Raw genomic sequence first — 48,723 nt, 5'->3', positions numbered from 1 at the left:
AGTCACTGTAGGGGAAGACGGAACCGCAACCGTGACAGACCCAACAACTGGCATCAGTCACCAGATTCCAGGAACAGACTTAGTCAACCAAGACTTCACTCCAGTGAAACCAGACGACAAAGTTCCAGCCAAAGACAAAGACCACTTAACTCCAGAAGAGAAAAAACAAGTGGAAGACAAGGTCAAAGCGAAGAACCCAGATAAGACAGTCACTGTAGGGGAAGACGGAACCGCAACCGTGACAGACCCAACAACTGGCATCAGTCACCAGATTCCAGGAACAGACTTAGTCAACCAAGACTTCACTCCAGTGAAACCAGACGACAAAGTTCCAGCCAAAGACAAAGACCACTTAACTAAAGAAGAGCAAAAACAAGTGGAAGACAAAGTCAAAGCGAAGAACCCAGATAAGACAGTCACTGTAGGAGAAGACGGAACAACAACCGTGACAGACCCAACAACAGGAATCAGTCACCAAATTCCAGGAACAGACTTAGTGAACCAAGACTTTGGTGTAAACGGTATTCCAGAAGTAACTCCAAGTCAACCAGCCTACACAGATCCAGTAGGAACAAGCAGTACGGATGGCGAGGGCAATGTCATTACGCCACCAACTGTAGATATTCCAGCCTACACAGATCCAGTAGGAACAAGCAGTACGGACGGAGAAGGAAACGTCATTACACCACCAACTGTAGATATTCCAGCCTACACAGATCCAGTGGGCACAAGCAGTACGGATGGCGAAGGCAATGTCATTACTCCACCAACTGTAGATATTCCAGCCTACACAGATCCAGTAGGCACAAGCAGTACGGATGGAGAAGGTAATATCATTACGCCACCGACTGTCGAAGTTCCAGCCTATACAGATCCAGTAGGCACAAGCAGTACGGATGGCGAGGGCAATGTCATTACGCCACCAACTGTAGATATTCCAGCCTATACAGGCAGTGTCAACGGCATTCCAGAAGTTACCCCAGCTAAACGAGACTATGAAGGTAGTGTAAATAGTATTCCAGAAGAAATGCCAGCTCAGCCAGATAAGGACGGCAGTGCTAATGAAATGTCAGAGGGAACGCCAATATCTGAAACTACAATAAATAAAGATCGACAACTTCCGAATACAGGGACAGAGAAATCAAACACGTCACTTATTGTAGCTCTTTTAGCAGCTATGACTGGCGGACTTCTCATTTCACGAAAACGGAAGGAAGAAGAGTAGTGACTTGTAGACTATGAGGTCAATAACAAGTGATTTGTATAAAATCAATAAAATGAGTTGATATACAAGTAACTGTGTTAAAATCAGAAAGCAACGTGTTTAGCGTTGCTTTTTGATTGGCTCTTTGTCAACTGTAGTGTGTTGAAGAAAAGTAATACTCAATGAAAATCAAAGAGAAAACTAGGAAGCTAGCCGCAGGTTGCTCAAAACACTGTTTTGAGGCTGTAGATAAGACTGACGAAGTCAGTAACATATATACGGCAAGGTGAAGCTGAAGTAGTTTGAATAGTATAAGATAGTTTGGATTATCCAATGCATGGAGTTGAATATGAAGGCAAAATAGTCGATTGATGTTTAGAGAGAATGCCGATTATTTCTTGCATTTTATATCGAGGTGTGATATATTTTATATAACGAAGTGCGATATATTGAACTGGATAGGAGGTGGCTATAAATGAAATTAACAGATAAGATTAGGCGGGTTTACCTTCCCATGACTGAAACGGGTTTTTATATTCTATTCTGTCTGCAAAAGGAGAGCCATGGCTATGGTATTACGCAAAAGGTCAAGGAGATGACAGATTCGCAAGTCTTGATTAGTCCAGGAACTATGTATGGAACCTTGTCAAAGATGGAAAAGGATGGTTTGATTTCCTTTGTCCGCGAAGAGGAAAAGCGGAAAATCTATCAGATTACAGACTTGGGACGAAAGGTCTTAGATATTGAATTGAAACGTATTGAACGGCTCTATAGAAACAGTCGGGAGGAAGGATAATAGAAAAGAAAATTGTTTATCGAATTTTTACAATTGCGGATTATGATAGAGAGGCTTTATATCTTAGAAAAATGCATGCTGAGGGCTGGAAACTTAGAAAAGTAAGCTATTCTATCTTACTGTTTGCAGTTAAGTATACCTTTGAAAAGTGTCACTCTGAGCAAGTGTCTTATCAGTTGGATTTTTACCCAATGGAAAAATCAGAGAGAACCTCCTATTTACAACTATTTAAAGATTGTGGCTGGGAGCATATTACAGACTTTAATAGTTTTTCCTATTTTAGAAAAGCACATTCTGAAATTGAATCGAATGCCGAGTTTGAAATTTATAATGACGCTGCTGGGAAGTTAGCTATGGTTAATCGCATTTTAAGACTGCGATTAGTACCTGTTTTACTTTTGCTAGCCATACATATACCATTCTTACTTAAATTGCTCAATAGAAGTAATGCGTATGGTCTATGGAGTTTACTTGCAGTCGGGCTAGATATTTTCTTATCTTTGATCCTTTTGTTAATAGTTTCTTATATTAGCTGGAAGTTATGGCATAAAAAGAAGGAATTATCAGATTTATGCTAGGGTAGGTATGTTCAAAATTGGAGGGAAAGTCATGATAAATAAAAAGCAATTTAAGATTTTTACGATTCTTGATTTGGACAAGGAAGAAGAGTATTTGCATGAGATGCATTTGAAAGGTTGGAGATATAGAACGAGTCGTTTTGGTTTGTTCTATTTTGATCAATGTCAACCAGACGATGTCATCTACTGTATCTATGATTCTAGATTTCTTAAAAAATATAAGCATGAACTGCAAGATTTTAGAAATAGAGATTGGGAATTGATAGAAACAGGTTTTTGTTCGATTCTTCGTAAATCGTCTTCTAATTTACTTCCAGAGGATCAAGTTTATATGAGTAAGGGGCTCAGATGGGAAGTTATGCGATCTAGACTTCGTTCCTGTACAGCTACTTTCTTAGGTGGTTTGGTTGTTTGTATAAGTTTATTTAAAGAAGAACTTTCTATGTCTTTCTTTATTATTTTTGTTTTATATGCTCTTATGATTTCTTATCTAATCTATGGTTTTTTTAGACTTAAAAGGGCATACCGAGTAGATAAACAGTAAGGTTCTAGGTCTTTAGACTGATTTTTAGCACTCTTGATAAAAGAGTGCTAATTTTTTGAGTTTTTATCTTGACATTCTCTTTTAAGGGTGTATAATAGAATCATAAGTTAGCACTTGAGGGTATCGAGTGCTAATCGATCAGACAGAGAGGAGTGATGAGATGGTTACAGAGCGTCAGCAGGATATTCTAAATCTCATTATTGACATCTTTACCAAAACGCACGAACCTGTCGGATCCAAAGCCTTGCAAGAGTCTATTAACTCTAGCAGTGCAACCATTCGTAATGACATGGCGGCTCTAGAAAAGCAAGGTTTGCTTGAAAAGGCTCATACTTCAAGTGGTAGGATGCCAAGTGTTGCTGGTTTTCAGTACTATGTAAAACACTCACTGGATTTTGACCGACTGGCTGAAAATGAGGTTTATGAGATTGTTAAAGCCTTTGATCAGGAATTCTTCAAATTAGAGGATATTCTGCAAGAGGCAGCTAATCTACTAACAGACCTGAGTGGCTGTACGGTAGTAGCACTGGATGTTGAGCCGAGCAGGCAACGTTTGACAGCCTTTGATATCGTTGTTTTGGGGCAACATACAGCCTTGGCAGTATTCACCCTAGACGAGTCTCGAACGGTTACCAGTCAGTTTCTTATTCCAAGGAACTTCTTGCAGGAGGATTTGCTGAAACTGAAGAGCATCATTCAGGAACGTTTCCTCGGCCACACCGTTCTAGATATTCACTACAAGATTCGGACGGAGATTCCGCAGATTATCCAGCGTTACTTTACAACAACGGATAATGTGATCGATCTCTTTGAACATATCTTTAAGGAAATGTTCAACGAAAACATTGTGGTGGCAGGCAAGGTTAATCTCTTGAATTTTGCTAATCTAGCAGCCTATCAGTTCTTTGACCAACCGCAAAAGGTGGCTCTGGAGATTCGTGAGGGGCTTCATGAGGATCAGATGCAAAATGTCCGAGTTGCGGACAGTCAAGAGTCCTGTCTAGCAGACCTAGCGGTGATTAGTAGCAAGTTCCTCATTCCTTATCGAGGAGTTGGAATTCTAGCCATTATCGGTCCAGTCAATCTGGATTACCAACAGCTAATCAACCAAGTCAATGTGGTCAACCGTGTTTTGACCATGAAGTTGACAGATTTTTACCGCTACCTTAGCAGTAATCATTACGAAGTACATTAAGATTGAAATCATTAAAGGAGGCGAAAATGGCCCAAGATATAAAAAATGAAGAAGTAGAAGAAGTTCAAGAAGAGGAAGTTGTGGAAACGGTAGAAGAAGCAACTCCTGAGAAGTCTGAGTTGGACTTGGCAAATGAACGTGCGGATGAGTTCGAAAACAAATACCTTCGTGCTCATGCAGAAATGCAAAATATCCAACGCCGTGCCAATGAAGAGCGTCAAAACTTGCAACGTTATCGTAGCCAAGACTTGGCAAAAGCGATTCTCCCTTCTTTGGACAACCTTGAGCGTGCACTCGCAGTTGAAGGTTTGACAGACGACGTTAAAAAAGGATTGGAGATGGTGCAAGAAAGCTTGATTCACGCTTTGAAAGAAGAAGGAATCGAAGAAATCGCAGCTGACGGAGAATTTGACCATAACTACCATATGGCCATCCAAACCCTCCCAGCAGACGATGAACACCCAGCAGATACCATCGCCCAAGTCTTCCAAAAAGGCTACAAACTCCATGACCGCATCCTACGCCCGGCAATGGTGGTGGTGTATAATTAGAAGTTTTATATGTCGAAACAATATAGTAGGAAGATGAGAATGAAAAAGATAGCGGCTACAAATTGGGCTATTGGAATTGTCGTTTTCTTTCTGGTAGTAGGGATATTTTTTGCTTATCCTATTTCGGAAGGAGCAAAAGTTTCTTATTTTGGAACGCAACCAGTAATTTGGTTGCAAAAAGTATTAGAACTTATATTGCAACCGATTTTAATTGGTCAATTGTTATTATTAATTACAGAGGATATGTCAGTAAATAAGAAAGACTGATTTGGTTTTGTCCGAAACGACAATAAACTATGAAAGAAAGATAAGAAGCAAGCCGAAGGCTTGCAAGGAAGATATTGCCCGCCGTGGTGAAAGTTTCAGTAGCTTTGGCTACTGAAACAGGGGATTTTTGAGACAATAGGCTCAAAAATAAGTGATGAAATCCCGTAGGGAGTTGCTCACGTCCCCACCACTTAAGGGAAATATCAAAAAAATCAAAATTCGAATTAAAATTTAAGGAGAAAACACATGTCTAAAATTATCGGTATTGACTTAGGTACAACAAACTCAGCAGTAGCAGTTCTTGAAGGAACTGAAAGTAAAATCATCGCAAACCCAGAAGGAAACCGCACAACTCCATCTGTAGTCTCATTCAAAAACGGAGAAATCATCGTTGGTGATGCTGCAAAACGTCAAGCAGTTACAAACCCAGATACAGTAATCTCTATCAAATCTAAGATGGGAACTTCTGAAAAAGTTTCTGCTAACGGAAAAGAATACACTCCACAAGAAATTTCAGCTATGATTCTTCAATACTTGAAAGGTTATGCTGAGGACTACCTTGGCGAAAAAGTAACGAAAGCAGTTATCACAGTTCCAGCTTACTTCAACGACGCTCAACGTCAAGCAACAAAAGACGCTGGTAAAATTGCTGGTCTTGAAGTAGAACGTATTGTCAACGAACCAACTGCAGCCGCTCTTGCTTACGGTTTGGACAAGACTGACAAAGAAGAAAAAATCTTGGTATTTGACCTTGGTGGTGGTACATTCGACGTCTCTATCCTTGAATTGGGTGACGGTGTCTTCGATGTATTGTCAACTGCAGGGGACAACAAACTTGGTGGTGATGACTTTGACCAAAAAATCATTGACCACTTGGTAGCAGAATTCAAGAAAGAAAACGGTATTGACTTGTCTACTGACAAGATGGCAATGCAACGTTTGAAAGATGCAGCTGAAAAAGCGAAGAAAGACCTTTCTGGTGTAACTTCAACACAAATCAGCTTGCCATTTATCACTGCTGGTGAGGCTGGACCTCTTCACTTGGAAATGACCTTGACTCGTGCGAAATTTGACGATTTGACTCGTGACCTTGTAGAACGTACAAAAGTTCCAGTTCGTCAAGCCCTTTCTGATGCAGGTTTGAGCTTGTCAGAAATCGACGAAGTTATCCTTGTTGGTGGTTCAACTCGTATCCCAGCTGTTGTAGAAGCTGTTAAGGCTGAAACTGGTAAAGAACCAAACAAATCAGTAAACCCTGACGAAGTTGTTGCTATGGGTGCTGCGATTCAAGGTGGTGTGATTACTGGTGATGTTAAAGACGTTGTTCTTCTTGACGTAACACCATTGTCACTTGGTATCGAAACAATGGGTGGAGTATTTACAAAACTCATTGACCGTAACACAACAATTCCAACATCTAAATCACAAGTCTTCTCAACAGCAGCAGACAACCAACCAGCCGTTGATATCCATGTTCTTCAAGGTGAACGTCCAATGGCAGCAGATAACAAGACTCTTGGACGCTTCCAATTGACAGATATCCCAGCTGCACCTCGTGGAATTCCTCAAATCGAAGTAACATTTGATATCGACAAGAACGGTATCGTGTCTGTTAAGGCCAAAGACCTTGGAACTCAAAAAGAACAAACTATTGTCATCCAATCTAACTCAGGTTTGACAGACGAAGAAATCGACCGCATGATGAAAGATGCAGAAGCAAACGCTGAAGCAGATAAAAAACGTAAAGAAGAAGTAGACCTTCGTAACGAAGTAGACCAAGCAATCTTTGCGACTGAAAAGACAATTAAAGAAACTGAAGGCAAAGGCTTCGATGCAGAACGTGACGCTGCCCAAGCTGCCCTTGATGACCTTAAGAAAGCTCAAGAAGATAACAACTTGGACGATATGAAAGCAAAACTTGAAGCATTGAACGAAAAAGCTCAAGGACTTGCTGTTAAACTCTACGAACAAGCCGCAGCAGCGCAACAAGCTCAAGCAGGAGCAGAAGGCGCACAAGCCACAGGAAACGCAGGCGATGACGTCGTAGACGGAGAGTTTACTGAGAAATAAGATGCAAAGCCCGTTAAAACCTCACAGTGAAAATAGGAAATCTGACGCAGAAACTTTAGTTTCTAGGAAGATTTGTCTTTTTCACCAAGAGGTTAGGGAGTGCTCGATTTAGCATTACTAGTTTGATTTTTAAAACTCGAACGTCGTAATGATAGGAAGAAATCCAGAGGTTGCAACCCAGCCTCTGTTTTTCGATAAAATAGAGGATGTTGCGTATGAAAAAAGTACTTTGTATCATTTATCCTAATTTTTCTCTTTATGAGATAACCACTTTAACGAGTACTTTAGCTCTGTCTTTTGATATCACGATTGATTATGTAGCTTCTGAGAATTCGATGGTGGTCTCTGAGGATGGTTTGCCCTGTCAACCGACGAAAACATTGGATCAGATCCGCATAGAAGATTATTCTTGTGTGATTTTGCCAGGAATGGTAAATATAGGTTCTACTCTACAAGATGAGAAATTGATCTCGTTTTTGAGAAGTCTTAATGAGCAGGATATCCTAATTGCAGCCATTTCTTCAGCGCCTCTTTTATTGGCGAAAGCAGGCTTGTTGAACGACACGAAATTTACAGGTGGAATTTGGCAAAACTTCTTTGATTATTTTGAATTTCTTCCACGTGAGAATTTCCAACCGAAAGTTCTTGTCCAAGATAAACAAATCATTACGGCTATTGGTTTTGCACATCAAGAGTTTGCAAGAAAAGTGATTTTCGGTTTAGGGTTGGCAGAGAATACGGACAACTATTTTAAAGAACAGAACGAGTATGCTGAAGAGGATTTGATATTTACTCTATCAGATGAAGAGTTTAATCAAGTAAAGCAGAGTATAGAAAACAGCCTCTAAAGATTTACATGAAAATTATAGAAAGGAATAAGGGTGTTCAGGGAATTGAACTCACACTCTGAGCTTTCTTACTCAATATAAAAGAAAGGAATTGAACCCGACCTAGATTGAGGTTTTATTCCGCAATATTAACAGAAAGGAATAAGGGTGTTCGAGTAACTGAACACGGGCTACGGACTGTGCCAAAAAGATAGTTTTTCTAGGACGCAAGCGTCCGTCGTCAAAACTCCTTTTTTGGCTGTGTCCGGCTGACGCCCTTTGTATCTTGAATTATGAACAATACTGAATTTTATGATCGTCTGGGGGTGTCAAAAAACGCTTCGGCAGACGAGATCAAAAAGGCTTATCGTAAGCTTTCCAAAAAATATCACCCAGATATCAATAAGGAGCCTGGTGCTGAGGAAAAGTACAAGGAAGTTCAAGAAGCCTATGAGACTTTGAGTGACGACCAAAAACGTGCTGCCTATGATCAATATGGTGCTGCAGGAGCTAACGGTGGCTTTGGTGGTGCTGGTGGTTTCGGCGGTTTCAACGGAGCAGGTGGCTTCGGTGGTTTTGAGGACATCTTCTCAAGTTTCTTCGGCGGAGGAGGTGCTTCGCGTAATCCAAACGCTCCTCGTCAGGGGGATGACCTCCAATACCGTGTGAATTTGACTTTTGAAGAAGCTATTTTTGGAGCTGAAAAAGAAGTTAAATACAACCGTGAAGCAAGCTGTCGTACATGTAATGGCTCTGGTGCTAAGCCAGGAACAAGTCCAGTCACTTGTGGACGCTGTCATGGTGCTGGTGTCATTAACGTTGATACACAAACTCCTCTTGGTATGATGCGTCGTCAAGTAACCTGTGATGTCTGTCATGGTCGTGGAAAAGAAATTAAAGATCCATGTACAACATGTCACGGAACAGGTCATGAAAAACAAGCCCATAGTGTACATGTAAAAATCCCTGCTGGTGTGGAAACTGGTCAACAAATTCGCTTAGCTGGTCAGGGTGAAGCAGGATTTAACGGTGGACCATACGGTGACTTGTACGTGGTGGTTTCTGTGGAAGCCAGCGACAAGTTTGAACGTGAAGGAACGACTATCTTCTACAATCTCAACCTCAATTTTGTTCAAGCAGCTCTTGGTGACACAGTTGATATCCCAACTGTTCATGGTGATGTTGAATTGGTTATCCCAGAGGGAACTCAGACTGGAAAGAAATTCCGCCTACGTGGCAAGGGAGCTCCTAGCCTTCGTGGTGGTGCAGTTGGTGACCAATACGTTACTGTTAATGTCGTAACACCGACAGGCTTGAACGACCGCCAAAAAGCAGCTTTGAAAGAATTCGCAGCTGCTGGTGATTTAAAAGTCAATCCAAAGAAAAAGGGCTTCTTTGACCATATTAAAGATGCATTTGAAGGAGAATAAAGCAAAAAGAGCCGTCGGGCTCTTTTTACTTATCTTCAATTTCCTGTGTTTCTTTGATCACAGCTAGTCTAGTCTGGATATCCTTTTCCAAGACCTTAAACTTGTAAGTCAGGTCTTCTTGGTATTCCTTGATGAGTTCTTTTTGCTGGTCGATGATTTGCAGGCTATTTTGGATAATATCCACATCGTCCTTGATAGCTTGAACGCGGTCAGTTGTATTCAAGACTTCATCTGTGATGGTTTGACGATTTTTTGTGACCAGATAACTTCCGGCTGCAGCTCCTGCAAATAGCAGTAGGTTGGATAATTTCATGGCAACTCCTTAGGCGTTTTTGATGGTTTCAGCGACTTGAGCAAGTTTGTCAAAGTCTGGTTCGTGGGCGATAAAATCAATCTTGAGGTCATCGTCCGCACCGTAACGAGGTACAAGGTGAACGTGGGTATGAAAGACGGTTTGACCAGCGATTTCTTCGCAGTTGGCAATGATATTCATGCCAGCAGCCTTGGTAGCTTTCATGACTTTTTGAGCCACTTTTGGCACTTGGGCAAAGAGTTGGCTGGCGCTAGTAGCGTCCATTTCCAAAAGATTACGATAGTGTTCTTTTGGCACGACCAAGGTATGTCCTGGTGTCACTTGAGAGATATCAAGAAAGGCAAGAACCTGCTCATCTTCATATACTTTTGAAGCAGGGATTTCCCCTGCGATGATTTTACAAAAAATGCAATCTGACATAAAATCTACCTCTACTGTATTGAATTTTGATATAATATAGCTACATTATACCAGATTTGGAGAAAATATGTTAGAAATTAAAAATCTGACAGGTGGCTATGTCCATGTCCCTGTCTTGAAAGATGTGTCTTTTACTGTTGAAAGTGGACAGTTGGTTGGTTTGATTGGTCTCAATGGTGCTGGGAAATCAACGACAATCAATGAGATTATCGGTCTGTTGACACCTTATAGTGGTTCCATCAATATCAATGGCTTGACCCTGCAAGAAGATGCGACTAGCTACCGCAAGCAGATTGGTTACATTCCCGAGACACCTAGCCTGTATGAGGAATTGACCCTCAGAGAGCATATCGAAACAGTTGCCATGGCTTATGGTATTGAGCAAAAAGTGGCTTTTGATCGAGTAGAAGCTTTGTTAAAAATGTTCCGTCTGGACCAGAAATTAGACTGGTTTCCAGTTCATTTTTCAAAAGGGATGAAGCAGAAAGTCATGATTATCTGTGCTTTTGTGGTGGATCCGAGTCTCTTTATCGTGGATGAGCCTTTCCTTGGTCTTGATCCGTTGGCTATTGCAGACTTGATTCAGCTTTTGGAAGTGGAAAAGCAAAAGGGTAAGTCTATTCTCATGAGTACTCACGTGCTGGATTCGGCGGAGAAGATGTGTGATGCCTTTGTCATTCTCCATAAGGGAGAGGTGCGTGCCAAGGGGAATCTCCTGCAACTGCGCGAAGCCTTTGATATGCCTGAGGCTAGTTTGAATGATATTTACTTGGCTCTGACCAAAGAGGAGGACCTATGAAAGACTTGTTTTTAAAGAGAAAGCAGGCTTTTCGTAAGGAGTGTCTTGGTTATCTGCGCTATGTTCTCAATGACCACTTTGTCTTATTCCTGCTTGTCCTGTTGGGCTTTCTAGCCTACCAGTACAGTCAACTCTTACAACATTTTCCTGAAAATCATTGGCCTATCCTTTTGTTTGTAGGAATTACGTCTGTTTTACTTTTGCTTTGGGGAGGAATTGCCACCTATATGGAGGCTCCAGACAAGCTCTTTCTCTTAGTTGGAGAAGAGGAAATCAAACTCCATCTTAAGCGTCAAACTGGCATTTCCCTAGTCTTTTGGCTCTTTGTACAGACCCTTTTCTTGCTGTTATTTGCGCCTTTATTTTTAGCAATGGGTTATGGCTTACCAGTTTTTCTGGTCTATGTGCTTTTATTGGGGGTAGGAAAATATTTCCTCTTTCGTCAAAAGGCCAGCAAATTTTTTACTGAAACTGGTCTCAACTGGGACTATGTTATTTCTCAAGAAAGCAAGCGCAAGCAAGTCTTGCTTCGTTTCTTTGCCCTCTTTACGCAGGTAAAGGGAATTTCAAACAGCGTCAAGCGTCGTGCCTATCTGGACTTTATCCTAAAGGCTGTTCAGAAGGTGCCTGGAAAGATTTGGCAAAATCTCTATCTGCGTTCTTATTTGCGAAATGGAGACCTCTTTGCTCTCAGTCTCCGTCTGCTCTTGCTTTCCTTGCTGGCGCAGGTCTTTATTGAGCAAGCTTGGATTGCGACAGCAGTGGTAGTGCTGTTTAACTACCTCTTGCTCTTCCAGTTACTGGCCCTCTATCATGCCTTTGACTACCAGTATTTGACCCAACTCTTTCCACTGGACAAGGGGCAAAAGGAAAAAGGCTTGCAGGCGGTAGTTCGAGGATTAACCAGTTTTGTCTTAGTGGTGGAATTAGTTGTAGGCCTTGTGACCTTCCAAGAAAAACTTGCCCTTCTAGCCTTGCTGGGTGCTGGTTTGGTTTTACTAGTCTTGTACTTACCTTATCAGGTCAAACGTCAGATGCAGGACTAATATTGCTTATATGATATTAAAAAAGAAGTTGAATTCAGTTTGTCTCAACTTCTTTTATTTTCTACAAGATAATGGTTGGTCCGTAGAGACTCAACTTGGTCTTGACTTGGTCAAAGTGGAAGCGGTCATAGGCCCGCCAAGCGGCGCGTGTAGGAGCATCTGGATTGAGGGCGCTGAGTCCCATGAGAAGACTGGAAGTCTGGTAGAATTTTTCCAGTTCAATCAAGACGCGATTATCCACAGTCTCAGCCTTGGCTAGAAAACCAAGAATAGAGTTTAATTGCTCCTGAAAGCGGACGTCGTCAGCTGTTGCCTGTTTGCATGCTTGGTAGGCTTTGTTTAAGTCCGTAATCAAAGTCTGAGCTGTTTTGATTGGGTCTGTCATTTACGTGACCTCCTATATAATTTATATTTTAAGGTAAGGGATTGTGTAAATCTCCTAGTGAGGCACCTATATTATTAGCAACATTGCCAACTATGTTGCCCCAATCAATGATACATTTACCATTATCAAGATTAGCTTTATTATATGAATATCCATTTCTACATAGTACATTATCGCTAATTATATGAAACGGAGAATACCATCCATATGGAATACTACCGCCATTTATATGAGAAAGTTCGATTGATGTTAATTGTTTTGTTTTATTTGACTTGGCCATAATTTTCTCCTTGTTATATTTACGTCAATTGCAATAGAGTATATTTATAGGGTGTTAATCATGGTGGATGTGAATAAATCATATGCAGCCCTCCTTTTTTGATGATTTTTAAAGTTATTGCAAACATAATCTTTCTATAATCATAGTTTATCACTTTTAACTCTTTTTTTTTTATTCAAATCTTTAATTGTCATTGAAATGTCTTGAATTGCGCTGAGTGAATTTTATGATAAAATAGTGGTAAGATTATCATGCTTATTTGAGGAACAAGCTACCTTTCAGGAGCGTTGAAGGCCTGTTTAGGATTGGGTGTGCTTGTGTTAGATTTTTTCTGTTATTCTTTTCTTAGGAGGAGAATCCAATGAAACATATGATTATTCAGACACAGAAAACAGTCTATAAAGTAAACGTCGACGATGTCTACTATATCCAAACACATCCAACTAAAGCCCATACTGTACAGATTGTTACAGAAGAAGCTAGTTTTAATATGGTTCAAAATTTAAGTAATCTTGAGAACCAATATGGGGAAACCTTGATGAGATGTCATCGAAATTGTTTGGTTAATCTTGATAAAGTAAAATCGATTGATTTTCAAGAAAGAATCCTTTTTCTTGGAGAAGAAGGTCAATACGCTGTCAAGTATGCCAGACGTCGCTATAGAGAAATTCGTCAAAAATGGTTGAAAGAAGGAGAGTAAGAAGATGAGAATATTTGTTTTAGAAGATGATTTTTCCCAACAAGATAGAATTGAAACAACGATTGAGAAACTCTTGAAGGAACATCATATCACTCCCAGTTCTTTTGAAGTTTTTGGCAAACCAGACCAGCTGCTGTCAGAGGTGCATGAGAAGGGAGCCCATCAGCTATTCTTTTTGGATATTGAGATTCGAAATGAGGAGATGAAGGGGCTGGAAGTGGCTAGAAAAATTCGGGATCGAGATCCTTATGCTCTCATCGTCTTTGTGACGACTCACTCGGAGTTTATGCCCCTGTCCTTTCGCTACCAAGTGTCTGCTTTGGACTACATTGATAAGGCTCTTTCGGCAGAGGAGTTTGAATCTCGTATCGAAACAGCCCTTCTCTATGCCAATAGTCAAGACAGTAAAAGTCTGGCGGAAGATTGCTTTTACTTTAAATCAAAATTTGCCCAATTCCAGTATCCTTTTAAAGAGGTTTACTATCTTGAAACGTCGCCCAGAGCCCATCGTGTTATTCTCTATACCAAGACGGACAGGCTGGAATTTACAGCGAGTTTAGAGGAGGTTTTCAAGCAGGAGCCCCGTCTCTTGCAGTGCCACCGCTCTTTTCTCATCAATCCTGCAAATGTGGTGCATTTGGATAAGAAAGAAAAACTCCTTTTCTTTCCCAATGGTGGAAGCTGTATGATAGCGCGTTATAAGGTCAGGGAAGTGTCTGAGGCCATCAATAACTTACACTGAGCTAGGAGAGTTTATGAACATTGCTTGGATATTGTTGTATTCACTTATTATTAATGGACTAAAAATTGTCATATTCTTTAAGGTAGATGGAATTAGTCTCACTTTCGATAGAATTTTTAAGGCCTTTCTTTTAAAATTTCTTCTGGCAGCAATTTTTACAACTTTTAAATTTTTAGTCCTGACTGACTATCTCTCATACTTAATAGAACCTTTGTTCGGCATAGGTTTGTCTTTCTTATTGTTAAGAGGGCTTCCTAAAAAACTCCTTTTCTTTTATGGTCTCTTTCCAATGATATTGGTGAATCTCTTTTATAGAGGAGTCTCCTATTTTGTACTTCCATTTTTGGGACAAGAAATTGTAGATAAAGATAGCAATCCTATCTTTTTATTGATTATGATATTCGTTTGCTTCATAGTTTTAGTCTTTTTGAAATGGTTGGACTATGATTTCACTAGATTGAGAAGGGAGATTCTAGATAAAGATTTTCAAAAGTCTCTTACTAAGATTAACTGGGCAATGGGGGCTTATTATCTAGTGATGCAAAGTCTATCTTACCTTGAATATGAACAAGGTATTCAATTAAGGACTGTTCGCCATTTCATCCTAGTCTTTTACCTACTCTTTTTTATGGGAATTATCAAGAAGTTAGATACCTATTTGAAGGACAAACTCCGTGAGAGACTGAACCAAGAGCAGGCCTTGCGCTATAGAGATATGGAACGCTATAGTCGGCATATAGAGGAACTTTACAAGGAAGTACGGGGTTTTCGCCATGACTACACCAACCTCTTGACTAGTTTACGTCTGGGTATTGAAGAGGAGGATATGGAGCAGATAAAAGAGGTCTACGATTCCGTCTTAAAGGATTCCAGTCAGAAATTGCAGGACAATAAATATGATCTTGGCAGATTGGTAAATGTTCGTGACCGTGCCCTCAAAAGTCTCCTAGCAGGGAAATTTATAAAAGCCAGAGATAAGAAGATTGTCTTTAATGTCGAAGTTCCTGAGGAGATTCAGGTCGAGGGGATGAGCCTGCTTGATTTTCTAACCATTGTGTCTATCCTTTGTGATAATGCCATTGAAGCTAGTGCAGAGGCTACTCAACCTCATGTTTCAATTGCCTTTTTAAAAAATGGAGCACAGGAGACCTTTATCATTGAAAACTCCATCAAAGAGGAGGTCATCGATCTTTCTGAAATCTTCTCCTTTGGAGCAAGTTCTAAAGGGGAGGAGAGAGGAGTTGGTCTTTATACTGTCATTAAGATTGTTGAAAGTCATCCTAATACCAGTCTAAATACCACCTGTCAAAATCAAGTCTTTCGTCAGGTGCTTACTGTGATACCTATAGAATGATGAAAAATAAGACCGAGAGTTTTTGTTTCTCGGTCTTATTTTTTATAGTTGTATTGGTTGATTAAATCCTTTTGTATTGTTTTGTTCAATTAGATTAAATCTATATAATAAATCTTCCCACCATCCTCCACCTGTAATCTGGTTGAGTTCGGTAGTTGTTAGTTCTTGAAATGAAGTTAGGTTTTGTTTCTTATCCATGTTATGATTCTCCTGTTTTATAAGATAATAAATAGTTATAGAGTGTTATCTGAAAATTAATCAGAATGGGTTAACATTTTATCTTTGAAATAATCAAAATATGTTTTCTTTGCAGTTACACTAGTGACGCGACCTTGTAAGCCATATTGGATGAGTTTACTATCCTCGTTAGATAGTTTTGCAAGAGCGGTTAATTTAAAGAGATTTCCTTGCTCTGTTCTGGTAGGAGTTTGATCAATTGTCTGAAGTTGGCCGATGATGGTAATGCCGTGATTTCCAATCTTCTCCAGTTTTAATCTTACAGTTTGTCCTTTATCTAGTAGAGGTAGATAGTCAGAAGATACGTAGTAAGTGATTAGTACTTCTCTTGTATCTGTGATGACAGGAAATATTTGAGCAATTTCTGTACCAGTTGGAATTCTATTTTTACCTTCAAATTCACTGTTTAAGTGAATGATACCTTTACTTGGAGCGGTTAAAGTATTGTTTTCCAAACGCTGTGTCGCTTGATCTAGTTGTACTTTTAATTCTGTTAATTGATTCTCCACGGTTAGTTGTTGCTGTGAGGCTGTCTGTAAAAACTGAGTGCGGAGTACTTCAATTTTGGTTACTAAACTATTATCATAAGTTGCTACACTTCCGATACCAGCTTGCTGAATTTTGAGGCTTGCGATAGATGTTTCAAGACCTGCAATACTTTGATTAATTTGAGATAAAAATGGCTCATCTGCAGTTCCCTGTGTTTGTCCTTGTGAGGCTACAAGATAACGATTCAAAATTGACTGGTGCGGATTGCCAGTTGGTAAGCGAGCTCTGTTATTTATGATAGCATCTCTCAGCTCTTGATATTCTCCAATTTGTTGTTGAACTTTTGTAATTTCTTGTTCGATGGCTGATGAACTGCTATTGGCAAGATTGGCTTGATTTGAAACCTCAGTGTTAGTCTTTGTGATACCCAGTTCAATATCATGGGATTGTTTAGTAAAATTCCTAAAGGTATTATGGTAGCCAAACTCATCCTCGCCAGAAAAAAGATCAGTCGCTTTTTCTAAGCTTTGTTTCAAAATTCCAAGTCCTTCTTTTTGCTTCTCAAGTCTGTGTAGTTGAGTTTCTAAGGCAGTTTTCTGACTTTCTTCCATTGTTTCAGAGTATTTGATGAGTAAGTCCCCTTTTTCAACTACTTGATTTGCCACTAAATGATTAGCAAGGATAGGATTATCACTTGTTGACTGAATAGATGCAATGACACTTGTAGGGGCGATTTCTCCTTGGGAAGTGACAGTAATTTCTTTTGTGGCAACAAGGGAGAAAATCAAGATGAAAGTAAGTAGTAATGAAAGAGGTATAATTAACACTGTCGCATAGTTATGGTAACGTCTCTGATAAAACTCGACGCTTCTAAAAAGATTAGGATTCATGACATTCTCCTTATTTATTGAACAGATGATGGTAGAAACCTTGCGCCTGCATTAACTCTTGGTGGCTACCAACTTCAATGATTTTCCCCTGGTCAAGAACAATGACACGGTTGGTTCGTTCGGCTATACTGAGACGATGGGCTACAAAGAGAATGGTTTTATCAGTGAGGGACATAAGATTATCTATAACTTTTTTCTCAGTCAAGACATCAAGACCGCTAGTAGCTTCATCTAGTATTAGAACAGGAGCTTTAGTTAAAAGAGCACGAGCGAGAGCGATTCGTTGCTTTTGTCCTCCTGATAGACCAGCTCCATCAGAGAGCTGAGTTTGATAGCCCATAGGCATTCTTTCAATGTCTTGACGGATTTCAGCTAATTCACAAGCTCTTAGAATATCTTCTTGGCTAATCATATGATTACCGCCCAAGGTTAAATTTTCCAAGATAGAGCCATTAAAGATATAGGCTTGTTGGGGTAGGTAATTAATATGACGGCGCAAGACTTTCTTATCAATGTTTTTAATATCCTGATGATTGATGGAAATATGTCCTTTGTAGGGTTCAAAGAAATTGACAATCATTTTGGCTAAAGTTGTTTTACCAGAACCACTGACTCCAACTAGGCTAACCTTATCTCCTTGTTTAATCGTGAGATTAATATCTGTTAAGGTATCTCGTCCAAAACCATACTTATAAGAAAGGTCATCAAATTCAATATCGCCCATCAAAAAATGTGAATGAACAGGGTTTTCTTGAACTTGAAATTCAGATTCGACTAGATAGACTTCGTTCAAACGGTTATTAGCGACTTTCGCAGATTGGAGTTTGGTTTGGAGATTGATAATATTTTCCATAGGAGTTGTAAAGTAAGAAAGAAGTGTGTTAAAGGTAATCAGCTGACCGATAGAAATTTTACTCGACATGACTAATTGAGCGCCAAACCATAGGATAAGGATATTCAGAACTAATTTTGTTCCCTGCTTTAAACTCGTTTGTAAAATAGAATATTTACTGAGCTTAAAGGATTTTTCCAAATAATCTACAAATTCGCTGTCTATATTTTGATAGCGATTTTCTTCACTCGTGAGCGACTTTATAGTTTCAATCCCGTTGATATCTTCGATAATGGCAGAACTAACCATAGAATTACTTTGCATGACATCATGGTTCATTTTTTCAAAAGGCTTCATAAAAGAAAAGATGATGACCATGTATATAGGAATGGAAATAAGAGAAAGAAGGAAGAGATTAGGGTTTTGTGCCAGTAAGACGCCCCCTACAAGAATCAGAATGGAAACATCCAGAAAAAGAGAAAGAATGGTAGAAGCCAAGGCATCTATAATAGAGTTGGCATCTGTGAACCGTGAAATAATTTCCCCTGTACGACGTGTCGCAAAGAAAGACATAGGAAGTTCAAAAATATGGCGAATATAGGATAAAATCACATCAATGCTTAATCTCTGACTCAGAACAGTTAGGAGATAATCACGGGAGAAGCTCATGACTTGCTGGAGGATATAGGTGATAACCAGACCAACTGAGATAATTCCTAAAGTTGATCTCATCTGATTTGGGATGTATTCATCCAAGATTCCTTGGAGATAATAAGAACCACCTATATTGATAATAGTGACCAATAAGCTTGAGAGAACAATATAAGCAATAAGAGATTTTTGTTTGAAAATCAGAGGAAGGAAGCTTAGTAGACCATTCTTTTTATCTTTATGGGGTTGATAGCTAGGTTTGGGAGCTAGAAAAATAGTTACTCCAGTCCATTCAGAGAAAAAGCGTTCTTTTGACATTTTGGTGATTTTTACAGAAGGATCAGGATCACCAATAATCAGATAGTCTTTCTTTGTTTGATAGACAACATAGTAATGTTGGAGTTTTCCTTCTTTGTTAACGTGAACGATAAATGGATAGGGGACATCACTCATGTCAAAGAGAGTTTTATCTGCTTGAACAGGTCTTGTTTCAAAGCCCATTTCATCAGCGGCTTTTACAATGCCAAGAGCAGTCGTCCCTTCTTTATTGGTCTTTGCAAGTTCTCTTAAGTGAGCTAGAGAAAAATCTGAACCATAGAATTTAGCAATCGAGGCTAAGGCAGCAACACCGCAGTCTCTAGCATCTATTTGAGGAACAAATGTACGTTTATAAGAAGTCATTGGCAATTCCTTTCATTTTCATATAGTAGATAGGTATATTATGCCATAAAAATAAGTTCATATTTTATGAAATCTTGAATAGTCATTGAAACTTCCTGAATGGTAAAAAAGTGATTAGAAATTATCTTTAAAAAAAATTTAGAGGTGGTTTTAAATAAAAAAGCTAATTTAAGACGTTTCGATGACAATTCAAGATTTGGATGAAAAAAATTAATAAACGGTGATATACTAAACTTGTCAAGGTTGCAACAAGACAAAAAATAAAAATAAAAATAAAATGGAGGTATTCATCATGATTTTACAATCTTCTGTATCCTTAAAAATTCTTGATGAGGATACACTTTCTGATATAGAAGGCGGAATTGCTTGGTGGGTTGGTCCAGCAGGATTTTTTGCTTATGGGATATTAGCTGGTTATACTGATGAGAAATGTATGATTGATAATGGAAATCACTGGTATTGTGTTAAGCTACCATAGAAGAAGGAGTAAAACAATGAAATATATAAAGGTATTAACAGATTCAAATTTAGAAAGAATACAAGGAGGAGACGATTTGATAAATTTTTATGAATTGGGAGAAAAAATAGGAAGATATTTAGCACACCCTCATCCAAATTCGGTTACTCTTCCAATGTGTTACGAATATGGTCCAGCTTATCCGGCGCCTGTTTTACCATGTAGAAAGTAGGGAAATAGAATGGGAAAAGTTACTATTATAGAATTATCGGAACTAGAATTGATTTATGGTGGTGACAGTCATGGTTCAATATTTCATCCTGACACTTGGGTGAGATATTTTGAATATGCTTTAACTCACCCGGGAAAAGGAGGGAATCTCCCTTTATGTGAAAACTATACACCTGCGTATCCAGGAAAAATTTTACCACAATGTTAAATTTTTATAAAACTATAGTTGAAAACACCTCAGGTTAAAGACAAAGTTTTATTATACTGTGTTTAGGTAAATTCGAATGATAGGTAAAGTTATCTGAGGAACTACTCTAGAAAAAAAGGAAATTCTAAACTTAGATTCGATTATATAGTCTCAAATATCCTAAGTATTGAAATTAGCCGTTTTCTGGTGCTTTATAGTAAGGTGGAGGAGTTTGTTAGTTTCAAACTTTGCTCGTAATGATTTGAAAAATTCCAATTTTCTTGTAGAAATTCACAAAAATTTAGATTGTCTATGTTTGGAATATCAGTAAAATGTATTTATAGAGAAAAAAATTTTGAAGTTTAAGTTTTTAGTTACTTCAATTAAAGAGAGGTTGTATTTATGACTATTTTTAACAAATGTCATGCTGTGTTTGTTGGATTTTTAGCCTTTATAACAGTTACTACAGTAGGTTATACCATCAATCAAGGAGATTTTTTTCAAAACGAGTACCTATTTATTATCACAAAGACTTTCTGGATTTCACTGAGTGTTGCCTATGCGAAATGGTTTGATATGGTTTCGCTAAGAAGGTTAACGAAGAAAGAAATTCTACTTTTTATTGGAAGCTTTCTTATTTGTGTGCTGGTAAATATAGGTTATTATAGTTTTTTTACAGTCTCTTCTGGTGCTAGATATCAACACCTTGAGGCTACTAGTACAGGAATTTCCTTATCCTTTATTGCAAGCGTGACAGTTTTTGGGCCTATTCTGGAGGAATTTGTTTTCAGAGGTATCCTTCAAGGTGCGGTTTTTGAAAATTCTTGGTTGGGGCTTATACTGACTGCCTCTCTCTTCTCTTTCCTGCATGCTCCTTATGATGTTCCTTCGTTTATCTATTATCTATTTGGAGGTTTCATGCTGGGCTTTGCTTATAAAAAGAGTCAAAATCTATCGGTGCCTATTTTAGTTCATATCTGTTACAATTGTTTATCATTCTTGTAGTATATGTAAGTAACCAATATGATATAATATTGGATAAAAAATCTTAAAAAATAGGGAAATGGATACTATTACTGTTTAGATTAATAATATTAAATGATGTCACAATTTGAGATTGTGGATACTGAGAATTTTGCGAAAGTTGAAGAAGGTTTCGGAGGTTGGGAAGAGGAAGCTTTTCAAAAAAATTATATGGTTTGATTGGATAATCATCTGCGCATTCTAATGGTGGTTCTTAATACTTTTTTCGTAACTAATATCAAGTTTAGTCTGATTGGAACAGTTGTAGGAGGATTCGCTGGTTATGGAATGTATGTTCTTGGCTATCTAGGAGATTATCTTGACCTTACAAATCATAGAGTTGTTTCTGCTAAAACATTTCACAAAAGTTATCAAATTTTAGAAAATGATTAGATGTCATTTAATTGTAATGGAGAAAGCAATGAAAAAAATATTTTTTAAAAAACGGACCATCTTCCTTGCGAGATTGTTCCTAGGTCAGTTTCCCGTGCTTGTCTCTACTTATCTGTTTCTATCTCGTCAGTTTTTAAATTTTTCCGTAGTTTTCCAATTTCTTTTAGTAGTTATTAACTTGGCTTCTATTTTGGCTACTGTTTATCTCACTAGGGAAATGAGGATAAGAGAATTTGAAGATGATGATTTTGTTAGTCCTAGAACCAATCAACTCATGTTCATCGGCTTGACAGGCTTTATGTCTATTATTTGTTTGTATAGAGGTATCATAGCAACAGAAGCCTACCAACAAATAATCGCATATATTGGCGCTGTTCTCTGCTTAATTATCATGCTTCTGCTTATGTGGGGCTTGAAGTATTATAAAAAGTAGAGCTTAATAAAGTATAAAGGGGTAAGTGTTTTCGAAATACTTACCCTTTTATAATGAAGTTTTTGCAATTCAAGATGTTTTGATGACCATTTAAGATTTATATGAATTTGTAATCTTAAATAAGGTAAGATAAAAATAACAAATGTAAAGGAGTATTCTTATGAAGAATCAAAAGATAAAATCGCTATTACTTGTACCACTTGTATTTGCATCTATTACTACGGGTGTTGTATATGCAGAAGAACAGCCTACTACTTCATCTATCCAGGCGAATGATAGTTCTGTTGTGACACCAGATTTGCCATCGGCTAAGGAAAAGGTGGAGCACAAACCTTCTGTTGTAACCCCAGAAGAGTATGAGAAGAATGTTACGGACTTTAAAAAGATAGATATTGAAGCTGTACGTCAATCTTTTACAGAGGATCAATTGGAACATACTATTTATTTTGGTAGAAAAACTTGCTCTCATTGTCGTCAATTTTCTCCTGAATTGAAAGAATTTAATAACTTGATTGAAAAGAAGTTAGAGTATTATGATTTGGACGGTAAGGATTTTGATGGGGAAGCGAGAGAGTTTCTATTTAAAAAAGTCGGTATTCCAGGAACACCAACAATTTTGTATTTAAAAAATGGACATCCGATATCTGGATGGGTTGGTGGCGGAGCAACTGCACAACAGGTGTATGATTATATGTACTCGAGAAATTCACCTAAGCAAACAGAGACAGTGAAACCTTCTGAGGAAACAGTAACTGAAAGTGTCCGTGATGAGAAAACCAGAAATGACAGCATGAGTATTAGTAATAAAGTTGTAAGTGACAGCAAAGGTATGAGTGATGAAAAAAGAACCGAAATGAAAATATCCAATGATAATCCCAATTCTAATAGTGAAAATAGTGGGAAAGTGGAGAGTACAAACTCAACTTCTAAAGCTAAAACTACTCAATCTGGCAATTTAGCAATGTTAGACAATAAGAATCAATTGGAAACTCCCAAACCTATTTTTGATGTTGCTCAAGAAAATAAAACTCCTTTAACCGATGTTAAGGATGCTGATTATGTAAGCGAATCTATTACTTCGAATGAAAAATTATTACCGAAAACAGGAGAGGAAGAAAGTTACCAACTGATTTGGCTGGCTGTCGCATTTTTTATGGCTTCTATAATGATTAAAGTGAAACAAAAAATTTATAAATAAAAATAGATGGTAAACAGGTGCAATGATATTATTTGTTTGTAATAACATATGGCTAACCTTTGCCTATAGACAAGAGTGAGAAGATAGGTGTATTTAGTTTATATATAAAAGATTATAACTGTATATGAAATGAATGGTAAATAGTTAGTATTAGCTGAAGTAGAAAATCGAAAATGAAAGGAAAATTATCATGAGTAAGAATAGTAGAACAGAAAAAGCTAGAGTAACAGAAAGTGCAGATTTTGGAGCATATTTTTTAATTTTAGCAGTTGTAGCCGTCGGGGCGCTTGCTTATTTTTCAGAAGATTTTGGGCCAAGGTGGGCAAAAGTTATAGAAATAGTCGGAGCGCCGTTTTCTTTAGGTTTAGGTTTTTTTGCTTTTGATAAAGGTTTTGAAATGCTGAACGATTATAAAAAGAATAAAAGAAAAGAAGACGACGAGGAAGAAAAAAACAACAATCAGAACTAAAAAATGTAAAATAAAGGGGTAAAAAATGGCGAGTAAAAAGAAGTTACTTGGAGAAGAGTTTGGGAAGATGGTGTTGTCAAGGACGATAGCAACCTATGAAAAAGTAATCAACGCTGAAAAATAACATTTTCAGATGAAAAGATGGAGGAGTTAGACAACATACTATCTAATGGAATGGGGTTGCTTGATGGAGTACAAGCATACGATATTCTAACAGGACGAAAATAAAAAAAGTATTCCTCGTGAATACAAAAACAATGTTTCAATTTGCAGAAGCTAACAGATAAATTTTCTCTTTATCCAGCCTGACTTTTAATAAGTTGGATGTTATATTATTTGAGGTATCCTATATGAATAAGAAATCCTTTTTTATCATCTGTTCTACGTTGATCATAGCATCAAATCTTCTCATGATTTCCGTGGTGAACAAGGGAGAAGAAACGGGGAGCAACCTGTTTGTGATTGCTATAGCCTGTGTTATGCTACCAGTCTTTTTATATGCAGTTGAAAACCAACTGACTTCATTAATAAGAGGAGAATCCATACTTCTGATTCAGTTGACAGTTATATCCCTACTCCGTCTTATCAACAGAATAGAGAGGACGCCTGAAATCTTCAACATTATTATTACCCTTCTCGCTTTGGCAAGTGGGACAGCTGCTATCCTTGTTGCGATTATGAGAATATATGAGAACATACGGAAGTGAGGGTGAGTAGTTTTCTATTTTGTATTTTCACATTGTCAAGTTCCCCCAGGGCAAGTATGTTTTCCATGCTTGCTTTTTAAATTTTTTAACAATTCAAGATGTTTTGATGACCATTTGTGATTTGGATGGAAAATTTTAAAAAATAGTAGTATACTAACCTTATTAAAGTTGTAATAGGACGAAAGTAAAAAGAGGTATTCCTCGTGAATGCAAAAACAATGTTACCATTGGCTATTATGCTTGCTTAAAGGCTTGAGCCTGTGTACTTGGAGGTAATTATGGATTTCAAAACTTTTCTTATTGTTTTTGTTGTTGGCATGTTTGTTTCTTTTATTACTTCTTTAATTAGGGAAAAATTTTTAAAATCTCCAAATAAGAATAAAGATAGATCTAATTAGATAAAAAGATTTTTTATCGCTAGTTTAATCTACAGTGGAGTTTCTTTAATATTGTTTCGCCTGTTAAAATGATATGTGATAGCAGGATAAAAAATCTACAAATTAAGTTGGTATCAATATGGTGTAAAGGGCAAGTATGTTTTTCATGCTTGCTTTTTTAATTTTTAACAATTCAAGATGTTTTGATGACCATTTATGATTTCAGTGATCCAAGGTCAAAATGAGTGCTATACTAGCAGTGTAAAGGTTCTAGCTCAACTCAGATAAAGAATACATTTAGGAGGAAATTTTATGAAGAAAAAAATACTTGTCATTTTCATCTTGTATCTAATCATGTCCATCTTTCTTTATCCGCTTAGGGAGAGTATTTGGTATCATTTATTTTATACCATAGCCTATGTGATTGCAGTTATGATTTATTTTGCTTTAATGAAAAAGAAAGGAGCAAAGAAATGAAAACTTTTCTTGCTAAAAAACAGACCATCTTCCTTGCGAGATTGTTCCTAGGGCAGTTGCCCTTACTTATCTCTACTTATCTATTTCTATCTCGTCAGTTTTTAAATTTTTCTTTAATTTTCCAATTTCTTTTAGTGGTTATTAACTTAGCTTCCATTTTGGTCACTGTTTACCTCACTAGGGAGATGAGGATAAGAGAGTTTGAAGATGATGATTTGGTTAGTCCTAGAACCAATCAACTCATGTATATCGGCTTGGCAGGTTTTATGTCTATTATTTGTTTGTATAGAGGTATCACAGCAGGAGAATCCTATCAACAATTAATATCCTATATTGGTGCCATTCTCTGCTTGATTATCATGCTTTTACTCATTTGGGGCTTGAAGTATTATAAAAAGTAGGGAAGAACTTTCTTCTTAATCTGTGACTAGTCTATGGTCTGGCAAGAGGAGGTATTAGGCTAGCTACTGTCTTGTAGATAGTAGGGAGGATTTCTATGAAAAACATCCTATTCTTTTCAAAGCGAGTGCAATTCTTTCTTATTTATTTTTGTTTTTTGGATTGTTTTGGACAACCCAATTTTGGAGCAATTAAATGGTAAGTGGTCTATTATACATCCTTCAAAACCATGTAGTCCTTATGGTATTGGGGGAACTCCAAACTCATGTAATGGTATTTAAAAAGGATTGAAGCTATGAAGGCAAAATATGGGAATCAAATTGTTGATGTTTGGGAAATTGGTCAAGCAACTCCTAAACCAAGTTGGGTAGAGGAAGCTTTTCAAAAAAATTATATGGTTTGGTTGGATAATCATGTGCGCATTCTAATGGCAGGTCTTAACACTTCTCTCGCAACGAATATCAAGTTTGGTCTAGTTGGAACAGCTGGAGGAGGATTCGCTGGTTATGGGATGTATGTTCTTGGTTATCCAGGTGATTATATAGATATCACCAATCATAGAGTTATTTCTGCTAAAACATTTCACAAAAGTTATCAAATTTTAGAAAATGATTAGATATCATTTAATTGTAATGGAGAAAGCTATGAAAAAACACGCTATTCTTTTCAAAACGAGTGCCATTCTTTCTTATTTGTTTCTGTTTTTCGGACTGTCTTGGACGACCCAATTTTGGAGCAATTATTGGGAGTTCTCGTCTTGGGTAGGAAATCTTATCTGGATTCGAAACATCATCAGCCTTCTCTTTATATGCTTGATGATTTGGATTTTGGTCAGGTCGGGCCATGCTTATCTCTTTCGCATCCCTAGGAAAAAGTGGTTGAGCTATTCTGTTCTGACGGTGTTAGCCGCTGTTGTACTTATCTGCTTTAACTATCTGACAGCTAAACACGTTCAGGGGACCAATGAAGGTTGGAATTTGTTTATTGCCTATAGTGAGACAAATTTTGCGGAGTTTGGTGTTTACCTAACCTTAATCGTACTAGGACCTCTGATGGAAGAATTGGTATGTAGGGGATTGCTTCAACATGCCTTCTTTAAGAATTCGAGGTGGGGGCTGGATCTTCTCTTTCCGTCATTCTTATTTGCCTTGCCCCACTTTTCTAGCTTGCCAAGTCTCGCAGATATTTTTGTCTATACGGCAGTGGGCTGTCTATTTGCCTGTCTAACACGTTATACGAAGAGTATCTATCCTTCTTATTCGATTCATATTGTTAATAATATCATTGCAAACTTACCATTTTTGCTGACTTTTTTACACAGAGTCTTGGGGTAAAAAAACCAAGGCTTGCTTTTCAGCCATAGAGGAGGTCATCATGTATAAACACTTATTTTTCCTAGATTCAAAAACCTTAGACTGGTTGACGCCCTATATTCTAGTCTTGGCTTCTGACACCATTGTCTTTAATGTTTTTGTGCTAACCTTTGTATCTGTTGTAGTCTTTTATTTCCTAAATCCCGTGCTATCTTTAACAGCTATCTTCTTAGGGGCTGGCTATGTGGTCGGATTTTGGTTACTCAAATGGTTTGTTTTGGAAAGGTTAGAGCTCAAGGATGACGCGTAGGAAGTCTGTTTGGTGAGGAGGATAATTTTATGGAGTTTTTTGATAAATTTCATGCCTTGTGCATTGGATTTTTAGTACTAATAATTGTCATTACAGTTCCTTATACGATTAACCATGGGGATTTTTTTCAAAATGAATCTGCATTGATTATTGTAAGTCTTCTTGTAACCTCGATGAGTGTTGCTTATGCTAGAAAATTTGAAATGATTTCTTTTGGGATGTTAAGCAAGAAAGACCTTTTGCTTTTCATTGCAATCTTTCTTCTAAGTGTGCTTGAGACGCTGGTTTATATTAAATTCTTTGCTGTTTCTTCTGGCGCAGGAGTTCAACACTTGGCTGAAGTCAGCAGAGGAATTTCTCTGTCTTTGATTTTGACTTCCTCAGTTTTTGGACCAATCCAGGAGGAACTCATTTTCAGAGGACTTCTTCAAGGTGCAGTTTTTGACAATTCTTGGTTAGGGCTTGTGCTAACTTCCTCTCTCTTTTCTTTTATGCATGGTCCTTCTAATGTACCTTCGTTTATTTTTTATCTACTTGGGGGCTTGTTACTGGGCTTTGCTTATAAAAAGAGCCAAAACCTATGGGTTTCTACTCTAGTTCACATGTTTTACAATGCTTGGCCACTCTTATATTATTTATAAAAATCATGAAAAGGTAAGCAGAAGACGGTGCTTGCCTTTTTCAGGCTATAATGATAGCCCCAGCCAATTGAGAGGCCTTTCTTTGAGAATCGGGTGTGGAGCGGTTGACGAATAGGCCAAAAACTAGTAGAATAGTAAGGAAACTTTATACGGAGGAAAGAAATGGATTTGGGTGATAATGAGCTAACACTGACTCCCATACCTGGGAAAAGTGGCAAAGCTTATATGGGTAGCTATCCTGATGGGAAGCGCATCTTTGTAAAAATGAACACCTCTCCAATCCTACCTGGTCTAGCTAGAGAACAAATTGCTCCACAATTATTATGGAGTCGCCGTTTGGCAGATGGGCGTGATATGTGTGCTCAAGAATGGTTGACAGGCAAAATATTGACCCCCTATGATATGAATCGTAAACAAATCGTCAATATTTTAACCCGCCTTCATCGCTCACGTCCATTGATGACACAGTTGAGTCGCTTGGGCTATGCCATGGAAACACCTGTAGATTTACTGCAGTCTTGGCAAGAAACGGCTCCAGATGCTTTGCGTAAAAATCATTTTATCAGTGAAGTGATGGCTGATTTACGTCAGACTATTCCAGGATTTAGAGAGGACTATGCGACCATTGTCCATGGAGATGTACGACATAGTAATTGGATTGAGACAGATAGTGGCTTGATTTATTTGGTAGATTGGGATTCGGTTCGCTTGACCGACCGCATGTTTGATGTGGCCCATATGCTCTGCCATTATATTCCAGAACATCAGTGGAAGGAATGGTTGACCTACTACGGTTACAAGTACAATCAAACGGTATTAAATAAATTGTATTGGTACGGTCAATTGTCTTACTTGAGCCAGATTTCCAAGTATTATATGAACCAAGATTTAGAAAATGTCAATCGGGAGATTCATGACCTGCGTCACTTCCGAGACAAGTATGGAAAGAGAAGATGAGAGTTAGAAATCGTAAAGGGGCGACAGAATTACTAGAGGCAAATCCCCAGTATGTGGTCCTCAATCCCTTGGAAGCCAAGGGGAAATGGCGGGACTTATTTGACAATGATAATCCCATTCATGTGGAAGTTGGAAGTGGAAAGGGTGCCTTTGTTTCAGGTATGGCCAAGCAAAACCCTGATATCAACTATATCGGGATTGATATTCAAAAGTCTGTTTTGAGCTACGCTTTGGACAAGGTGCTTGAAGTTGGAGTTCCTAATATCAAGCTCTTGTGGGTAGATGGTTCTGACTTGACTGACTACTTTGAAGACGGTGAGATTGATCGCTTGTATCTGAACTTTTCAGATCCTTGGCCGAAAAAACGCCATGAAAAGCGTCGTTTGACATACAAGACCTTCTTGGATACCTTCAAGCGTATCTTGCCTGAAAATGGAGAAATTCATTTCAAGACGGATAACCGTGGCTTGTTTGAGTACAGTTTAGTGAGCTTTTCTCAGTATGGCATGAAGCTCAATGGTGTCTGGCTAGATTTGCATGCCAGTGATTTTGAAGGCAATGTCATGACAGAATACGAGCAAAAATTCTCCAACAAGGGGCAAGTTATCTACCGAGTTGAGGCAGAATTTTAAGAAAAAGCCTGAAATCAGGCTGTATAAGTGCTTTTGCTTTACATAAGTTGGCAAACGTGTTATACTAAGAGTAAGAATATGAAAAGTGAGGCGGGGAAATATCTTCGCCTCTTGCTTATGAGGAGGTGGACGCAATCGCAACAATCGTAGAATTAGTCAGAGAAGTTGTAGAACCTGTCATAGAAGCGCCTTTCGAACTCGTTGATATCGAGTATGGAAAGATTGGCAGTGACATGATTCTCAGTATTTTTGTAGATAAACCTGAAGGAATTACCTTGAACGACACGGCAGACTTGACAGAAATTATCAGTCCTGTCCTAGACACCATCAAGCCAGATCCCTTCCCAGAACAATATTTCCTAGAAATCACCAGTCCAGGCTTGGAACGTCCTTTGAAAACCAAGGATGCCGTCGCTGGAGCGGTTGGGAAATACATCCATGTCGGGCTCTACCAAGCCATCGATAAGCAAAAGGTCTTTGAAGGAACCTTGTTGGCCTTCGAAGAGGACGAGTTGACTATGGAATATATGGACAAGACGCGTAAGAAAACCGTCCAAATTCCATACAGTTTGGTATCAAAAGCACGTTTAGCAGTTAAATTATAGAAAAAGAAAGGATAGCTTTTGAGAATTCAAAAGTGAAGAAAACATGAGTAAAGAAATGCTAGAGGCCTTCCGCATTTTGGAAGAAGACAAGGGAATCAAAAAAGAAGATATCATCGACGCAGTAGTAGAGTCGCTTCGTTCCGCTTATCGCAGACGCTATGGTCAATCAGACAGTGTAGCTATTGACTTCAACGAAAAAACAGGTGATTTTACCGTTTATACTGTCCGTGAAGTTGTAGATGAAGTATTTGATAGCCGTTTGGAAATCAGCTTGAAAGATGCTCTTGCCATTAATTCAGCCTATGAGCTTGGGGACAAAATCAAGTTTGAAGAAGCACCAGGTGAGTTTGGTCGTGTAGCAGCCCAATCTGCCAAACAAACCATCATGGAAAAAATGCGCAAGCAAACACGTGCCATCACTTACAATACTTACAAAGAGCATGAACAAGAAATCATGTCTGGTACAGTAGAACGCTTTGACAACCGCTTTATCTATGTCAACCTTGGTAGCATCGAAGCCCAATTGTCAAAACAAGACCAAATTCCTGGAGAAGTTTTTGCTTCTCATGATCGTATTGAAGTCTATGTTTACAAGGTTGAAGACAACCCTCGTGGTGTGAACGTCTTTGTTAGCCGTAGCCATCCAGAAATGATCAAACGTTTGATGGAACAAGAAATTCCTGAGGTCTATGACGGAACTGTTGAGATTATGAGCGTGGCTCGTGAAGCTGGCGACCGTACTAAGGTTGCAGTTCGTAGCCACAATCCAAACGTGGACGCTATTGGTACAATCGTTGGACGTGGTGGTGCTAACATCAAGAAAATTACTAGCAAATTCCACCCAGCTCGCTACGATGCTAAGAGCGATCGTATGGTTCCAATCGAAGAAAACATCGATGTTATCGAGTGGGTAGCAGATCCAGCTGAATTTATCTACAATGCCATTGCTCCTGCAGAGGTTGACCAAGTTATCTTTGACGAAAACGACAGCAAACGTGCTTTGGTGGTTGTTCCTGATAACAAGCTTTCTCTTGCCATTGGTCGTCGTGGACAAAACGTGCGCTTGGCGGCTCACTTGACTGGTTACCGTATCGATATCAAGTCTGCTAGCGAATTTGAAGCCATGGAAGAAGCTGGTTCGGTAGATTTGGAAGCAGAAAACGATACTGTAGAAGAATAAAAGCTGCTAGAGGAGGGAAAGATGAAAACGAGAAAAATCCCTTTGCGCAAGTCTGTCGTGTCCAATGAAGTGATTGATAAGCGGGATTTGCTCCGCATTGTCAAAAACAAGGAAGGACAAGTCTTTATCGATCCGACAGGCAAGGCCAATGGCCGTGGCGCTTATATCAAACTAGACAATGCAGAAGCCCTAGAGGCGAAAAAGAAGAAGGTCTTTAACCGCAGCTTTAGCATGGAAGTGGATGAAAGCTTTTATGACAAGTTGATCGCTTATGTGGATCACAAAGTGAAAAGAAGAGAGTTAGGACTTGAATAAGCAAAAGATAAGTAATCTCTTGGGACTCGCTCAGCGAGCAGGGCGGATCATATCGGGTGAAGAATTGGTGGTCAAGGCCATTCAAGACGGCAAGGCCAAGTTGGTCTTTCTAGCCCATGATGCTGGACCCAATCTGACCAAGAAGATTCAAGATAAAAGTCATTATTATCAAGTAGAAATTGTAACCGTGTTTTCAACACTGGAATTAAGCATAGCAGTCGGGAAATCGAGAAAGGTTTTGGCTGTGACAGATGCTGGATTTACAAAGAAAATGAGGTCTCTTATGGAATAGAAGAGGAGGACATGATTTGTCTAAGAAAAGATTGTACGAAATCGCAAAAGAACTTGGAAAAGAAAGTAAAGAAGTTGTAGCGCGTGCAAAAGAGTTGGGCTTGGATGTGAAAAGCCACTCATCAAGTGTGGAAGAAGCTGTCGCTGCAAAAATCGCTGCCAGCTTTAAGCCTGCAGCTGCTCCGAAAGCAGAAGCAAAACCTGCAGCACCAAAAGCAAGTGCAGAAAAGAAAGCCGAAAAATCTGAGCCAGCTAAACCAGCTGTAGCTAAGGAAGAGGCAAAACCTGCTGAGCCAGTCGCTCCGAAGGCAGACAAAGTAGCAGCTAAACCGCAAAGCCGTAATTTCAAGGCTGAGCGTGAAGCCCGTGCCAAAGAGCAGGCAGAACGACGCAAGCAAAATAAAGGCAATAACCGTGACCAACAACAAAACGGAAACCGTCAGAAAAACGACGGCCGTAATGGTGGAAAACAAGGTCAAGGAAACCGCGACAATCGTCGCTTTAATGACCAAGCTAAGAAACAGCAAGGTCAGCAAAATCGTGGAAACGATCGTCGTCAGCAAGAGGACAAACGTCCAAATCAAGCGGCTCCACGTGTTGACTTTAAAGCCCGTGCAGCGGCCCTAAAAGCAGAGCAAAATGCAGAATATGCCCGTTCAAGTGAGGAACGTTTCAAGCAGACTCAGGCTGCCAAAGAAGCCTTGGCCCAAGCTAACAAACGCAAGGAGCCAGAGGAAATCTTTGAAGAAGTGGCTAAGTTAGCTGAACAAGCGCAACAAGTTCAAGCAGTGCTTGAAACAGCTCCTGTAGCTAAAGAAGCACCAGTGGATACACGTCGTAAGAAGCAAGCTCGACCAGACAAAGAACGTGATGATTTCGATCACGAAGAAGATGGTCCTAGAAAACAACAAAAGAATCGAAGTAGTCAAAATCAAGTGAGAAATCAAAAGAATAGTAACTGGAATAACAACAAAAAGAACAAAAAAGGCAATAACAAGAACAACCGTAATCAGACTCCAAAACCTGTTACGGAGCGTAAATTCCATGAATTGCCAACAGAATTTGAATATACAGATGGTATGACTGTTGCGGAAATCGCAAAACGTATCAAACGTGAACCAGCTGAAATCGTTAAGAAACTCTTTATGATGGGTGTCATGGCCACACAAAACCAATCCTTGGATGGGGAAACAATTGAACTCCTCATGGTAGATTATGGTATCGAAGCCAAACAAAAGGTTGAAGTGGATAATGCCGACATCGAACGTTTCTTTGTCGAAGATGGTTATCTCAATGAAGATGAATTGGTTGAGCGTCCACCAGTTGTAACCATCATGGGACACGTTGACCACGGTAAAACAACACTTCTAGATACCCTTCGTAACTCTCGTGTTGCGACAGGTGAAGCAGGTGGTATCACGCAGCATATCGGTGCCTACCAAATCGTTGAAAATGGCAAGAAGATTACCTTCCTTGACACACCAGGACACGCGGCCTTTACATCTATGCGTGCACGTGGTGCTTCTGTTACCGATATTACGATCTTGGTCGTAGCGGCAGATGATGGTGTTATGCCTCAGACCATTGAAGCCATCAACCACTCAAAAGCGGCCAACGTTCCAATCATCGTAGCCATTAACAAGATTGATAAACCAGGTGCTAACCCAGAACGCGTTATCGGTGAATTGGCTGAGCATGGTGTTATGTCAACAGCTTGGGGTGGAGATTCTGAATTTGTTGAAATCTCAGCTAAATTCAACCAAAACATCGAAGAATTGTTGGAAACAGTCCTTCTTGTGGCTGAAATCCAAGAACTTAAGGCAGACCCAACAGTGCGTGCGATCGGTACAGTTATAGAAGCTCGCTTGGATAAAGGAAAAGGTGCGGTCGCAACCCTTCTTGTTCAACAAGGTACCTTGAATGTCCAAGACCCAATCGTTGTCGGAAATACCTTCGGTCGTGTCCGTGCTATGACCAACGACCTTGGTCGTCGTGTTAAGGTAGCAGGTCCATCAACACCAGTTTCAATCACAGGTTTGAATGAAGCGCCAATGGCAGGTGACCACTTTGCCGTTTATGAGGATGAAAAATCTGCGCGTGCAGCAGGTGAAGAGCGTGCCAAACGTGCCCTCATGAAACAACGTCAAGCTACACAACGTGTTAGCCTTGAAAATCTCTTTGATACCCTTAAAGCTGGTGAACTCAAGTCAGTTAACGTCATCATCAAGGCCGATGTACAAGGTTCTGTTGAAGCCCTTTCTGCCTCACTTCAAAAGATCGACGTGGAAGGTGTCAAAGTTACCATCGTTCACTCTGCGGTCGGTGCTATCAACGAATCAGACGTGACCCTTGCAGAAGCTTCAAATGCCTTTATCGTTGGTTTTAACGTACGTCCTACACCACAAGCTCGTCAACAAGCCGATGCTGACGATGTAGAAATCCGTCTCCACAGCATTATCTACAAAGTTATCGAAGAGATGGAAGAAGCTATGAAAGGGATGCTTGATCCGGAATTCGAAGAAAAAATCATCGGTGAAGCTCTTATCCGTGAGACCTTCAAGGTATCTAAAGTGGGAACTATCGGTGGATTTATGGTTATCAACGGTAAGGTTACCCGTGACTCTAAAGTCCGTGTTATCCGTGACGGTGTTGTTATCTATGACGGTGAACTCGCAAGCTTGAAACACTACAAAGACGACGTTAAAGAAGTTACAAACGGTCGTGAAGGTGGATTGATGATTGACGGTTATAATGATATCAAGATGGATGATGTTATTGAGGCTTATGTCATGGAAGAAATCAAGAGATAATAGAGAAACGATAGCTCATTTGACTCGTCGTCAACAGCGCCTTGATGAACCCTCAGTTCTATCTAAGGCTTGTTTCCTAGATTCAAATGGCTCTAGTTTCTCTATCTAATAGAAATAGCTAGGTCTGCTGGCCTAGCTTTTGGTTCAAAGTAGAGAAAGGAATATCATGGCAAATCATTTCCGTACGGATCGTGTGGGCATGGAAATCAAGCGTGAAGTCAATGAGATTTTGCAAAAGAAAGTCCGTGATCCGCGTGTCCAAGGGGTAACCATCACAGATGTTCAGATGCTAGGAGACTTGTCTGTTGCCAAGGTTTACTACACCATTTTGAGTAACCTTGCTTCGGATAATCAGAAAGCTCAAATCGGGCTTGAAAAAGCAACTGGGACCATCAAACGTGAACTTGGTTGCAATTTGAAATTATACAAAATCCCAGATTTGACCTTCGTCAAAGACGAGTCCATCGAGTATGGAAACAAGATTGACGAGATGCTACGCAATCTGGATAAAAACTAAAGAAGAGGGGTAACCCTCTTTTTTGGTGCTTGGATTCTTCTAGATATCAATAGCTGTATTTGTAATTGCAAAAAACAGTTTAAAAAATTTGTAAATACCTTATAGTATGATATGATAAAGTTTAATACGAATGATAAATGGAGATAGAGATGGGCAAACAAGAGTTAGCGATGCAAGTGCTGCAACAAGTGGTGAAATTACCCATGGTCAAAGTTGATCGAGAAAAATTTTTAGTTGACAAGTTTTCTAAAGAGTTAGATCGAAAGGATATTGCTACATTATTGGAAAAAGGTCCGACCTCTTTGTTAACAAAGGAAAATTTGGATCGAGTTGCTAAGACCTGTATTAAGGACAATGTTCTACGAGCAAGCGGGACTTCGATTTTGGCAGGTTTACCTGGTGGTATTGCCATGGCAATCACTATTCCAACAGATGTAGTTCAGTTTTATGCTTTTTCATTAAAGTTGGCCCAAGAACTAGGCTATATTTATGGATTTGATGATCTTTGGGAATCCCGTGATGAATTGAGCGAGGATGCTCAAAATACACTCTTGCTTTATCTCGGTGTCATGCTAGGGGTAAATGGAGCAGGGGCTTTACTTCGCTCTGGAGGTGTAACAGTTGCCAAGCATGTGATGAAGACGATTCCGCAGAAAGCTTTGACAAAGACACTTTGGTATCCTATTCTGGAAAAAGTTTTGAAAATTTTTGGAGTCAGCTTGACAAAGGGAGGCTTGGCTAAGGGAATGGGAAAAGTGATTCCTATTTTAGGAGGTGTCCTTTCTGGTGGCTTAACCTTTGCGACCATGAAGCCGATGGGGGAAAGACTGCAAAAGGAATTATCCAAATTAGTTAATTATAATGAAGGGCAGTATCAAATAGATATTGATACTATCCGAAAAGAAGCTGAAATCATCGAAGGTGAGTAATATGGGACTTATAAAAACTCTAGCTAAAACTTACGGGAATTACTTTTTGACCATGCAAGGTGTAAAAGTAATGAAAACGATAAAGAAAGATGACCATTCCGTTGTCGGTTTTGGGAAACTCTTTATTGCAGACAAGTTAATGGATACGGCTCGGTGGCTCATCAAGTCAGAGGATAAAAAATGAAATTTTTCTGGGGACTTCTTGCCATTATTTTTATCAAACCGATTATTGGAATTATGAAATTCCTGTGGATGATCATCTCTTTTGCAGTCCAATTGCTGTTTTACAAGCTATTATTTAAGATATTGGATTGGCTCTTTAAGCTTATTTAGATACTAATCCAAGTCGCAGATAACTAGCAGGAACTTTACTGCTAGTTTTTTAATCTCTTTCCTTGTGGTATAATAAAAGCAGTAAAATCATTTTAGAACATTCAATGGAGGTCGTCATGGATAATATCATCGATGTGTCAATTCCCGTTGCAGAAGTGGTGGACAAGCATCCAGAAGTCTTGGAAATCCTAGTGGAGCTGGGTTTTAAACCCCTTGCCAATCCTTTGATGCGCAACACAGTCGGTCGCAAAGTATCGCTTAAGCAGGGTTCTAAGCTTGAAGGAACTCCTATGGACAAGATTGTTCGCACTCTGGAAGCGAATGGCTACGAAGTGATTGGGTTAGACTAATGGCAGATGAACGGATTCATGTCCTACGGGATATTTTGTTAGAATTGCATAATGGCGCCTCTCCTGAATCAGTTCAGGGGCGCTTTGATGCGACTTTTACAGGTGTTTCAGCCATCGAGATTTCTCTCATGGAGCACGAGCTGATGAACTCAGACTCAGGTGTCACCTTTGAAGATGTTATGGAACTTTGTGATGTCCATGCCAATCTTTTTAAAAATGCTATCAAAGGTGTCGAAGTAGAGGATACTGAGCATCCAGGCCACCCAGTTCGGATTTTCAAAGAAGAAAATCTGGCTCTCCGTGCAGCTTTAATTCGCATTCGTAGATTGTTAGATACCTATGAGTCTATGGAAGATGAAGAAATGCTTGCGGAGATGCGAAAGGGTTTGGTGCGTCAGATGGGACTTTTGGGGCAATTTGACATCCACTACCAGCGTAAGGAAGAACTCTTCTTTCCTATCATGGAGCGCTATGGACACGACTCACCTCCTAAAGTTATGTGGGGAGTGGATGATCAGATCAGGGAACTCTTTCAAACAGTTTTAGCGACAGCCAACTCATTACCAGAAGTGTCGATTAGCACTGTAAAAGAAGCTTTTGAAGCTTTTGCGACAGAGTTTGAAAGTATGATTTTCAAGGAAGAGTCCATCCTTCTCATGATTCTCCTTGAGTCCTTTACTCAGGATGACTGGCTTCAGATTGCGGGGGAGAGCGATGCCTATGGTTATGCCATCATCCGCCCGTCTGAGAAATGGGTTCCAGAACGACAGAGCTTCGTTGAGGAAAAGAGTGCAGAGGAGCCCGTGCAACTAGATACAGCTGAAGGCCAAGTGCAACAAGTTATTGATACGCCAGAAGGGCAGTTTACCATTACCTTTACCCCTAAGGAAAAGGAAGCAGTGCTGGACCGCCATAGTCAACAGGCTTTTGGTAATGGCTATCTCTCAGTCGAGCAGGCCAATCTCATCCTCAATCATCTCCCTATGGAGATTACCTTTGTCAATAAAGATGATATTTTCCAGTATTACAATGACAATACACCAGCTGACGAGATGATTTTCAAACGGACACCGTCCCAAGTTGGGCGCAATGTTGAACTTTGCCATCCACCTAAGTACTTGGACAAGGTCAAGACCATCATGAAGGGACTTCGTGAGGGAAGCAAAGACAAGTATGAAATGTGGTTCAAGTCAGAGTCGCGAGGCAAGTTTGTCCACATCACTTATGCTGCAGTGCACGATGAAGAGGGAGAATTCCAAGGTGTGCTAGAATACGTTCAGGATATCCAGCCCTACCGTGAGATTGATACGGACTATTTCCGTGGATTAGAATAAGGAGAAAAAATGAGTTACGAACAAGAATTTATGAAGGAATTTGAAGCTTGGGTCAATACCCAAATCATGATTAACGACATGGCGCACAAGGAAAGTCAAAAAGTTTACGAAGAAGACCAGGACGAGCGTGCCAAAGATGCCATGATTCGCTACGAAAGTCGTTTGGATGCTTATCAGTTCTTGCTTGGTAAGTTTGAAAACTTCAAAGCAGGTAAGGGATTCCATGATTTACCAGAGGGATTGTTTGGTGAGCGGAATTATTAAATGAGATAGATTCTTGATTTTTTACTAAAATCTTGATAGAATATTTATATTAAATCCTTGTCAGAGCAGGGGTTTTTTATTGAAAGGATTTTATCATGTCAAAGAAACTCAATCGTAAAAAACAATTACGAAATAGCCTCCGTCGAGCAGGTGCCTTTTCAAGTACTGTGACTAAGGTTGTAGAAGAGACAAAGAAAGTCGTAAAACGTGCTGAGCAGTCAGCAAGCGAAGCTGGTAAGGCTGTTTCTAAAAAAGTTGAACAAGCAGTAGAAGCTACCAAAGAGCAAGCTCAAAAAGTAGCCAATTCTGTAGAAGATTTTGCAGCAAACTTGGGTGGACTTCCACTTGACCGTGCTAAAACCTTCTATGATGAAGGAATCAAGTCTGCTTCAGATTTCAAAAATTGGACTGAAAAAGAACTCCTTGCCTTGAAAGGAATCGGCCCAGCTACCATTAAGAAATTGAAAGAAAACGGCATCAAGTTCAAGTAATTTTTCTTGTTCCTTGCATTTCCGAAAAAATCTTGCTACAATAGAGCCATTAGAGGTGTTTTGAATCCCACATTTTACAGAAAGTGGCGGTGCTGAGAAGTCCACAAATGTGTCAAAACTAGTTGCTAATGGATGAAAAATTGAAATAAAAGTGTCTTTTTGTTTTAAAGACGAGAGTTGCGGGCCTTGCCCGAAATTGGGTGGTACCGCGGATAAATACATTCGTCCCTGTCATGTAGATGGCAGGGATGATTTTTTGTAGAAAGCGAGGTATAAGGATGACAAGAACTGAACTGCCAGAACGATTAGAAACCGAACGGCTTGTCTTACGCGTCCGTACGGTGGCGGATGCCGAAGATATTTATGCCTACGCTAGTCTCCCAGAGGTCGCCTACCCAGCAGGTTTTCTACCCGTCAAGACCTTGGAAGATGAGATTTACTATCTGGAGCATATTCTACCCGAGCGCAATCAAAAGGAAAATCTCCCAGCTGGCTACGGAATTGTCGTCAAAGGAACCGATAAAGTCATCGGCTCTGTTGATTTCAACCATCGGCACGAAGACAATGTACTGGAGATTGGCTATACCTTGCACCCAGACTATTGGGGACGAGGTTATGTACCAGAAGCAGCGCGAGCTTTGATTGACCTAGGCTTTAAAGAATTAGGTCTTCACAAGATTGAGCTAACTTGTTTTGGCTCCAATGTCCAAAGTCAACGAGTCGCAGAAAAGCTTAGATTTACCCTCGAAGCTCGAATAAGAGACAGAAAGGATGTTCAAAGAAACCGCTGTGACAGTCTGATATATGGTTTGCTGAAAAGTGAGTGGGAGGTGATTTGATGCATCTTTTCATCATTGGGGCTCCGGCTTCTGGGAAAATGACCATTGGTCAAGAACTATCTCGACTGACGGATTCTACCCTCTTTTATAACCATCAAGCCATCGATTTTGCACTAGAAATCTATCAGGACTTTACAGAGGAAATGTGGGAATTTGTTCGTGGGATCACCTTTTCTTTTCTTGGAACAAGTGCAAGAAATCAGCGATCAGTAATTTTAACAGACGTAATTGATTTTTCAAATCAGTACCAGCTGCTGTATTTGAAGCAAATTCAGGATTTGTTGGATGACTATCATCAAGAGATTCTTTTTGTGGAGTTGGAAACAAGTCTTGAGGAGCGCTTACATCGAAATCGAACGGAGAATCGATTAAAGCACAAACCCTTAAAACGACATATTGAGGTATCTGAAAGAGAAATTTTAGAGACCGCTGAAACACTTCAATTAAATTCCCAACATCAACCGAATGAGTTGTACCACTACCTTAAAATAAATAATACGAATTTGTCTGCAGAAGAAGCTGCTAAGCAAATTCAAAATAAAATGAACAAAATAGAGAAAGGACAAACACATGTCTAAAGAACTTTCACCTAAATACAATCCAGCCGAGGTTGAGGCTGGTCGTTACCAAAAATGGCTTGACGAAGATGTTTTCAAGCCTTCAGGAGATCAAAAGGCTAAGCCTTATTCAATCGTGATTCCACCACCAAACGTAACTGGGAAACTCCACCTTGGTCACGCTTGGGATACAACGTTGCAAGATATCATTATCCGTCAAAAACGCATGCAAGGTTTTGATACGCTTTGGCTTCCTGGTATGGACCACGCTGGGATTGCGACTCAGGCTAAGGTTGAGGAGCGCTTACGTGGTGAGGGTATTACGCGTTATGACCTAGGTCGTGAAAAATTCCTCGACAAGGTCTGGGAATGGAAAGACGAATATGCCACTACTATCAAGGAACAATGGGGCAAGATGGGGCTCTCTGTAGACTACTCTCGTGAGCGTTTCACTCTTGACGAAGGTTTGTCAAAAGCTGTTCGTAAGGTCTTTGTGGACCTTTACAAGAAAGGTTGGATCTATCGTGGTGAATTCATCATCAACTGGGACCCAGCAGCTCGCACTGCCCTTTCTGATATCGAAGTTATCCATAAGGATGTGGAAGGTGCCTTCTACCACATGAACTACATGCTGGAAGATGGCTCACGCGCTCTTGAAGTGGCGACAACTCGTCCTGAGACTATGTTTGGGGACGTTGCCGTTGCGGTCAATCCAGAAGACCCACGCTACAAGGACTTGATCGATAAAAACGTCATCCTTCCAATTGCTAATAAACTCATCCCAATCGTTGGAGATGAGCATGCTGATCCTGAGTTTGGTACAGGTGTCGTGAAAATCACACCTGCCCATGATCCAAACGACTTCTTGGTTGGTCAACGCCATAACTTGCCACAAGTCAACGTCATGAACGATGACGGAACTATGAATGACTTGGCCTTTGAATTTGCAGGCATGGACCGTTTTGAAGCTCGTAAGGCGGTCGTTGCTAAGCTGGAAGAAATCGGTGCCCTCGTTAAAATCGAAAAACGTGTCCACAGTGTTGGTCACTCAGAACGTACAGGTGTTGTGGTCGAACCACGCTTGTCAACGCAATGGTTCGTCAAGATGGACCAATTGGCCAAGAATGCTATTGCCAACCAAGACACAGAGGACAAGGTCGAATTCTACCCACCTCGTTTCAACGATACTTTCCTTCAATGGATGGAAAATGTCCACGACTGGGTAATCTCTCGTCAGCTCTGGTGGGGTCACCAAATCCCTGCTTGGTACAATGCTGAGGGTGAAATGTATGTCGGTGAAGAAGCGCCAGAAGGTGACGGATGGACTCAGGACGAAGATGTATTGGATACTTGGTTTAGTTCTGCCCTTTGGCCATTCTCAACCATGGGCTGGCCTGATGTCGACTCAGCAGACTTCAAACGTTATTATCCAACATCAACTTTGGTGACTGGTTATGATATTATCCCGTTCTGGGTATCTCGAATGATTTTCCAAGGTTTGGAATTTACTGGCAAGTCGCCATTCAAAAATGCCTTGATTCATGGTCTCATTCGTGATGAGGAAGGCCGTAAGATGTCGAAATCTCTCGGTAACGGGATTGATCCAATGGATGTTATTGATAAGTACGGAACAGATAGCCTTCGTTGGTTCCTTTCAAACGGTTCTGCACCAGGGCAAGACGTCCGCTTCTCTTACGAGAAAATGGATGCTTCATGGAACTTCATTAACAAGATCTGGAACATCTCTCGCTACATCCTCATGAACAATGAAGGCTTGACTCTTGAGCAAGCAACTGCCAATGTGGAAAAAGTTGTTAACAAGGAAGCTGGAAACGTTACAGACCGCTGGATTCTCCACAACCTCAATGAAACCATCGGAAAAGCTACTGCTAACTTTGATAAGTTTGAGTTTGGTGTGGCTGGCCACATCCTCTACAACTTCATCTGGGATGAGTTTGCGGACTGGTACGTTGAATTGACCAAGGAAGTCCTTTATAGCGATAACGAAGAAGAGAAAGTCATCACACGTTCTGTTCTCCTTTACACTCTGGACAAGATCCTTCGTCTCCTTCACCCAATCATGCCATTTGTGACAGAGGAAATCTTTGGACAAATCTCAGAAGGCTCTATCGTGACAGCAGAATACCCAACTGTTAACCCAGCCTTTGAAGACTTGGCTGCTCACACAGGTGTGGAAAGCCTCAAAGACTTGATTCGTGCTGTTCGTAATGCGCGTGCAGAAGTAAATGTAGCACCAAGCAAGCCAATTACCATCCTTGTTAAGACAAGCGATAGCGACTTGGAAGCCTTCTTTAACAGCAATGTCAACTATATCAAACGCTTCACAAATCCAGAACACTTGGAAATCGCATCAACTATTCCTGCACCTGAACTTGCTATGTCAAGCGTCATCACAGGAGCAGAAATCTACTTGCCACTGGCAGACCTCCTCAATGTCGAAGAAGAACTGGCTCGTCTCGACAAGGAACTCGCTAAATGGCAAAAAGAATTGGATATGGTCGGCAAGAAGCTCTCTAACGAACGCTTCGTAGCCAATGCCAAACCAGAAGTCGTCCAAAAAGAACGCGACAAACAAGCCGACTACCAAGCTAAATACGATGCGACCGTAGCACGTATCGATGAGATGAAGAAACTCGTTAAATAAACACAGAAACACGGTGATGAGCCGTGTTTTTTTGGTATAATGGAAACTGAGAATATTTTTTGAAAAGGGTAAGAAATGATAGAAGTTGTAGATTTATTTTCTGGTGCTGGAGGATTGACTTTTGGCTTTCAGAATACAATTAAAAATAATAAATTTGTTTCCCGAAATGACTTTAACATTAGATTTGCAAATGAATTCAATCATGATGCAGCAGAAGCTTTCAGACAAAATTATCCTAGAGTTACTATGATTGAGGAAGACATTGCTAATATAGATGAACAATTTTTAAAATCCAAAGGAATCAGTTCAAAAAGAGTTGATATAGTTATTGGTGGCCCACCTTGTCAGTCCTTTAGTACGGTTGGCAAGAGACAGTATGATAAGAGAGCAAAAATGTATCGTGAATATAGAAGGATACTTTCATTTATCCAACCTAAAATGTTTGTTTTTGAAAATGTTTATGGTTTGCTAACCATGAAAAACGAGCAAAATGGCCCAATTATTCGAAATGTAAAAGAAAGTTTTAAAGATTTATCTAGCTTTGGAGATGTTCATGGATATAGCGTTTATACAGAATTACTTAATGCTAAGGATTACGGTGTTCCACAAAATAGAGAACGCGTCTTTTTGATTGGTGTAAGAAATGATTTAAATATTGAGTTTGAATGGAGTTTTCCAGAAAAGTGTACTTCTGAAAATCCCTTCAATTTAAGAGATGCTATTGGAGATTTACCTAGTTTAGGAAATAATGACAGAGCGGACCAATATGTGGAAGATCCGCAAACAGATTATCAAATTTTAATGAGAGGTAATCAAGATCAATTATTTAATCATGTAAGTCGTAATCATGGACAAAGATTGCAGAAAATTATAGCTGCACTTAAGGAAGGACAAGGTAAGAATGATATAAATAGAATGGTAGAAGATGGTATTTTAGATAAAGATTTATACCTGACTTCTGGCTATAACAATACTTACGGTAGATTGTGGTGGGATAGACCTTCTACTACCATTACAAATAATTTATCAACACCATCTTCTCTTCGTTGCATTCATCCTGAACAAAACAGAGCCTTGACGGCTAGAGAAGGGGCAAGAATTCAATCTTTTCCAGATAATTATAAATTTGTAGGTGGATTGCAAGCTATCAATACTCAAATTGGAAATGCTGTGCCTCCTATTTTGAGTATTCATCTGGCTAATAGAATAAAAAATTTTTTCAAGGAAAATAAATTATAAAGGCGTTTAATTATGATAGAAACTAATAGTATCCCATTCAACTTCTCTTATTTTGCTTTAAACTTGTTAGGAAAGCAAATGTATACTAATAATTGGAGTGCAATATCTGAATTAATAGCTAATGGTTTAGATGCTGGTGCAACAAATGTTAAGCTCTATATAGAATCTATCGATAAAGAGAATTCGATATTAGAAATTTTAGATAATGGTAGTGGAATGAGCTATGAAGATTTATCCACTAAATACGCCTTGATTGGTAGAAATAGACGTATATCAAACGAAGAATTCTCCGAGAAGACAAAGGGAAGAAAAGGTATAGGAAAATTAGCAACATTATTTTTGTCAAAAAAATATTATATAGTTTCTAAGAAGGGAGGAGATGAAACAGCTTGGATGTTAGACTCCACAAATGCATCTGATAGTGATATTCCTGAATTAATTCGTGTTGATATTAATGATGTATCTATTGAAAATAAAAGTGTTTGGGATTCGTTTGAGTCAGGAACTTTGATAAAATCAGTAGGAGTTAATTTATCTGGATTTGCAGAGGGAAAGTTAGATTCTTTGAAGATGACTTTGGCTAATTATTATTTGTTAAACAATATTGGTGCAGTTATCGAAGTGGCGTACAAGACTAGAGTAAAACAGAAGATAGAATTTTCAAAAGTTTCTAAAGTAATTGGATTTAAAAATTTGTATGCTTTTTTTCAAACTTCTGAAGGTATCGTTGAAAATAAATTGCTAAATGACTCAGTGAAAATAAATGCAGATTTAGAGCAAGTATCCAACAAATTACGTAAGGTAAAAAAATTAAATCCATCAGACATTACTAAAATAAATTTGAAAGGGAAAAGGAAGTTTTTAACTTTACAAGGAGATGCAAAGGAATTTAATTATGAATTGACTGGTTGGATAGGGATTCACAGTACAATTAATATGGTGGAAGCGTCTGAAAATACAAAAAACGATCCCAATAATAGATTTATAAGAAATACTGTTTATAAGGCTAATCAGCTAAGACTGTATGTTAGAGATAAATTAGCAGTGTCAGATTTTATGCCACAATTAAATAATACTCAAGCATTTAGTAATTATATAGAAGGGGAAATCTCATTTGATATTTTAGACAATGATTACTTGGAGGATATTTCAACTTCAAATCGTGAAGGATTATCAGGAAATGATGAGAGGATAACTTTATTGATTGAACTGTTAAAACCAATTGTTAATAAGTTGATAAGTGAACGTGTTAGTATTGGTGGTGTAGTTCGCAAAGAAGTGGAAAAAATTCGACAAGAAGAAAAGAAGAAATTAGAAAGAAAAGAACAACTTGCAGAGGAAAAAAGAAAGCAAGCAGAAGAAAATAAAAAAATTGCAGAACAGCAACGTAAGGAGGCTGAGTTAGCCCAAAAATTAGCAGAGATAAAACAAAAGGAAGCAGAAATAGCTAGAGACGTAGCAGAGGAGGAAAGTAAAAGAAAGGATGTTTTAATTGGAAGCAATAATTCTGCGCAACAAAATTTGTTGGCTCATGAATTAACTGGAGTGTATAAAAACATAGATTCAGTAAATAAAAAAATTGTTGCAGATTTTAAATCGACAGATGATTTTGAACGAGTGAGCGAGTATGTTGTTAGTCTAAAAAAATCTTCTGGAAAATTATTTACAATAAAAAATCAAGTACTCAAATTAAATACTTCTGAAGTAAAAGGAAGGAAATACATTAATGTCAAAAGTTATATAAAGAGTTACTTAAACAGTCTTTCTTATAAAAATTTAGAGATTATAATTGATTTTTCAAATAATCCTCATACTTCCAGAGTACATATTTTTGATTTAGGTATGATACTAGATAATTTTATTATAAATGCTATGGATCAACTAGCAGATAAAATTATATTTAAATTCATCGATGAAGAAAATAAATTAGTTATATCTTCTAATAAGCCATTATCTTCTGAAATAGTCAATAAGGACGATATTTTTAGATTAGGATTTACTACTAAAGAGAATGGAACAGGAGTTGGGATGTATATAATTAAACAAACTTGTAAAAAATTTAAATGGGAAATTAATGTGGTTTCAAATACGGAAGAAACAAGCTTTATAATTGAATTAGGTGATAATTAGAAAATGCGTAGAGATATTAGTATTATTTGGTTAGAAGATGAGATGGAAGATGCTTTTCACGATTATTTAAAAATAGTAAAAAAAGCTATAGAAGATAAAGGTTATCAATTATTAGGAGATAATTGTCATTTATGTGAAAGTATTGGAGATGCCAGAAAAGTTTTGGATGATACTTCTAAAAGAATCGATTTCTTTATATCCGATTTTAATTTAGGAGAAGAATATGAGAATGGTATTGATAATGGTATTGAATTTTTAAACGATGTAAGAAGTCGAGAAAAATATAAGCAATTTTTTATTCTTTATTCAAAAAATTATGATGAGATAAAGGAGACAGTAATAACAAAAATTAATGAGGAAGATAATCTAGGATTATTAAATAATACTATGATTATCAACTTATCCTCTCCCAGCGATGAAGTAATTGAACGTGAATTTCAGAAAGCCATTGAAATTAGTCTATCAAAGTGGGATGAACTAAATGCTCTTAGAGGAGAGTATATGAGTGAAAATGCTGAGATAGAATATGAGTTAAAAAAAATATTAAATGTTGACTTAACAGATTCTAGAAATTATAAATCTCTCTATAGAGATTTTAAAAATAATCATCTTAGTAAACGTGATATAACCCACAACACATCATTATTAAATGATTGGATGCAAATGATAGATAAACGTAATTCATTAGCTCATTCTAAAGAAGAATTTAATGATGTAAAAGGCTATGTAATATCAAACATCGATGATAAAAGTATACAAATTGTAGAAGAGAAAATTAACGAAGAGAGAAAATCATTGATACATCTATCAGAACAAGTGAAAGCATTAATAAGAGCAAAACCAAAAAGAATAATCAATAACAAACATTGATGATGAAAGTACCTAATTGTATAAGAGGAAATTGTTGATAAATCCACAGGAGTAAGTAAAAACATAGGGACAAAAAGATATTTTAATATCCAATAAAAAGATAAAATACAATTATTTACAATTATCAAAATACTACTAATATAACTAACATTTTAGAAAGCAGCTTACTACACAACAAACCCTCTACGTTAGAACCGACCTGATAAGTACAACATTGCAGCATTCTCCTCAGGTGTTGGGGGAATTGAGTTTGGATTTGAACAGACCAACGAGTTCAGAGTGGTGTATACCAATGAATTTGATAAGTATGTGCGCAAGATTTATTCGTTTAATCAAACCATTCGTCCAACGGACATTTCAGATGAGTGCATGGAATCTTGAATACAACTTTTTCATTATGTCTCTTCATAGCACTTATTGTGAAGGATTTTTATAATTTACGCCAATTCCATACCCATTTCACCATTTACCGATGACACAGAAAAACAATTGAAAGGAACTTTCTATGCAACCAACTTACAACATTGACAACCCAAACTTGTCTTATGAAGCTAAACGTGATTTATGGCGGATAGGTTTTGGTCTGCAGAAAGTTGACAATCTAGTGCCATCAGCTTATATGGAATCTTTGGCTGAGAAACAGGCTCGGGGTGAACTGACTTATGAGCAGGTTTATGAGGATGCAACGGCTTATCACCATACTATTGATGCAAGTACGGAAGAGGCAGACTTGGTTTCTCTACGTATTGTAGAACTATTGTCTCGAAGAGGCTTTAGCTTCAGTCCTGCGACCTTACTTGCTATTCATAAGGAGTTGTTTCAAGATATATTTGAACCCTCTATTCCGGTGGGGCAATTTCGTCAGACCAATATCACAAAGAATGAACCTGTTTTGAATGGTGAAAGTGTTGTCTACTCTGATTACTCCATGATTCAAATGACCTTGGATTATGATTTTAATCAGGAAAAACAAGTTGCATATGCGACACTAACTCAGGCGGATGTGGTTAAACAAATCCAGCATTTTATTTCAGGAATCTGGCAGATTCATCCATTTCGTGAAGGAAACACTCGGACGGTAACGGTATTTTTGATTCAGTATCTTCGTGAGTTTGGTTTTAATATTGATAATACACCGTTTCAGCAACATGCCAAGTATTTTCGTGATGCCTTGGTATTAGATAATGCAAAGATTTTACAGAGACGTCCTGAGTTTTTAACAGCTTTTTTTGAAAATCTCTTGCTTAGTGGTCAAAACGATCTGTCTTCAGAAAAAATGTATCTAGATTTAGACATCGATCTTTCATAATCCTAATACTGAGTAAACATTGAATTTTAGGAAAAAATGAAGTAAATATTCTCACAAGAAAACGTATATCATCAAAGTTTCAGTGAACTGCACCCCAAAAGTTAGACAGAAAAAATCTAACTTTTGGGGTGTTTTTATTATGAAATTAACTTATGATGATAAAGTTCAGATCTATGAACTTAGAAAACAAGGATATAGCTTAGAGAAGCT

General features: G+C 38.7%; 56 protein-coding genes and 4 pseudogenes. 53 read left to right on the top strand and 7 right to left on the bottom strand.

All coding sequences use genetic code 11. The features are described 5' to 3' along the window. From FJR77_RS10210 to dnaJ, 10 genes are all read left to right on the top strand, one after another. Positions 1-1,225: LPXTG cell wall anchor domain-containing protein (locus FJR77_RS10210; RefSeq protein WP_216629100.1), on the top strand; the 1,225-nt coding region annotated here is incomplete at its 5' end. Positions 1,226-1,679: 454 nt separating this feature from the next. Continuing rightward, positions 1,680-2,000: a PadR family transcriptional regulator gene (locus FJR77_RS04210; protein WP_061759560.1), complete on the top strand. Its 321-nt coding sequence runs from the start codon at positions 1,680-1,682 to the stop codon at positions 1,998-2,000. Beyond that, a complete protein-coding gene (locus FJR77_RS04205) occupies positions 2,000-2,578 on the top strand; it encodes a DUF2812 domain-containing protein (RefSeq protein WP_140833388.1) in 579 nt (192 codons plus the stop codon). Before FJR77_RS04210 ends, FJR77_RS04205 begins: the two co-directional genes overlap by 1 nt. A gap of 31 nt (positions 2,579-2,609) precedes the next feature. After that, complete coding sequence (locus tag FJR77_RS04200) at positions 2,610-3,122, top strand: DUF2812 domain-containing protein (RefSeq protein WP_061759562.1); 513 nt, start codon at positions 2,610-2,612, stop codon at positions 3,120-3,122. 160 nt (positions 3,123-3,282) lie between these two features. Then, positions 3,283-4,317: a heat-inducible transcriptional repressor HrcA gene (gene hrcA, locus FJR77_RS04195; RefSeq protein ID WP_004261010.1), complete on the top strand. Its 1,035-nt coding sequence runs from the start codon at positions 3,283-3,285 to the stop codon at positions 4,315-4,317. Positions 4,318-4,343: 26 nt separating this feature from the next. Beyond that, positions 4,344-4,868, top strand: coding sequence for a nucleotide exchange factor GrpE (grpE, locus tag FJR77_RS04190; protein ID WP_049538869.1), 525 nt, complete (start codon positions 4,344-4,346; stop codon positions 4,866-4,868). A 39-nt stretch (positions 4,869-4,907) separates the two neighbouring features. After that, positions 4,908-5,135 carry a hypothetical protein gene (locus FJR77_RS04185; protein ID WP_125411465.1) on the top strand — a complete coding sequence of 76 codons (228 nt, stop codon included), beginning with the start codon at positions 4,908-4,910 and terminating at the stop codon, positions 5,133-5,135. Between the two features lie 246 nt (positions 5,136-5,381). Beyond that, the gene (gene dnaK / locus FJR77_RS04175) at positions 5,382-7,205 is read left to right on the top strand and encodes a molecular chaperone DnaK (RefSeq protein WP_000034661.1); all 1,824 of its coding nucleotides are present in this window, start codon (positions 5,382-5,384) and stop codon (positions 7,203-7,205) included. Between the two features lie 215 nt (positions 7,206-7,420). Continuing rightward, positions 7,421-8,053, top strand: a complete 633-nt coding sequence (locus tag FJR77_RS04170; RefSeq protein ID WP_061759563.1) for a DJ-1/PfpI family protein — start codon at positions 7,421-7,423, stop codon at positions 8,051-8,053. Between the two features lie 272 nt (positions 8,054-8,325). Continuing rightward, positions 8,326-9,462, top strand: coding sequence for a molecular chaperone DnaJ (gene dnaJ, locus FJR77_RS04165; protein ID WP_001066319.1), 1,137 nt, complete (start codon positions 8,326-8,328; stop codon positions 9,460-9,462). A 25-nt stretch (positions 9,463-9,487) separates the two neighbouring features. On the opposite strand, the gene FJR77_RS04160 is transcribed toward dnaJ, so the two are convergent. Together FJR77_RS04160 and FJR77_RS04155 are read right to left on the bottom strand one after the other, a co-directional pair. Continuing rightward, a complete protein-coding gene (locus FJR77_RS04160; protein ID WP_000777754.1) occupies positions 9,488-9,775 on the bottom strand; it encodes a hypothetical protein in 288 nt (95 codons plus the stop codon). A 9-nt stretch (positions 9,776-9,784) separates the two neighbouring features. Beyond that, complete coding sequence (locus FJR77_RS04155) at positions 9,785-10,195, bottom strand: HIT family protein (protein WP_140833392.1); 411 nt, start codon at positions 10,193-10,195, stop codon at positions 9,785-9,787. A 67-nt stretch (positions 10,196-10,262) separates the two neighbouring features. On the opposite strand from FJR77_RS04155, the gene FJR77_RS04150 reads away from it, so the two are divergent. After that, positions 10,263-10,994, top strand: coding sequence for an ABC transporter ATP-binding protein (locus tag FJR77_RS04150; RefSeq protein WP_140833394.1), 732 nt, complete (start codon positions 10,263-10,265; stop codon positions 10,992-10,994). Then, entirely contained in the window at positions 10,991-12,040 is a 1,050-nt protein-coding gene (locus tag FJR77_RS04145; RefSeq protein WP_140833395.1) for an ABC transporter permease, read from the top strand. Before FJR77_RS04150 ends, FJR77_RS04145 begins: the two co-directional genes overlap by 4 nt. Positions 12,041-12,101: 61 nt before the next feature. On the opposite strand, the gene FJR77_RS04140 is transcribed toward FJR77_RS04145, so the two are convergent. Beyond that, positions 12,102-12,425: a hypothetical protein gene (locus FJR77_RS04140; RefSeq protein WP_000131863.1), complete on the bottom strand. Its 324-nt coding sequence runs from the start codon at positions 12,423-12,425 to the stop codon at positions 12,102-12,104. Positions 12,426-12,453: 28 nt separating this feature from the next. Further along, on the bottom strand, positions 12,454-12,705 hold the full coding sequence (locus FJR77_RS04135; RefSeq protein ID WP_001130044.1) for a hypothetical protein: 252 nt from the start codon (positions 12,703-12,705) through the stop codon (positions 12,454-12,456). 361 nt (positions 12,706-13,066) lie between these two features. Here FJR77_RS04135 and FJR77_RS04130 point away from each other — a divergent pair, with 361 nt between their 5' ends. From FJR77_RS04130 to FJR77_RS04120, 3 genes are read left to right on the top strand one after another with little or no spacing between them, the layout of a single operon-like run. After that, complete coding sequence (locus FJR77_RS04130; RefSeq protein ID WP_000682137.1) at positions 13,067-13,405, top strand: LytTR family DNA-binding domain-containing protein; 339 nt, start codon at positions 13,067-13,069, stop codon at positions 13,403-13,405. A gap of 4 nt (positions 13,406-13,409) precedes the next feature. Continuing rightward, positions 13,410-14,147 (top strand): response regulator transcription factor, encoded by a 738-nt coding sequence (locus tag FJR77_RS04125; protein ID WP_140833396.1) that lies wholly within the window; start codon positions 13,410-13,412, stop codon positions 14,145-14,147. 13 nt (positions 14,148-14,160) lie between these two features. Further along, positions 14,161-15,501 carry a sensor histidine kinase gene (locus FJR77_RS04120; RefSeq protein ID WP_140833398.1) on the top strand — a complete coding sequence of 447 codons (1,341 nt, stop codon included), beginning with the start codon at positions 14,161-14,163 and terminating at the stop codon, positions 15,499-15,501. Between the two features lie 42 nt (positions 15,502-15,543). Here the strand turns inward: FJR77_RS04120 and blpC are convergent, their stop codons facing one another. Genes blpC through blpA form a run of 3 tightly spaced genes read right to left on the bottom strand, consistent with a single transcriptional unit; the run spans position 15,544 to position 19,281 of the window. Continuing rightward, the gene (blpC, locus tag FJR77_RS04115) at positions 15,544-15,699 is read right to left on the bottom strand and encodes a quorum-sensing system pheromone BlpC (RefSeq protein WP_138705438.1); all 156 of its coding nucleotides are present in this window, start codon (positions 15,697-15,699) and stop codon (positions 15,544-15,546) included. A gap of 56 nt (positions 15,700-15,755) precedes the next feature. Beyond that, complete coding sequence (gene blpB / locus FJR77_RS04110; RefSeq protein WP_140833400.1) at positions 15,756-17,117, bottom strand: peptide export ABC transport accessory protein BlpB; 1,362 nt, start codon at positions 17,115-17,117, stop codon at positions 15,756-15,758. Between the two features lie 10 nt (positions 17,118-17,127). Next, positions 17,128-19,281, bottom strand: a complete 2,154-nt coding sequence (blpA, locus tag FJR77_RS04105) for a peptide cleavage/export ABC transporter BlpA (RefSeq protein WP_000205163.1) — start codon at positions 19,279-19,281, stop codon at positions 17,128-17,130. 292 nt (positions 19,282-19,573) lie between these two features. Between blpA and FJR77_RS04095 the strand changes: the two genes are divergently transcribed. The 38 genes and pseudogenes from FJR77_RS04095 to FJR77_RS03885 all read left to right on the top strand — a co-directional run. Next, positions 19,574-19,759, top strand: a complete 186-nt coding sequence (locus FJR77_RS04095; protein WP_000603122.1) for a hypothetical protein — start codon at positions 19,574-19,576, stop codon at positions 19,757-19,759. Positions 19,760-19,775: 16 nt separating this feature from the next. Next, on the top strand, positions 19,776-19,970 hold the full coding sequence (locus FJR77_RS04090; protein ID WP_000874095.1) for a hypothetical protein: 195 nt from the start codon (positions 19,776-19,778) through the stop codon (positions 19,968-19,970). 9 nt (positions 19,971-19,979) lie between these two features. After that, entirely contained in the window at positions 19,980-20,177 is a 198-nt protein-coding gene (locus FJR77_RS04085; protein WP_000521218.1) for a hypothetical protein, read from the top strand. 381 nt (positions 20,178-20,558) lie between these two features. Beyond that, positions 20,559-21,161: a CPBP family intramembrane glutamic endopeptidase gene (locus FJR77_RS04080; RefSeq protein ID WP_000151808.1), complete on the top strand. Its 603-nt coding sequence runs from the start codon at positions 20,559-20,561 to the stop codon at positions 21,159-21,161. A 96-nt stretch (positions 21,162-21,257) separates the two neighbouring features. Next, positions 21,258-21,572: pseudogene (locus FJR77_RS10285) on the top strand (role in replication). Positions 21,573-21,600: 28 nt separating this feature from the next. Beyond that, positions 21,601-22,005, top strand: a complete 405-nt coding sequence (locus FJR77_RS04070; protein WP_140833403.1) for an immunity protein — start codon at positions 21,601-21,603, stop codon at positions 22,003-22,005. Positions 22,006-22,165: 160 nt separating this feature from the next. Then, positions 22,166-23,203, top strand: a complete 1,038-nt coding sequence (locus tag FJR77_RS04065) for a thioredoxin domain-containing protein (protein ID WP_000795770.1) — start codon at positions 22,166-22,168, stop codon at positions 23,201-23,203. 190 nt (positions 23,204-23,393) lie between these two features. Further along, entirely contained in the window at positions 23,394-23,672 is a 279-nt protein-coding gene (locus FJR77_RS04060) for a hypothetical protein (RefSeq protein ID WP_000042207.1), read from the top strand. A gap of 350 nt (positions 23,673-24,022) precedes the next feature. Continuing rightward, a complete protein-coding gene (locus FJR77_RS04055) occupies positions 24,023-24,379 on the top strand; it encodes a hypothetical protein (RefSeq protein ID WP_140833405.1) in 357 nt (118 codons plus the stop codon). Positions 24,380-25,229: 850 nt separating this feature from the next. Next, positions 25,230-25,634: an immunity protein gene (locus FJR77_RS04040; RefSeq protein ID WP_140833411.1), complete on the top strand. Its 405-nt coding sequence runs from the start codon at positions 25,230-25,232 to the stop codon at positions 25,632-25,634. 171 nt (positions 25,635-25,805) lie between these two features. Next, positions 25,806-25,913, top strand: a pseudogene (locus tag FJR77_RS10275) (ComC/BlpC family peptide pheromone/bacteriocin); the annotation flags it as partial. 14 nt (positions 25,914-25,927) lie between these two features. Beyond that, positions 25,928-26,248, top strand: a complete 321-nt coding sequence (locus FJR77_RS04025) for a role in replication (RefSeq protein ID WP_120719178.1) — start codon at positions 25,928-25,930, stop codon at positions 26,246-26,248. A 28-nt stretch (positions 26,249-26,276) separates the two neighbouring features. Beyond that, on the top strand, positions 26,277-26,966 hold the full coding sequence (locus FJR77_RS04020; protein ID WP_140833413.1) for a CPBP family intramembrane glutamic endopeptidase: 690 nt from the start codon (positions 26,277-26,279) through the stop codon (positions 26,964-26,966). Between the two features lie 40 nt (positions 26,967-27,006). Further along, complete coding sequence (gene blpZ / locus FJR77_RS04015; protein WP_140833415.1) at positions 27,007-27,255, top strand: immunity protein BlpZ; 249 nt, start codon at positions 27,007-27,009, stop codon at positions 27,253-27,255. Between the two features lie 29 nt (positions 27,256-27,284). Beyond that, positions 27,285-27,896, top strand: a complete 612-nt coding sequence (locus FJR77_RS04010; protein ID WP_140833417.1) for a CPBP family intramembrane glutamic endopeptidase — start codon at positions 27,285-27,287, stop codon at positions 27,894-27,896. A 162-nt stretch (positions 27,897-28,058) separates the two neighbouring features. After that, complete coding sequence (gene ccrZ, locus FJR77_RS04000) at positions 28,059-28,853, top strand: cell cycle regulator CcrZ (RefSeq protein ID WP_140833421.1); 795 nt, start codon at positions 28,059-28,061, stop codon at positions 28,851-28,853. Continuing rightward, entirely contained in the window at positions 28,850-29,485 is a 636-nt protein-coding gene (gene trmB / locus FJR77_RS03995) for a tRNA (guanosine(46)-N7)-methyltransferase TrmB (protein ID WP_140833423.1), read from the top strand. Before ccrZ ends, trmB begins: the two co-directional genes overlap by 4 nt. A 125-nt stretch (positions 29,486-29,610) precedes the next feature. After that, positions 29,611-30,090, top strand: coding sequence for a ribosome maturation factor RimP (rimP, locus tag FJR77_RS03990; protein WP_001808691.1), 480 nt, complete (start codon positions 29,611-29,613; stop codon positions 30,088-30,090). A gap of 43 nt (positions 30,091-30,133) precedes the next feature. Further along, the gene (gene nusA, locus FJR77_RS03985; RefSeq protein ID WP_000032290.1) at positions 30,134-31,270 is read left to right on the top strand and encodes a transcription termination factor NusA; all 1,137 of its coding nucleotides are present in this window, start codon (positions 30,134-30,136) and stop codon (positions 31,268-31,270) included. Positions 31,271-31,291: 21 nt separating this feature from the next. Continuing rightward, positions 31,292-31,585, top strand: coding sequence for an RNase P modulator RnpM (rnpM, locus tag FJR77_RS03980; RefSeq protein ID WP_140833425.1), 294 nt, complete (start codon positions 31,292-31,294; stop codon positions 31,583-31,585). After that, positions 31,578-31,877, top strand: a complete 300-nt coding sequence (locus tag FJR77_RS03975; protein WP_001041390.1) for a YlxQ-related RNA-binding protein — start codon at positions 31,578-31,580, stop codon at positions 31,875-31,877. The genes rnpM and FJR77_RS03975 overlap by 8 nt, the downstream gene beginning before the upstream one ends. A gap of 16 nt (positions 31,878-31,893) precedes the next feature. Continuing rightward, positions 31,894-34,686 carry a translation initiation factor IF-2 gene (gene infB / locus FJR77_RS03970; protein WP_140833427.1) on the top strand — a complete coding sequence of 931 codons (2,793 nt, stop codon included), beginning with the start codon at positions 31,894-31,896 and terminating at the stop codon, positions 34,684-34,686. A gap of 166 nt (positions 34,687-34,852) precedes the next feature. Then, the gene (rbfA, locus tag FJR77_RS03965; RefSeq protein WP_140833429.1) at positions 34,853-35,203 is read left to right on the top strand and encodes a 30S ribosome-binding factor RbfA; all 351 of its coding nucleotides are present in this window, start codon (positions 34,853-34,855) and stop codon (positions 35,201-35,203) included. 149 nt (positions 35,204-35,352) lie between these two features. Then, a complete protein-coding gene (locus FJR77_RS03960) occupies positions 35,353-36,132 on the top strand; it encodes a hypothetical protein (protein WP_140833431.1) in 780 nt (259 codons plus the stop codon). Position 36,133: 1 nt separating this feature from the next. Next, the gene (locus FJR77_RS03955) at positions 36,134-36,316 is read left to right on the top strand and encodes a hypothetical protein (RefSeq protein ID WP_140833433.1); all 183 of its coding nucleotides are present in this window, start codon (positions 36,134-36,136) and stop codon (positions 36,314-36,316) included. Positions 36,317-36,581: 265 nt separating this feature from the next. Next, positions 36,582-36,815 carry a DUF1858 domain-containing protein gene (locus tag FJR77_RS03950; RefSeq protein ID WP_000368739.1) on the top strand — a complete coding sequence of 78 codons (234 nt, stop codon included), beginning with the start codon at positions 36,582-36,584 and terminating at the stop codon, positions 36,813-36,815. Beyond that, the gene (locus FJR77_RS03945; protein ID WP_140833435.1) at positions 36,815-38,149 is read left to right on the top strand and encodes a DUF438 domain-containing protein; all 1,335 of its coding nucleotides are present in this window, start codon (positions 36,815-36,817) and stop codon (positions 38,147-38,149) included. The genes FJR77_RS03950 and FJR77_RS03945 overlap by 1 nt, the downstream gene beginning before the upstream one ends. 9 nt (positions 38,150-38,158) lie before the next feature. Further along, positions 38,159-38,413, top strand: a complete 255-nt coding sequence (locus tag FJR77_RS03940) for a DUF1912 family protein (protein ID WP_000119707.1) — start codon at positions 38,159-38,161, stop codon at positions 38,411-38,413. Positions 38,414-38,508: 95 nt separating this feature from the next. Continuing rightward, the gene (locus FJR77_RS03935; RefSeq protein WP_000038631.1) at positions 38,509-38,904 is read left to right on the top strand and encodes a helix-hairpin-helix domain-containing protein; all 396 of its coding nucleotides are present in this window, start codon (positions 38,509-38,511) and stop codon (positions 38,902-38,904) included. 278 nt (positions 38,905-39,182) lie between these two features. Next, on the top strand, positions 39,183-39,743 hold the full coding sequence (locus FJR77_RS03930) for a GNAT family N-acetyltransferase (protein WP_140833438.1): 561 nt from the start codon (positions 39,183-39,185) through the stop codon (positions 39,741-39,743). Further along, positions 39,743-40,321 carry an AAA family ATPase gene (locus tag FJR77_RS03925; RefSeq protein ID WP_140833440.1) on the top strand — a complete coding sequence of 193 codons (579 nt, stop codon included), beginning with the start codon at positions 39,743-39,745 and terminating at the stop codon, positions 40,319-40,321. The genes FJR77_RS03930 and FJR77_RS03925 overlap by 1 nt, the downstream gene beginning before the upstream one ends. Next, on the top strand, positions 40,314-42,965 hold the full coding sequence (locus tag FJR77_RS03920) for a valine--tRNA ligase (protein WP_140833442.1): 2,652 nt from the start codon (positions 40,314-40,316) through the stop codon (positions 42,963-42,965). Before FJR77_RS03925 ends, FJR77_RS03920 begins: the two co-directional genes overlap by 8 nt. A gap of 75 nt (positions 42,966-43,040) precedes the next feature. Beyond that, on the top strand, positions 43,041-44,204 hold the full coding sequence (locus FJR77_RS03915) for a DNA cytosine methyltransferase (RefSeq protein WP_140833444.1): 1,164 nt from the start codon (positions 43,041-43,043) through the stop codon (positions 44,202-44,204). A 12-nt stretch (positions 44,205-44,216) separates the two neighbouring features. Next, the gene (locus FJR77_RS03910) at positions 44,217-46,334 is read left to right on the top strand and encodes an ATP-binding protein (protein WP_140833446.1); all 2,118 of its coding nucleotides are present in this window, start codon (positions 44,217-44,219) and stop codon (positions 46,332-46,334) included. A 3-nt stretch (positions 46,335-46,337) separates the two neighbouring features. After that, the gene (locus FJR77_RS03905; RefSeq protein WP_140833448.1) at positions 46,338-47,204 is read left to right on the top strand and encodes a hypothetical protein; all 867 of its coding nucleotides are present in this window, start codon (positions 46,338-46,340) and stop codon (positions 47,202-47,204) included. 213 nt (positions 47,205-47,417) lie between these two features. Further along, positions 47,418-47,567, top strand: a pseudogene (locus FJR77_RS03900) (DNA cytosine methyltransferase); the annotation flags it as partial. A gap of 142 nt (positions 47,568-47,709) precedes the next feature. After that, entirely contained in the window at positions 47,710-48,513 is an 804-nt protein-coding gene (locus tag FJR77_RS03895; RefSeq protein WP_140833450.1) for a Fic/DOC family protein, read from the top strand. A 139-nt stretch (positions 48,514-48,652) separates the two neighbouring features. Then, positions 48,653-48,723: pseudogene (locus tag FJR77_RS03885) on the top strand (transposase); the annotation flags it as partial.

Origin of the sequence: Streptococcus shenyangsis, assembly GCF_006385785.1 — a bacterium.
Classification (GTDB): domain Bacteria; phylum Bacillota; class Bacilli; order Lactobacillales; family Streptococcaceae; genus Streptococcus; species Streptococcus shenyangsis.
Note: the sequence above shows the minus strand (reverse complement) of the source record. Positions and strands in the feature narration are given on the sequence as shown.

Excerpts from the sequence above, each read along its gene's own strand:
- FJR77_RS04140 (WP_000131863.1), bottom strand. The coding sequence starts at position 12,425 with ATGACAGACCCAATCAAAACAGCTCAGACTTTGATTACGGACTTAAAC.
- dnaK (WP_000034661.1), top strand. The coding sequence starts at position 5,382 with ATGTCTAAAATTATCGGTATTGACTTAGGTACAACAAACTCAGCAGTA.
- trmB (WP_140833423.1), top strand. The coding sequence starts at position 28,850 with ATGAGAGTTAGAAATCGTAAAGGGGCGACAGAATTACTAGAGGCAAAT.
- FJR77_RS04170 (WP_061759563.1), top strand. The coding sequence starts at position 7,421 with ATGAAAAAAGTACTTTGTATCATTTATCCTAATTTTTCTCTTTATGAG.
- FJR77_RS04120 (WP_140833398.1), top strand. The coding sequence starts at position 14,161 with ATGAACATTGCTTGGATATTGTTGTATTCACTTATTATTAATGGACTA.
- FJR77_RS03910 (WP_140833446.1), top strand. The coding sequence starts at position 44,217 with ATGATAGAAACTAATAGTATCCCATTCAACTTCTCTTATTTTGCTTTA.
- hrcA (WP_004261010.1), top strand. The coding sequence starts at position 3,283 with ATGGTTACAGAGCGTCAGCAGGATATTCTAAATCTCATTATTGACATC.
- dnaJ (WP_001066319.1), top strand. The coding sequence starts at position 8,326 with ATGAACAATACTGAATTTTATGATCGTCTGGGGGTGTCAAAAAACGCT.
- rbfA (WP_140833429.1), top strand. The coding sequence starts at position 34,853 with ATGGCAAATCATTTCCGTACGGATCGTGTGGGCATGGAAATCAAGCGT.
- FJR77_RS04160 (WP_000777754.1), bottom strand. The coding sequence starts at position 9,775 with ATGAAATTATCCAACCTACTGCTATTTGCAGGAGCTGCAGCCGGAAGT.
- blpA (WP_000205163.1), bottom strand. The coding sequence starts at position 19,281 with ATGACTTCTTATAAACGTACATTTGTTCCTCAAATAGATGCTAGAGAC.
- FJR77_RS04080 (WP_000151808.1), top strand. The coding sequence starts at position 20,559 with ATGACTATTTTTAACAAATGTCATGCTGTGTTTGTTGGATTTTTAGCC.
- FJR77_RS04155 (WP_140833392.1), bottom strand. The coding sequence starts at position 10,195 with ATGTCAGATTGCATTTTTTGTAAAATCATCGCAGGGGAAATCCCTGCT.
- FJR77_RS04085 (WP_000521218.1), top strand. The coding sequence starts at position 19,980 with ATGGGAAAAGTTACTATTATAGAATTATCGGAACTAGAATTGATTTAT.
- FJR77_RS04150 (WP_140833394.1), top strand. The coding sequence starts at position 10,263 with ATGTTAGAAATTAAAAATCTGACAGGTGGCTATGTCCATGTCCCTGTC.
- FJR77_RS04130 (WP_000682137.1), top strand. The coding sequence starts at position 13,067 with ATGAAACATATGATTATTCAGACACAGAAAACAGTCTATAAAGTAAAC.
- FJR77_RS03945 (WP_140833435.1), top strand. The coding sequence starts at position 36,815 with ATGGCAGATGAACGGATTCATGTCCTACGGGATATTTTGTTAGAATTG.
- FJR77_RS04040 (WP_140833411.1), top strand. The coding sequence starts at position 25,230 with ATGAAAACTTTTCTTGCTAAAAAACAGACCATCTTCCTTGCGAGATTG.
- grpE (WP_049538869.1), top strand. The coding sequence starts at position 4,344 with ATGGCCCAAGATATAAAAAATGAAGAAGTAGAAGAAGTTCAAGAAGAG.
- FJR77_RS03905 (WP_140833448.1), top strand. The coding sequence starts at position 46,338 with ATGCGTAGAGATATTAGTATTATTTGGTTAGAAGATGAGATGGAAGAT.
- FJR77_RS03925 (WP_140833440.1), top strand. The coding sequence starts at position 39,743 with ATGCATCTTTTCATCATTGGGGCTCCGGCTTCTGGGAAAATGACCATT.
- FJR77_RS03930 (WP_140833438.1), top strand. The coding sequence starts at position 39,183 with ATGACAAGAACTGAACTGCCAGAACGATTAGAAACCGAACGGCTTGTC.
- FJR77_RS04125 (WP_140833396.1), top strand. The coding sequence starts at position 13,410 with ATGAGAATATTTGTTTTAGAAGATGATTTTTCCCAACAAGATAGAATT.
- FJR77_RS03950 (WP_000368739.1), top strand. The coding sequence starts at position 36,582 with ATGGATAATATCATCGATGTGTCAATTCCCGTTGCAGAAGTGGTGGAC.
- FJR77_RS04090 (WP_000874095.1), top strand. The coding sequence starts at position 19,776 with ATGAAATATATAAAGGTATTAACAGATTCAAATTTAGAAAGAATACAA.
- FJR77_RS04055 (WP_140833405.1), top strand. The coding sequence starts at position 24,023 with ATGAATAAGAAATCCTTTTTTATCATCTGTTCTACGTTGATCATAGCA.
- FJR77_RS03940 (WP_000119707.1), top strand. The coding sequence starts at position 38,159 with ATGAGTTACGAACAAGAATTTATGAAGGAATTTGAAGCTTGGGTCAAT.
- FJR77_RS03915 (WP_140833444.1), top strand. The coding sequence starts at position 43,041 with ATGATAGAAGTTGTAGATTTATTTTCTGGTGCTGGAGGATTGACTTTT.
- FJR77_RS04095 (WP_000603122.1), top strand. The coding sequence starts at position 19,574 with ATGATTTTACAATCTTCTGTATCCTTAAAAATTCTTGATGAGGATACA.
- FJR77_RS04025 (WP_120719178.1), top strand. The coding sequence starts at position 25,928 with ATGAAGGCAAAATATGGGAATCAAATTGTTGATGTTTGGGAAATTGGT.
- blpB (WP_140833400.1), bottom strand. The coding sequence starts at position 17,117 with ATGAATCCTAATCTTTTTAGAAGCGTCGAGTTTTATCAGAGACGTTAC.
- FJR77_RS03935 (WP_000038631.1), top strand. The coding sequence starts at position 38,509 with ATGTCAAAGAAACTCAATCGTAAAAAACAATTACGAAATAGCCTCCGT.
- blpZ (WP_140833415.1), top strand. The coding sequence starts at position 27,007 with ATGTATAAACACTTATTTTTCCTAGATTCAAAAACCTTAGACTGGTTG.
- FJR77_RS04010 (WP_140833417.1), top strand. The coding sequence starts at position 27,285 with ATGGAGTTTTTTGATAAATTTCATGCCTTGTGCATTGGATTTTTAGTA.
- FJR77_RS03960 (WP_140833431.1), top strand. The coding sequence starts at position 35,353 with ATGGGCAAACAAGAGTTAGCGATGCAAGTGCTGCAACAAGTGGTGAAA.
- FJR77_RS04065 (WP_000795770.1), top strand. The coding sequence starts at position 22,166 with ATGAAGAATCAAAAGATAAAATCGCTATTACTTGTACCACTTGTATTT.
- FJR77_RS04210 (WP_061759560.1), top strand. The coding sequence starts at position 1,680 with ATGAAATTAACAGATAAGATTAGGCGGGTTTACCTTCCCATGACTGAA.
- FJR77_RS03955 (WP_140833433.1), top strand. The coding sequence starts at position 36,134 with ATGGGACTTATAAAAACTCTAGCTAAAACTTACGGGAATTACTTTTTG.
- FJR77_RS04200 (WP_061759562.1), top strand. The coding sequence starts at position 2,610 with ATGATAAATAAAAAGCAATTTAAGATTTTTACGATTCTTGATTTGGAC.
- FJR77_RS03895 (WP_140833450.1), top strand. The coding sequence starts at position 47,710 with ATGCAACCAACTTACAACATTGACAACCCAAACTTGTCTTATGAAGCT.
- nusA (WP_000032290.1), top strand. The coding sequence starts at position 30,134 with ATGAGTAAAGAAATGCTAGAGGCCTTCCGCATTTTGGAAGAAGACAAG.
- FJR77_RS04020 (WP_140833413.1), top strand. The coding sequence starts at position 26,277 with ATGAAAAAACACGCTATTCTTTTCAAAACGAGTGCCATTCTTTCTTAT.
- FJR77_RS03920 (WP_140833442.1), top strand. The coding sequence starts at position 40,314 with ATGTCTAAAGAACTTTCACCTAAATACAATCCAGCCGAGGTTGAGGCT.
- FJR77_RS04135 (WP_001130044.1), bottom strand. The coding sequence starts at position 12,705 with ATGGCCAAGTCAAATAAAACAAAACAATTAACATCAATCGAACTTTCT.
- ccrZ (WP_140833421.1), top strand. The coding sequence starts at position 28,059 with ATGGATTTGGGTGATAATGAGCTAACACTGACTCCCATACCTGGGAAA.
- FJR77_RS04060 (WP_000042207.1), top strand. The coding sequence starts at position 23,394 with ATGAGTAAGAATAGTAGAACAGAAAAAGCTAGAGTAACAGAAAGTGCA.
- blpC (WP_138705438.1), bottom strand. The coding sequence starts at position 15,699 with ATGGATAAGAAACAAAACCTAACTTCATTTCAAGAACTAACAACTACC.
- FJR77_RS04185 (WP_125411465.1), top strand. The coding sequence starts at position 4,908 with ATGAAAAAGATAGCGGCTACAAATTGGGCTATTGGAATTGTCGTTTTC.
- FJR77_RS04070 (WP_140833403.1), top strand. The coding sequence starts at position 21,601 with ATGAAAAAAATATTTTTTAAAAAACGGACCATCTTCCTTGCGAGATTG.
- rnpM (WP_140833425.1), top strand. The coding sequence starts at position 31,292 with ATGAAAACGAGAAAAATCCCTTTGCGCAAGTCTGTCGTGTCCAATGAA.
- FJR77_RS04145 (WP_140833395.1), top strand. The coding sequence starts at position 10,991 with ATGAAAGACTTGTTTTTAAAGAGAAAGCAGGCTTTTCGTAAGGAGTGT.